This window comes from Bacillus cereus group sp. N21 (assembly GCF_016483395.1).
Lineage (GTDB): Bacteria > Bacillota > Bacilli > Bacillales > Bacillaceae_G > Bacillus_A > Bacillus_A pseudomycoides.
This window is the reverse complement of sequence record NZ_JAEHBX010000034.1, coordinates 1-56,152: the sequence shown is the minus strand read 5'-3', so window position 1 is coordinate 56,152 and position 56,152 is coordinate 1. Positions and strand designations below refer to the sequence as shown.

The window sequence follows — 56,152 nt, the reverse complement described above, 5'->3', positions numbered from 1 at the left end:
ATGAGTACCGGACTGGCGACGTAACGAAGAAATGCGACAGCTATCTTTACCGGACTTTTTGAACATCACTAAAATATGGGTTCAAAAAGGAGGATAAAGAGAGCCGAGCAGTTCGAGGCACGGAAGCCAGGAGGATACGGAGTGTAGCTTATACTACATGAGTACCGGACTGGCGACGTAACGAAGAAATGCGACAGCTATCTTTGCCGGACTTTTTGAACATCACTAAAATATGGGTTCAAAAAGGAGGATAAAGAGAGCCGAGCAGTTCGAGGCACGAAAGTCAGGAGGATACGGAGTGTAACTTATACTACATGAGTACCGGACTGGCGACGTAACGAAGAAATGCGACAGCTATCTTTACCGGACTTTTTGAACATCACTAAAATATCACTTGCTAACATATTGTAATGAATGTATAGTATCATGTTGTACATTCATTATGACAAGAGAGAAAGGATATTAAAAAGGGTATGAAACTTGGTGCTCGCATTTTAAAAACGGGTATTGCCATTACATTAGCTTTATTTGCTTGTACTCTGCTCCAATTACCGAGTCCAGTATTTGCGGGGATTTCAGCAATTTTTGCTGTACAGCCATCTGTATATCGCTCGTATTTGACAGCACTCGAACAAATCCAAGCAAACGTAATTGGTGCAGTATTCGCTATCGGATTTGCATTTGCTTTTGGACACAATCCTTTTATTATTGGATTAACTTGTATATTAGTTATTGCTCTTACACTACAATTACGTTTAGAAAATACAATATCAATTGCTTTAGTGACGGTTATTGCGATTATGGAATATCAAGGAGCAAACTTCTTTGACTTCGCTCTGCTTCGCTTTGCAACCATTATGGTCGGTATTGTCGCGGCTTCACTTGTAAATTTAATGTTTATGCCGCCAAAATACGAAACAAAACTATATCATCGTATCGTTGATAACACCGAAGAAATTGTGAAATGGATTCGTATGAACAGCAGGCAAGCTTCTGATTTTACAACACTAAAAACAGATATTGATCGTATGAAAGAAAAAATGATTAAATTAAATCATTACTACTTACTTTACAAAGAAGAAAGAAGCTATACGAAAAAAGTACAATTTGCAAAAATTCGTAAGCTCGTCTTATTTAGACAAATGTTAGCAACAACGAGTCGTGCATTAAGTACATTAAAAGCATTACATCGCACTGAAAACGAATTACGATATATGCCTGAACCATTTCAAGAATCCATTCAAAATGAATTAGATTCATTAACACACTATCATGAACAAGTTTTGTTAAAATTTATTGGCAAAGCGAAAAAACAACAGTCTGTTGAGATGCTTGATGAAGTAGAAACTGGTAAGCAGGAATTAATCGATATATTTATGGACTATCAAAATAAAGATAATGAAGAATCATATAAAATATGGTTACATCTCTTCCCTCTTATTTCTTCAATTATTAATTACAGTGAAGAAGTTGAACATTTAGATTTACTTGTAGATAGTTTTTATACGTATCACAAACCCGAAGACGAACTACAAATTGATGAAAAAAAAGAAGATGAATGAAAAAACAGCCCCTTTACGCCAAAGGGGCTGTTTCTTCTATATGTTGAATTTGATATAAATCATAATAAAATCCTCGTTTTTGCATTAATTGTTCATGAGAACCCTTTTCTTTTATTTCACCATCTTCGATATATATGATCGTATCCACATGTGTAATAGTTGCCAATCTATGAGCAATGATTATTGTTGTACGGTCCGCAGCTAATGTTTGAAGAGCCTCTTGAATATGTCTTTCGTTCTCTAAGTCTAAAGCCGATGTTGCTTCGTCTAATATAAGTAAAGAAGGATTTTTCAAGAAGACACGTGCAATCGCTACACGCTGTCTTTGTCCACCAGACAACTTTACGCCTCTTTCTCCCACAACTGTATCGTATCCATCTGGTAGATTCATAATAAAATTATGAATCTGCGCTGCTTTTGCAGCCGCAATAACTTCCTCTTTCGTTGCTTTCGGGTTTCCATATAAAATATTAGATTGAATCGTATCACTAAATAACAGATTATCTTGCAAGACAATACCGATATGACTACGTAAATTTCTTACATTATACTCTCTCACATTCACACCATCTACATAAATCGCACCGCTAGAAACATCATAAAATCTTGGAATTAAACTAGCTAAGGATGACTTTCCACCTCCACTCGCTCCAACGAGGGCAATTTTTTCTCCAGAACGAATTGAGAAAGAAAGGTCATGTAGTACATCTTTTTCATCAGTATTATACCGAAAGGAAACTTGATCAAATACAATTTCACCAGAAAGCTTTTTTGCTTCAATTGCATTTGGAGTATTTACAATATCATACTTTTCATCTAACAGTTCAAACACTCGATCCATTGATGCAAATGATTGTGTGAGTGTTGTAGAAGAGTTAACAAGGCGGCGTAATGGACTATATAAACTATCCATATAGCCAACAAAAGCAACCATCGTTCCAAGTGTTAAAGAGCCTTGAATCACTTCATATGCCGCAAACGCAATAACAAGTAACGGTCCTAAATCCGTTAACGTATTCACTGTAGAAAATGTCCGTGCTGTCCAGCTTGTATGTGTTAATGCTTTTGTTAAAAAATCATTATTTTTCTTTTCAAACTGTCCTTTTTCATACTCTTCTAATGCAAAACTACGCGTCACTTGCATCCCTTGGATACGCTCATGTAAATAACCTTGCATCGTTGCCAATGCTTGTGAACGCTCTCTCGTTAATTTACGAAGACGCCCGAAAAAATATTTCACTGCAACTGCATAAATCGGCAAAATTAACAATGCAACAAGCGTTAATTTTATATTCATAGAAAACATAACTACAATTGCAATGAAAATTGTAGCTGTATCAAGCCAGACATTCATAAGTCCTGTAATAATAAAATCCTTCGTCTGCTCTACATCATGGATTACACGCGAAATAATTTCACCTGTTTTTGTATTTGAATAGTAGCGTAAACTTAACTTTTGCAGATGACCAAAAATATGTTTTCGTAAGTCGTAAAGTACTGTATTACCAATACGCTGTGCAAAATATTGACGATAATATTCAACAGGTGGTCTCAGTACACCAAAAATAAAAAAGGCAATCCCGATTGCTGTTATCAATTGTGATGTTTTTTCCTGAAGTGATCCACCACCTTGAATGACATCATCAATAATATACTTTAATAACCACGGCATAATAAGCGGAATACCAAACTTAATGAGTCCAATAATAATTGTAATTGTAATAAGCCATCGATATGGTTTTACAAATTGTAAGTATCGATTTATTCCTCTCATATGATCCCCCCCTTAATAGGACAAACCTGCCGGGAAAACCCCTGCAGGTTTGTTCTAATCTCTATACATTAAATATCGTTCATACCACATATCTACAAAATCTGGCGCGAATGGTCCTTTTCTTTGATGAATCCACTGCGTTAAATACTCTACATTTCTTTTTAGAATCGTATCAATTACTGGAGGATAATTCATCATCTGACTATGCTTTTCATACTCATCTTCATCTAAAAGTGTATATGTCATATCTGGATATACCTTAATATCCAAATCATAATCAATATACTTTAATGCTTCAAAGTCATATGCAAATGGAGAGCTTAAATTACAATAATAATACACTCCCTCTTCTCTTAACATACCGATTACATTAAACCAATAATTTGAATGAAAATAACAAATTGCAGGCTCACGCGTAATCCATGTTCGACCATCTGATTCGGTTACTACAGTCCGATCATTTGCACCAATTACAAGACTTTGTGTCCCTTTTAAAATTGTAGTTTCTTCCCACATTCTATGAATGAAACCATTATGTTTATAACTATGTATTTGTATTTTTTCTCCTTCTTTGGGAAATCCCATACGTTCTCCCTTCTTTCACTGTGAATGCTCTTCTAAAGTTGTTCCAACTAGTATCGTTCCTTTTAAAAACGTATTGAGCCGAATTCACTTTTTTTCTATTATAACTTTTTTGTCAAAATTTTAAAACTAAACCGACACAATCCAGCTTTCGTAAAACACTATTACTCTCCATTGACAAATCCTGATGCGACAAAAAGCCCTTTTTCATAAATTAAGAAAGGGCTTTTCCAACTAAAGCATCCGGATACATCACTTCTTTAGTTAGAAATTATTTTTTCAGTTTCAAAAGAGTGAATCACTTCATTTGTTTGTTGCTCAAATTTTTCATGCAAAAGCTTCAATGCTTGTTCCGTTTTGTGTATTTCTTGACGAATAAAATGCAACTCTTTTTTATCGTCTTTTTCTTGTTCACTTGTTTCGATCTGTTGGTACTTCTCTAAATGCGCTTGTAATTTCAACAACTCATCCATTGTTTGCAATTGTTCTCCTACCAACTTATCAAATGAATTCATTATTTACCCCCTGTTTTTAATAAATTCCAACATCTATTCATACAGGATACATCGCTACTAAATATTTTCTAATGTCCTATCTCCTTCTCCTTTGACTACATTTGTTGACTTATTAGAAGTTATGTCGGCTCCCTCAACAAAATTCTTAAAGCAATCGACCTTAAACTATCACTAGTAATTTCCCCCCTGTCATAATCACATTACCAAACAAAGAAAACACTTCTCTTGAATCGAGAAGTGTTTTTCTTTGTTATTGATTCGTGCTAGAAGATTGTGATTTTTTTGCTGCTGATTGTGCATTTTGTTGTTTCACTGCTTGCACATCTGTGTCAGTTGCAAACTCTGTGCCGTAGCTAGCATTTGCACTTTGAACACCAGCGCTAGAAGCCTGTGCTTTTTTCGCTTCTGATTGTGCATTTTGTTGTTTTACTGCTTGTACATTTGTCTCAGTTGCAAACTCTGTACCATAGCTAGCATTTGTACTTTGAATGCTAGCACCAGAAGTTGCTTTGTTATAACCTTGTTGTTTTTTACTCATCTTTCTCACCTCCACAATCAATAATGTAACCAACCCTTTCAAAAGATATCCGCAATTTTATTTTTTAATTTACGCATACATCTCCCTCGGCTCATTCAAACTACATATGATGGAGGTGTACACATGCACATTGGACGCGATATGACAGAACTATCTATGATTTCGAAAGAAGAATGGAAACAAGATGAATTAGCTTATTTTCACCATTCCTTGCAACAAATCATGCCTTATTTAAACGTAGAAGGCCAAACGATTTACAAAGAAATTATAAAAGAGATCGAATCTCGAGGTGGTCTTCAAAGAAGTGACGCGGATTGGACGCACAGTACAAAAGTTTCTTATGACTAAAAACGTGTTCCCTAATTTGGGAACACGCTCCATCTCCAACCTTTTTTACCTGTTGTAAAGGACCAAACTGGTGAAGTCACTTGACCACCATATCGGTCTTCGACTTTTATATACCATTGATACGTCGTATTTTCCTTTAAATTCTCCCATTTTACCTTTGCGTTGCGCCAATTCGCCACAAAATTATCTTTACCGATTACTTCATTCGTGTACACGTTTACTTCTACATAGTCTGTTGCGACTTGTTTTATCGCAGGTTTTAAATCAATGTCTAATTCAAATTCATCTTTTCCTGGATACTCTTCTGGTTTATAAAAATTATACTCATTTAAATATGGAGAGTACGTTTTGACATACATTTTGTTCGCAGTTGTATCAAATTGTAAAAGTCGCATATATCCTTGTCCACCCTCTGGACCACCTTGATAATCCGCCAGCATTTGATATACTTTACGATCTACGATGCCGTCCCCATTATCATCAATTTCATCAACTAATGTCTCACTATCATGATAATGTCCACTCAACACAGCTAACACATTCTTATTCGGTTTAACTACTTCATTAAAAATTTTGTCACCAATCGGACTACGATTGCCTGATACAAGTAAATATTCATGGAATGATAAAATCGCTTTTCGATTCGGATATTTCTGCAATACTTCCTTCATCCATTGAATATCTTCATCTGTAACGCCCCATCCCATATACAGCATAATAAAATCGTTGCCTTTTACTGAAATCAAATCATAATGTCCGCGGTTATCCTTATAACTTTCGCCATAAAATCGCTTATCTTTAAAACGCCAATCCCCAAAATGTTTCGAGTATGCTGTATAGTCTTCATCTTTATGATTTACATCATGATTCCCGGCCAACACACCATACGGTACTTTCGCATTCTCAAGTACTTTCATGTATTCATCTGCGCGCTGCCATTGAAATTCTTGATATGATTTATCAACAAGGTCTCCCGTATGGAATACATATTTAATATTTAATGGATCTTTTTGTGCAGCAATCCAGTCAACCTGACTTTTGTAAATATAGGGATAACTTTCAGAGTAATACTGTGTATCCGACATCCATACAAATGTGTAATCAAACTTATTTGGTGAACTTGGAATTTGGTCTTGCACAATTACACTTACTTTTTGATCTTTTACATATTCTTTCGCTAATACAGCACCTTTTAATTCAAAGTCCTTATCCCCAGCAATTTTCGATGTAAGTCCTGTCCACTTATTTGTCATGTAGTTCCAAGCATACATCGTAACTTTTCTTCCTTCTAGAGAATGTCCATACCATTTTACTTCTACCGTATCATCGTTTTTCACATCATCAGCAACCGTTACATCAAAACGATGATATGGAAATTTCTCTGTTGATTCCGTTGTATAATATTTCCCATCTTTTTTACTAACTTTACTTAGCTGATCTTGGTCAAAACTTTTCTCACCATTCACAGCAAAAGCTTGTGGTGGTTCTTGTTCTATCGAATTTTCGGTAATTTTCATACGATCCGTTTCATTCGGCTTATACGTATACCCTTTATAAAATATTGCCTTCATTGCGTCATTTGTTGGATCAGTTACTTTTGCTTCAAGTGTCGGATTCGTGCTCACATTTTTTTCTCCATCTTTAGGTGCAATTGGAGTAGGATCTGTTGGATTTTCTGCCCAAGTTTCAAACATAATTGTCTTTTCTTCACGATTTCCTACCTGATCCTCAGCCTCTACATGTAACTCATGCTTTCCTGCTGCTAATTGTGCAGATGATGTTTCATATGGAGTTACAATTTCCTTACCATCCAATATAACTTTTTTACTTTTCACTCCTGCTATATCATCTGTAACTGTTACATCAATTGGAATTTTCCCTTTATATTTTTTCTCGTTCTGTACCGTAGTTGAAATCTTTGGTGGTGTATTATCAACTTTTACATTTGCAACGACTTCTTTATTCACACCATCTTGCACTGCAATTCGATGCTTTCCATCCTTCACTTGTTTTGTATCCCATAAATATGCATTCGAAATAAACTTTTCTTCTGGAACTTGGAATCCAAACGTAAATACTGGTGTTGATGTATCTCCATCACCAATTGATAACTCCTGATTTGGATTTGCAAAATTCGGATCATATAAAGTCGTTCCATCCGCTAATACAAGGCGAACATTTTTTAAATAAAAATCATCTTTATTCTCTTCAACTCGATTGTCAAATGGTGACGTCTTTGTGCCAGATCGAATATCAATTTTGAACGGCTCATTATATTTAATTTTTGATTGATCAATTTTTACAGTTAATGTGACATAATCACTATACGTATCATCAAATATACGTAATACTTCATTTTCAATTGTGACTGCGTTTTTAAAATACAAGTCAGTTTGCTTCACATCGAAAGCAAAATAAGCAGGCTTCTCTAACGAACGATATGTGTTCGTCTCAACTTTCTTTCCGTCCACTAAAAGAGCAAGTCGTTCAGCCCCAACCGACGAAGAGGTTCCTTTTAATAAAACTTGATTTGCAACCACTTCATCATCTTTTACATTAAGACGAAGAGGTCCTTTATCTTTCTCTCCAGCTATTTGCACTGAATACATATCACTTTTTACTACATTGAAGCCATCAGAAGCTTCCAAGTAATATGTCACTTTCTCTTTTCCAATTAATTCAGGTGAATAAATGGTATAATGATATTTTTTATCTACACGATCCTCTACTAAATTTTCAGCTTTATATTCTGCATTCGGATTCGTTTTGTAATATAATTTCACACTCTTAACCCGTTCGTTATCAAGAACAGAAAAACTCAGTTTATGATCTTGAAATTCAGAAACTAGTCCTTCTGCTGCTTTATGTGAAATTGTCGGCGCAATCGTATCCTCTTTCAAAGCAACTCGTTCAGCTGGTACTTGTCCTTCGAATATAGTTCCAGGAGATGCATTATGTTCTGCACTACTAATCTTTTGCATAATTTGCGAGCCATCTTGAGGATAGCGATATAAAATTCCCTTATTAGCTTTCACATCAGCTTGGTTTGCTTGATCATTGTAGTAAGCAGATGCAATTTCTGTCCCCGTCTTTGTTGCAACGACAATACCACGTGCACTTCCATTCGCCATTCCATTTGAATATATTCTAACAATATTTTTATTTTCTACTAAGTTCACACCAAATTGTTTATTAAAGTCAGCAACGGTTTTCTCATTGTTTTCACCATTTATAATCCAAAATACGAGAGACTGCCCTGATGGAATTACAACATCATCTGGAGTAGATCCCCAAATGAGATCACCTTCTGGTCCTTCAGATGGATAACGATATCGAATTGTATAATCCTTAAAATTAAGATCTTGTGTGCTATTGTTATACACTTCAATAAATTCATATCCATCTACTTTCCCAACATTCGTCGTGTCCGGCGTCACTTCGGTAATCAACAACGGCGGTACGCTTTGTGGTTCTATTTTTTTATGCTCTATTTTTGTTTCATAAGATTTTTCAATTGTTTCTTGATTCCCTTGCACGACAATTTTATAGAATAATGAATTTCCCCATAGCTCTTTTTGAGGAATTGTCACCTTATAAACATCGCTATTTCCTTCTTTATTCATCTGCAATTTTTTGTGTGCTAACTTGCCATCTTGGGTATACAAAACTGCTACATTCTCTCCGCCCTTAATCGTTGCAGTGATAGTTAAATCTTCTGTTACTATATGAGCAGGTAATGCCGTATGCTCAATCGCAACGCCTACTTGATCTGATTGTTTTACTGGCTCTAGCGGTACTTGAAATGGTATTTGCACACCAGGTGTTCCTTTTTCAAACCAACCTACTTTTTGCATTTCAGTACTTTCGGTTTTGTATGCATACGCCATACTCTGACCAACTTTTACATCCTCTTTCCCATATGTTGCAGATGATAAAACTGTTCCGTACTGATCAGCAAATTGAATGGTTCTCCCAGCGCTATTAGACATTCCATCCACTTTAAGTGGAAGAACTTGTTCTTCGGTTATATTCCCGCCGTATGCTTGAATAAAGTCTTGTTTTGATAATGCTGCGTTTCCTTCATTTTTAATCCAAAACACTTTCGTTCCTTTTGATGGAATTGTTGCATTTTCTGTAAAATTCCAATCTTCACTTCCAGTTTCTGAATACTTATAAATAAGTTTATAATCTTTCAACTGTATTGCTTCACTAGAATTATTGTATATTTCTATAAACTCATATCCATCTTTCCCGTTCACATTTATCGTATCTGGCATTAGTTCAGTAATCATAACTGCCCTATTCTTTGTATAATCCTCTACATGACGTTCAACAGTACTTACATATTGTTCTTTTTCTGGAAAGGTAATAATCTTTCCATCCTGTTCAATTTCAAACCAATATGTAAACGTATCAGACCAAACATCTAGCTTTGGAACAACAGTAGAATACAAATTATTCTCACCTTTGTTCATTTCCAGTTTTTTCACTACCAAACCGGACGCACTACGATATACAAGGTTTACTTTTGCCTTATCGTATACACTTGCTAACTGAAGTTCAATCGGTAAATCTTCATGTGCATTAATTTTCATTTTAGGTACATGCGCTGTTTCTTGTAATGACTTTTCTTTTTGATTATTATCTTTTTGTGCAGGCTGCTTTTCTATCGTTTCTTTGGAGTTTGGTTGTGTAGGCTCTAGTTGTTTGGAGTCTGGCTGGACTGCCTCTTTTTGTGTGGGTTCTGTAGGTGGATTTTCTTTTTTATGCGATTGGAATACAGTGTAAGTCCCAGGTGATGGTATTTCATTTTTCATTTCTTTCTTTGTTTCATTCCAAAAAGAATGAATGGATACATCTTTATTCTCTTTTCTTGTTTCAATGACATCTACCGTTTCATTTTTTTCAGTCGTTACTTCAATCCTAATTTGTTTATCACTTAAATCCTCAGTAGCAAATAAAACTTGTTCTTCTTTTATTTCCGTCTTATAGCGCTCATTAATCTCATTAACTGTTTTATTTCCAAATACGATTAACTTCGTTTCCTTTGGTTGTACAGATTGCTTTTCATTTTCATCTTTAAGTTTTAGCACTTTTCCATTGACCTTCAGTTGAACATTCTTCATATCCATAACTTTCGCTGATGGGTTATACAATTCGATATAGCTCAGATCATCCGTATAATGCACTTCTGAAATGAGAGTGTGCTGATTTTGTTCCTTCTCCTCAGCAAAAGTAACATGGCCTGGCTCAGTTAATGTTTGAAGTAAGAAAGTCGCTACAACTGCTGAACTGATTACTTTTTTAAGCATTTCCTATCCCCCTTTAAATTTTTCATTACAACTTTCATTGTATTTGTCATTTGTTAAGGGAATATGAAATATTTGTAAGTAATTATTATGTTTATATCGAAAAAACTTCAACCATTAAGGCTGAAGTTTTTTAACACATTCTTCATAAATCATACGATGCGATTTAGAAAAAGGTAATTTTTCAAATTCTTCTTTAGATACAACTTTTAATGTATCTGTTTCTTTAATAGCACTTGTTACCTTCCCATAAAATACAAATACATCCCATGTCCGATGAGTAAAAGTATGTTGCACATTCATTGCATACTCATCGATAGAAATAGAAATGGAAAAGTTTTCTTTCATATAATCAGTAAGCTGTTGTTTCTGATTTCGAATCCCTTCGCTAATTTCAACATTTGGGAATTCCCACATATTTGCAAGTAATCCTGTACTCGGTCTTTTGTTAATTACATAATTTCCATCTTCTGTTTGCAGCACACCCGCAACAAGTGGCACCATTTTAGGAGCTTTCGCCTTACTTTTGACTGGTAACTCTTTCTGTACACCTTCTGCATAACCACGACAGTGTTCCCGAACTGGACAAAGTAAACAAGCTGGATTTTTCGGAATACAAATGAGCGCACCTAGCTCCATTAAGCCTTGATTAAAATAAGATGGATTTTCCTTTGAAATGATTTCACGTACAATCTCTTCAAATACTTTTCGCGTCTTAGGTTTCGCAATATCATCCCAAACCGATAATATACGGGATAAAACACGCATTACATTTCCATCTACAGCTGGCTCTGGTATACCGTATGCAATACTTAAAATTGCACCTTTTGTGTATGGACCAACACCTTTTAATTTTTCAATTTTTTTCACATCACTTGGTACTTTCCCACCATATACTTCTTTTACTTCCTTCACCGCTGCATGTAAATTCCGCGCTCTAGAATAATAACCGAGGCCTTCCCATGCTTTTAATACCTCTTCATCATCTGCCGATGCCAACGCTTCTAACGTTGGGAACTTTCCCATAAAATTTGCGTAATATGGTTTTACAGCTTCCACTCTTGTTTGCTGCAACATAATTTCAGAAACCCAAACGCGATACGGATCTTTATTTTTACGCCAAGGTAAATCACGCTGTTCTTTTTCAAACCAACTAATTAAATCATGTTGAAACTTCTCTATGTTAAAATCATCTAATATTTCAAGTGCCAAACTTGATCCCCCTCATTTTTTGCATATACGTACTATTATAAAGATTTTAGGAAAAAATTTAAGTAAGATGATATAGGAAATAGAAGGCAAATGCCTTGAGATATCGAATAAAAAGAGTTACATTAATAAAAAACGGAGGTGTATTTTCATGGACACGGCCACTCACCTTGTTATGGGCGTCACATTAGGTGGTTTAGCAACGTTAGATCCAGCCATTAGCCAGAGTGATTTCGGACCACAAGCTGTTATGCTTGCAACGATCGCTGGCTCCAATATTCCTGATATTGATACCGTCTTAAAATTACGTAATAATGCAAAATATATACGAAACCATCGCGGGGTTACTCATTCCATTCCTGCTGTTATTCTCTGGTCTTTCCTTATAAGCGGAATTTCCTTTGCCTTCTTTACAGAAGCTCCCTATTTTCATCTACTACTTTGGTCATTTATCGCCGTCTTTCTTCACGTGTTTGTTGATATTTTTAACGCCTATGGTACACAAGCGTTGAGGCCTTTTACAAAAAGGTGGGTTGCATTAGGTGTAATTAATACATTTGATGCTGTTATTTTCTTTATCCATATACTCGCTATCGCTTGTATGGTTGTTGGCTCCCATAAAGGATATACTGCTTTAGCTGCATATATATTAATGTTTGTCTACTATGTCGGTCGAATTGTAATGAGACAAAATGTAAAAAGTGTAGTTTACAAACGATTTGAAGATGTAGAGGAAGTCATTATTTCTCCTTCTTATCGCTTTTATCACTATCATTTGGCTATTGTAACAAAAAAACACTATTATGTTACGCGTTGGCACCGCGGCCATATTATGGTGCATGATAAATTTGATCGTATTCCACTTCCAGATAATAAAATTATGCGAGCTGCACAAAAAGATGAAAACATTTCTGCTTTTTTATCTTTTTCACCCGTATACCGCTGGGATATTTTTGATTACGACAACTATTATGAAGTGCGTTTTATCGATTTACGGTACCGTAGTAAAGACTATTACCCATTCGTTGCAATTGTCCAACTGGATCAAAATTTAAATATTATTAGTTCCTATACTGGATGGATTTTTAGTGAAGAAAAGCTTCGTAAAAAATTGGAATTGATTCCGCATTAAAAAAAGCGACCAACTTCAGTCGCTTTTTTTAATGCTTTAAATGATCATCTTGATTAATTAAATGACTATATTTCGGATTATTCGTGCGGATTTCATGAAGGCGTTCACCATGGTTATTAATCCATGTTCTTACAATTTGCTCCGTCATTTCTTCACCTTGATAACGACCAGACTTTGCATACGTTACTTGGAAGTCCTCCCATAATAACTCAATCCATGCACGAGCCTGAGAATAAGACAGAAAGCTATTTTTTTCAAGTAATTCTTTTGTTAGTACTTCATACTTATCATTCATTATTTATTTCTCCTTTTATTAATTTCGTACTTTATTTCCAAACCTCATTACCACATCAAAATTATAAATGAACAAAAGGATACACGCATTCATGAACTTCTTCCATCGCCAACAGAAGTTTCATTTTATGTTCAAGCATAATTTTCTCTATTTTGCACATTCTATTAATGATACTTCTTAGTAAGTATCATTTAATAATGAGGGGGCGTTCTTCTTGGGTAGACAAGCCGAATTTTGGTCTGAATCAAAAAACAACAGCAAAATCGATGGTCCAACGAAAGCAAAAGCTCGTTTTGCTTCGAAAAGACCTAACGGCACAATTAACACGCACCCACAGGAACGTATGCGTGCCGCAAATCATCAGGAAGAGTAAAAACAATAGTCCGTTCTAAAGAGTTATTGCAATTAACTTCCTACATGAGGTGATAAAGATGAGCTACCGTAATCATTTAGATCGTCGTTCTGAATTATTCAACCCTACCTGGGCACGTCCGAAACATGCAAAAGCGCAAGTAAATGGACAGACGCAGCAAAACCAGTCTCTCATTATTTTGGCGAATGAGATGAGAAAACGCCAAATTTAATTGCCTATCTCCTTTAACAACTACGAAAAATGAAAACCAGAGCAGCCAAGGCTCTCTGGTTTTTTATTTCTCTTGTAATAGCGAAATAGGAATACCAATTTCCTCTGTCTCATTTTGTTTATGTCCCCAAGCAAATACCCCATTGAAATACGTAATCGTAAAGAAGACACCCGGTTCTTCTATAAGTTCATACGTTTCACCAATCTGAAATGCGTTTATATCTGTCATATAAGCACGAGCCATTGCCATTTTTCTCATTAATACATCAAACTCATTTACTATACCAAGCTGCTCTGCTTTCACAGCCTGTTCTTTTAAAATGCCAATTTCCTCTCTTAACTCATGTGGTGTCATATCACTATAACGTTTTGGCATATTCATCATATTCTCTCATCCCTCTTCACGTTTCATTTGTAAAAATGTCTCTATCTCATCAATAGAAAATCCTTTTCGATATAATGCTTGTTTCATCTTATTTTCATATGTCCATCCATCATGCTTTTTATGCTTCTCATGATACTTATTTCCATGATATAACAATGCAGCTTGTTGCTGCGTATCATCCTTTTCCTCTTTTAATTCTTCTAGACAAATTTGAATTACATCACGATTATATCCTTTACGGACTAACATTTCTTCTAGCTTTTGTTTCATTTGTAAAAAAGAATGCTTTTGATAGGACTTTTTCTTTTTTTCTACAAGCTCAAAGGCATTTTCAATTTGCTTCTCTTTCGGATACTCTTGTAAACTATGAGTAATAATTATATCTTGGACACCTTTACTAAAAAGTTCCCGTCTAATAATTGTCGGTCCTTTTTGGTTCACGTTACTATGAGTTCGCACATACGAAATGGCATACTCTTTATCATTAATATAGTGATCATGTAATAATTTCGAAATAACTTCAGAGATGACGGCTTGTCCAATTTCTTTTTTTCGTAAGTATTCTTCTACTTCCTGTTTCGTCCGCATTTGATAGGATAAATAAGAAATTGCTTGCAAATATGCTTTTTGTACTTCTTCATTGTATAAAATATTTGCTAACTCTACTTCATCGATTTCTAAACCCTTTTGCAAACCGTGCTTGATTAAGGTTACTTGATTCACACTAAATCCGTATTCTTCACCTTGTCCTTTATCAATATAAATATTAAATCGTTCTTTCGTTCGTTTTTGTACTTCTATTTTTGTAATGACAGCCATATTCTTCACCCCGCTATTATTTTAACATAGTTGCGGAACAATTTTGCTTTTCATGAATATATATAATGAGGAGGAAGTTCAGTTGAAAATTGCAATTTCTGGGGGAACTGGTTTTATCGGTAAAGCATTAGCTACTTTTTTAAGCCTAAAAGGGTACACCATTTACATTCTTACCCGAGAAAAAAAAAGAGACACCTTTCAACTCTAACATTCACTACGTCCAATGGGATAAATGCTCACCTAAATTCCCTCTCACCTCTATCGATGTTGTTGTTAATCTAGCTGGAGAATCTATCAATAACGGTCGATGGACAAAGAAGCAGAAAGAAAACATTATAACGAGTCGTCTTCATACAACAAATAGTCTCATCAAACAATTACAAACATTACCAAATAAGCCCCATACTTTTATTAACGCTAGCGCAATTGGCTATTACGGTACATCTGAAACAAAAATTTTTACAGAACAGAACAAAGAACATGGCAGTGACTTTTTAGCAACTACAGTAAAACTATGGGAAGAAGCAGCCTCTCATGCAACTTCTCTCGGAATTCGAACCGTCTATACACGCTTTGGAATTGTTTTAGGAAAAGAGGGTGGTGCCCTTCCTAAAATGTTGCTTCCCTACAAATTATTTATTGGTGGCACAATCGGTTCAGGTAATCAGTGGCTGTCTTGGATTCATCTAGATGATGTCATCCGCATGATTGATTTTGCAATAGACACAAAAGAAATAGAAGGCCCTCTTAACATTACAGCACCAAATCCTACAACAATGAAAGAGTTTGGAGAGACACTTTCATTTATCATGCATCGCCCACATTGGCTTCCCGTTCCAGCATTTGCACTACATGCTTTACTTGGAGAAATGAGTATGCTTGTGCTACAAGGACAACATGTATTGTCTAACAAAGCAATACAGCACGGATACCAATATTCTTTTCCTACATTAAACCCTGCATTACAAAATATTATATTGCATACACTGTAGTACTTCTGAAATAAACCCATTAAAATTGTTCTATTTACTAATTTAAAGGTTATTAGCCAATGGAAATGAGGTATCTATGAAAACGCTATTTAAGCAGGCCATTGTATATCCCATTACTTCTTCCAAATTTCAAGGAGATGTATTGGTTAAACACAATCAAATCGCTGCGATAAAACCACATATTGAGCCCACTCAAGATATGACTGTTATTGATGCAAGAGCCCTTCACCTTTTACCAGGATTTATCGATGTGCATACTCATCTCGGCCTATACGATGAAGGGACTGGATGGGCTGGAAATGATGCCAATGAAACATCTGAAGTATTAACACCACATATTCGTTCTTTAGATGGTATCCATCCTTTTGATATTGCTTTTCAAGATGCGGTTCAAAATGGGGTTACAACTGCCCACGTTATGCCTGGAAGTCAAAATATTATTGGCGGGACAACATGTGTGATTAAAACTGCCGGAACTTGTATCGATCATATGATTATTCAAGAACCTGCTGGATTAAAAATTGCATTTGGAGAAAATCCAAAACGAGTTCATAGTAATGGCACAAAAGAATCGATTACTCGTATGGGGATTATGGGATTGCTTCGTGAATCTTTTTACGAAGCACAACATTATGGAAACGAAGCAGATTTTCGAATGCTCCCTATTCTAAAAGCTTTGCACCGAGAAATTCCAGTACGTATTCATGCTCATCGGGCAGATGACATTCTTTCCTCTCTTCGCTTTGCAAAAGAATTCAATCTTGATTTACGTATTGAACACTGCACAGAAGGACATTTTATTGTAAAAGAACTTGCCAATCAAAATTTAAAAATATCTGTTGGTCCGACATTAACACGCCGATCAAAAATTGAACTAAAAAATAAATCATGGGATACTTACCATACTTTATCAAAGCATGGGATAGAAGTTTCGATTACAACAGATCATCCCTATACTCCCATTCAATATTTAAATGTTTGTGCAGCCATCGCTGTCAGGGAAGGATTAGATGAAAAAATTGCATTAGAAGGAGTTACAATCATTCCCGCTCGAAATTTACGTTTAGAGAAAAGAATTGGAAGTATTGAAGTTGGAAAAGATGCCGATCTTGTATTATGGACACATCACCCATTTCATTACTTAGCCAAGCCCGTACTAACTATGATTGATGGAAAAATAATTTACAAAAAAAATAAAAAAAATTAGTTTATTTTTTTGACTAGATAAAGTATTATACGATTATAAACTGAATGAAACCATAATCAATTTGTGTCGTGATTTTTCATTTCAAATTGATGAATGGGGAAGGCAAATGGTGCGCCACCAGCGTTATAGACTGGTTCTAGTGGGTTCGATTCCCACCCCGAAATTTTTTAAAGGTTGATATAAAAATTTCGAGGGTGGGGTGTTTTTTCGTCATGCTACCCTCATATGAGGAGGAGTTAGTATGTTAAAAAAACGCGACTTACACGACAGCCACGTTCTATATGATTTAATGGTGGATCCTGCTGTCTTCCCTTTTGTGCGTCAAAAAGCTTATTCATACGAAGAGTTTTTATTTTTAACAAAGCAAACAATAGAAGCAGAAGAGCGTGGTGAATTAATTTCACGCACAATTTTAGATGAATGGGGAAACCCTATCGGCACGATTACTTTATTTGATGTGCAAGAAAAAGCTGGTTTTCTTGGTACATGGCTTGGAAAACCGTATCATGGCCAGGGGTATAATAAATTAGCAAAAGATGCTTTTTTCAGCGAGCTTTTCTATGAGTTAGATATTGAAATAATCTTTATGCGTATTCGCAAAGTAAATATTCGTTCGATGAAAGCAGCTGAAAAACTACCATATGTAAACCTAGCAAACGAAACTAGAAAAGCTGTTTATGATCAAATTAACGTAATCGAAGAAGTATATAACTTATATGAAATTCCAAAAGATCAATATACTCTTTCTACAATGCGTGATACTACATTCCAAGATACTCATCATTTAAAAGAAGCGTAGTATGTCACTAATTATAAAGTGAAACTTTAATCAGTGGGAAACTTATCCCCCACCTATTTTGTGGGGACCTTACTGCCCGCGAATAGCGGGATAAAATGAATATACTTGTTTATTGTGTATACCTCTTTATGTCATTGGAAATGATAGATAATAACTTTATGACACGAGGTGATCTGTAATGGATAGAAAGAAACGTGAAAAAGCAAGAAATACATTAAATAGTACACAAGAGGTTCTTTATCAACGAGAGTTTCGAAGAGCAGATCGTGCAGCGGGATATCGCCCTAAAGGTGTATAATTATAAAGTGAAATTTTAATCAATGGGTGCTTTATCCTTCACTGATTATCAGCCCTCACCAATCGGGCTTTTACGGGCAGTTGATCACTTAACTTCTTTGCTTTCGTCAAAGTTTGAGATGGAATTTTACTGCCCACAAATAGTGGGATAAAGTGAAACTTGAGGTAATTTTTTTACCCTCTCCTACCCTTTACTTTTTGGATGACAAAGTAAAGATTTACCCCTTATATTATAAGGGGTATTTTTTGTGGAAAACTTTATCCACAAAATTAATAGAATTGTGTATAAATTTATCAATTCTTTTGGATTATTATAAACTTAATCACAAATATCATGTTTATTTTGTGGATATTTTTTCTGAAAATTGTGGACAATGTGGATATCGTTGTTAATATTCCGACTTTACCGTCTATTGAAACCGCATTCTCTTGTGGATAACATATAACGAATATATAAAAACATACAACTTTATCGAGGGGAACTGTTTTGGCTAGGGCAGTTATACCTTGTGACTAACTTTAACTTTTATACTGAATTCCTACAAAACAACAAAGAAACCCTCTTTCCAAATACAAAGAGGGTTTCATATTACGTAAAAGATTGAGCAAGAGCTGGCGACTTAATCGGCATATGATTAGATTGCACATGGTTCTCTTCTAAAATTGCATCTACAATGTGGCAAGCTGGCTCTGGACGATAGATACTTCCCATCGCTTCTTTCATTTGTAAGAGCTTCCTATCATCTTCTAATAGTGCCTTTGTTTTCGCAAAAATGTCCTCATCTTCACGAATTACAAGTGCAGCTCCTTTTTTTTCAAAATATATTGCATTTTCATTTTCTTGTCCCGGTACTGGTTTATATAAAATGACAGGTACTTGTAAAGCTGCTGCTTCGCTTAATGTAATGCCTCCTGGCTTTGTAATCATACAAGAGGTAATACGGAATAACTCATCGATATTCTCTACATAACCAAATACTTTTAATGCCTCAGGCTTTTGTTCCTTAAGCCCTAATAACTCTTGTTTTAAGGCTTCATTTTTCCCACAGACAACAGCTATTTGAAGATTAGGAACTGTCATAAATGATTGACATAATTCTTTTACATTTCCTAATACACCATGGGCACCTGCTACAATAAGTAAAATCTTTTTCTCACGAGATAAGTGATATTTACTATATAGGATTTCCGGGTTAATAGTTAATTCAAAGTTTTTACGAATTGGAATCCCAGTTTCTACAATTTGCTCTGAAGGTACACCAATTTCAACCATTACTTTTTTCACATGATCTGTCGCTACAAAATAACGATCTACTTCACGATGAATCCATATTTTGTGTAAACAAAAATCTGTTAACACATTATAAACAGGAATTGAGAAACCTGTTTGTTTTTTCAATTCCGGTACTGCAATAATTGGAAATGTATTAATAACAATGTCTGGTTTTTCTGCATGTAATAATGCTTTTAAGCGTTTTCTCCCAAAATTCGCATACCACGATGCAATTTTCTTATCATAAATCTTTTCTACACCATAATAAAATAAGCGATATAGCTCTTTACCTATTGTATAACTTTTCAAGTATAAATATTTTGTAATATCCGTTATGACTGGATGTGACTCTCCAAATAGGTCACACACAATCACATCCTCAATTCCTTTTTGACGAAATGTTTGTGCTAATGTTTTTGCTACTTGCACATGACCGTTACCGTAATGTGCAGTTAATATTAAAACCTTGGGGTTTTTTATCAAACAAATCCACTCCTAGCTTTTTCGCTTTCCCATATTGCATATACGACAATAGGAAAAACATTTTCCTAAAAAAAATTACATGTTTGGATTCCAACACTTTCATGTTAGCTATGTACCTGTCGTGGATATGCAAAGCATATAAGATTGACCCCTTAATCCTATCTGTGCTCATATCTTTACATTATACTTTCCTATCAGAGCTTTCGCAATAACTTACAAATGATCATATTCCATGATACTCACCCTGCTACTTCTTAATTCTTGTTACTATTTGGTTTTCCCTTTACAATTATGTAAATTTATCCTCTTATTTCTTTACAAAAATATGGATATTCCACTTTCAGTATACTCTTTTCTATAGATATACTCTAGATTTTATTAAAAGAAAGCAAAAAGTCTAATCCAAATGGATTAGACTGCTTGTAAAATACTTTTTGCCTTTTGAACATTTTTTTCTGTTGGAGGTTCTACCCCTTCAAGAGGATACTTATGTCCAAGTGCTTCCCATTTATATACACCAAGCTTGTGATATGGTAAGACTTCAACTTTCTTTACATTAGAAAGACTTTGAATGAAGCTAGATAATCTCTGCAAATCTTCTTCACTATCAGTAACACCTGGAACTAATACGTGTCTTACCCAAATTGGTTTTTGTTTATCAGATAAATAACGAGCAAATTGTAGAATGTGTTCATTCGTTTTACCAGTTAATTTACGGTGCTTTTTAGGATCGATATGTTTTAAATCTAATAATACTAAATCTGTATAGTCCATTAAAATATTTAATTTTCTTTGGAACTCTGGCTCTTCAGAATAGCAGCCTCCAGAAGAATCGATTGTTGTATGAATTCCAATTTCTTTGCATTTCTTAAATAGCTCAATTAAAAAGTCTAACTGCAGTAATGGTTCCCCACCGCTCACAGTAATGCCACCACCGGAAGCTTCAATAAAAGGAAGGTAACATGTAACATCCTGCATCACTTCTTCAACTGTTATTTCTTTTCCTTTACCGATTTCCCACGTATCAGCATTATGACAATATTGGCAGCGTAATAGACACCCCTGTGTAAATATGACATAACGAATTCCTGGGCCATCAACAGTACCACAAGACTCTACAGAATGAATTCTTCCTTTTACCATGTTAACTTCCTCCTTTATTGAAACAGCCTCCCTCTGCTTTTATTACAACTGAGGGAAACTTTTTACTTACATACTTTCATGCATTGTACGATTAATTACATCGATTTGTTGTTCACGAGTTAATTTAATGAAGTTAACTGCGTAACCAGATACACGAATTGTTAATTGTGGATATTTTTCAGGATGTTCCATTGCATCCATTAATGTTTCACGGTTAAATACGTTAATATTTAAGTGATGTCCTTCTTTCACTGCATATCCATCAAGCATAGATACTAAGTTTTTAACTTGTACATCATCTTCTTTACCAAGCGCTTTTGGAATAATTGAGAATGTATTAGAAATACCATCTTGCGCATCTTCATAAGGTAATTTTGCAACAGATAATAGTGATGCTAGTGCACCCTTTGTATCGCGTCCATGCATTGGATTTGCACCTGGTGCAAATGGCTCACCAGTACGACGACCGTCTGGAGTGTTACCAGTTTTCTTACCATATACAACGTTAGATGTAATTGTTAAGATTGACATTGTATGAACAGAGTTACGGTATGTTTTATGTTTACGAAGCTTGTTCATAAATGTTTTCACAAGGTTTACTGCAATTTCATCTACACGGTCATCGTTGTTACCGTATTTAGGGAAATCACCTTCAATTTCAAAGTCAACTGCAATGCCATTTTCATCACGCATTGGTTTTACTTTCGCATATTTAATTGCACTTAAAGAATCAGCTACTACAGATAAGCCAGCGATACCCGTTGCCATTGTACGAAGAACATTTGTATCATGAAGTGCCATTTCAATACGTTCATAGCTATATTTATCGTGCATATAATGGATAACATTTAATGTGTTTAAATATAAACCAGCTAACCATTCCATTGTCATATCGAATTTGCGCATAACTTCTTCGTAATTTAATACTTCAGAAGTGATAGGTGCAAATTCAGGTCCAATTTGTTCTTTTGATTTTTCATCTTTACCGCCATTAATTGCATATAATAGTGTCTTAGCTAAGTTTGCACGAGCTCCGAAGAACTGCATTTGCTTACCTATTCTCATTGCAGACACACAACAAGCAATACCGTAATCATCGCCATACTCTGGGCGCATAATGTCATCATTTTCATATTGAATTGCAGATGTTTTAATAGACATTTGCGCACAGTAGTTTTTAAAGTTCTGTGGTAATTGTTTAGACCAAAGAACTGTTAAGTTTGGCTCCGGAGCTGGTCCTAAGTTATCTAATGTGTGCAAGAAACGGAATGAGTTTTTCGTTACTAATGGACGACCATCAAGTGCAATACCACCGATAGATTCTGTTACCCAAGTTGGGTCACCAGAGAATAATTCATTATAATCAGGTGTTCTCGCAAATTTCACAAGACGTAATTTCATAATGAAATGATCGACAATTTCTTGTGCCGCTTCTTCAGTTAATGTACCATTTTCAATATCTCTTTCGATGAAGATATCTAAGAATGTAGAAGTACGTCCAAGGCTCATTGCTGCCCCGTTTTGTTCTTTAATCGCTGCAAGGTAAGCGAAGTATAACCATTGGAATGCTTCTTGTGCATTTGTTGCTGGTTTAGAAATATCAAAACCATGAGAAGCAGCCATTTGTTTTAACTCTTGAAGTGCACGCATTTGCTCAGATAACTCTTCACGTAAACGCATTGTATCTTCGCTCATTACACCGCCGGTTAAATTTAAGTCTTCTTTTTTCGCTTCGATTAAACGATCAACACCGTATAATGCCACGCGGCGATAGTCACCAATAATACGTCCTCGACCATATGCATCTGGAAGACCTGTAATAACACCTGATTTACGAGCTAATCTCATTTCTGGAGTATAAGCATCAAATACACCTTGGTTATGCGTTTTGCGCCAATCTCTGAAAATACGACTAAGTTCTTTATCCATTTCGTATCCATAAGCTTCACAAGCTTGTTCTGCCATACGAATACCACCATAAGGTTGTAATGAACGCTTAAATGGCTTGTCAGTTTGGAAACCAACTACTTTTTCAATATCTTTATTTAAATATCCAGGACCGTGAGATGTAATAGAAGAAACAATGCTTGTATCCATATCAAGAACGCCACCATTTTCACGTTCTTGTGTTGTTAACTCCATTACTTGATCCCAAAGTTGTTTCGTTGCTTCTGTTGCTCCCGCTAAGAAGGCTTCGTCACCTTCATAAATGTTTACATTATTTAAAATGAAGTCGCGGACATCAATCTCTGCTTTCCACTTTTCACCTTTAAAGTTTGTCCATGCATTTTTTACATTTTCTAATACTTGAGTCATCCTAATCTCCTCCATTTTTTGATTAGTACAGGACTAAGATTTTTTATATAACAGCTTACACATTTAGAATACTACTTTTTTTAAAAAAGTGAATGAGATAGTTGTGACACGTTTGTGAAACATTGAACAAACCACTATACACATAGTGTTAACTTCATTTAAAACTCTTTTGAATTAACTCTTTCCTTAATTGTATTTTTTTGGTATTCTTATAAACGAATCCTATTCTGTAGTATAAAGGGTCATACCCATTTTAAACTGTAATACCCTTACCTCCTATTCTGTTATAGTTTTTTTAGAACAGAATAGAAAGAAGTGTACCTGTTTGGTACACTTCTTTTCATGATTAATTGGAAATATATTTTACATATTTCGAATTTGCACTAATCCATTCGTTCGTCCCCACACAATATAAAGTGAAACTTTAATCAGTGAGGGTTTTCTCCATCCCCCACTGATTATTAGCCCTCACCAATCGGGCTTTTACGGACAGTTCATCTCCCACCTAACTTCTTTGCTTTCGCTGAATTTTGAGGTGGGAGTGTTACTGTCCGTTAATGCGGGATAAATCATTTTCTTTTCCATATATTTTGAGCAGCTGTTGCATTTGGATTTCCGGTATCATGAGCAACAACAAATGTAACTTGATCCATTTGTAATCCAGAACGTCTTTTACTTGGGACGGGCAAATACTGTGGGGGAATTGCATACTTCATTTCTAATACCTCCTCTTTTGGTTTTTGCTACATATAAGCTTGAACATAGAGAAATGGCAGAACTTATTTAAAATAAAAATAGCTGTTGGGACACTCCCAACAGCTATTTTTATCACTCACAACCATCTATGTTACATGTCATTCCTTCTGACAAAGTTGTAGTTTCTTTTTTCAATTCTTGTTCAATCACTGCTTCTAACGTTTTTTTATCTCGGACACCTTGGACAACGCTATCACCAATAATAAATGTTGGTACAGCTTGTACGCCCTGTTCATAATATGCATGATGTACTGCTTTTTCATGAGCTGCTTTATATGTGTGATTTTCTAAAGCAGCTCGAAATGCTTCTTGATTCAATCCGACTTCTCCAGCAATTTCTACTAGCACTTCAATTTCGCCGATATTTCGTTCTTCTTGGAAAAATGCTGTGAATACACGGTGCTGATACTCATTTCCTTTTCCATGTTCTTTCGCAAATTGATATCCTTCAAAAGCTGTATGTGTATATGGATGCGGTGAAAGTCGGGGCAGTTTCATATCAACACCCATTTGCTCTGCCCATGGCATAATTGTGCTTTGGAACATCCCTAATTTATCTGGCTCATTCCATGGATCAATTCGCTCCGCTGGATATGGTCGTAATTCAAACGGCATCCATTCTACTTCTACATCTTTTCCTTGAATTGCTTCTTGCAGTGGCTTTTCACCTAAAAAACAAAATGGACAAACGTAATCCGAATAGACTTTTATTTTTAATGTCATGATTAATTTCCCCTTTACGATCAAGTTGAAACAATTATAGTTACAACGAAGTTTAATTGTCAACTCTTATACTTTTCCAATAAAAGAGGCATGCTACTACGATGTCTTCTAATTTTTAAAGGTTATAATTGTTGTTACCGCATAGTATACCGCTTTTTCAAAATCCGCATGTTCAGATACCGATATCGAAACAAGTGACCCGCCACTTGCTGAAAAATATTGAACTGCTTCTAGTGGAATGCCGTCTTCTTTTACATCAATTCTCAACTTACATGAAAAAAAGACTACCTCAAAAGATAGTCTCTTACACTTCAATATGCTGCAACATCGTATAAATATCATTATTAACCGTACCAAATGATTTAATGTTATTTTGAATATTAGATAATAAAATAACATACGCATTACCACTTCTACTAAATCCATTTAAACAATTCCATCCCGGCATTACACCGTGATTAGAGTAACTTCCCGGATTTACATACCATCCAAATCCATAATCTTTTTTAAATGCTGTAAACATTTGATTGTAGCTTTCTTTGGATATTAGCTTCCCAGAAAATAGCGCTTCGTTAAATAAGTATAAATCATTTGCACTCGTATATATGTCGCCATTTCCATATAATTGTGACATGCTCGGGATAGCAGGTACTGTCATATTATTATTTACAATCTTGTAACCAGTAGAAGGATACTTTGTTTTCTCTAATTCAGTACCAAAACCCGAATTTTTCATGCCTACAACATCAAAAATATGTTGTTTAATATATTCTTCTAATGGTTGTCCACTAACTTTCTCAACAATGTAACCAAGTATTGAATAATTGGAATCCGAATACTTCCATTTTTCACCTGGATTAAATAAACGTTTTTGTTGTCCAATTCGCTTCAACAATTCCTCATGAGAAATATCATCTGCTCCTGCCTCATATTCAGGAATTCCAGATGTATGTGTCAATAGATGAACTAATTTAACTTCGCTACCTCTTGGAAAACTAGGAATATATTTCGCTATTGTATCCTCTGTTTGAAGTTTATTTTGATCTTTTAACTGCATAATCGCTGTCGCTACGAATGCCTTTGAAATTGAGCCAATATAAAATGTTGTTTCTGAATTATTTAGTATTTTTTTCGCCTGATTTGCCAGCCCGTACCCTTTATTCAAAAGTACTTTTCCATTTTTCACAACAACTGCTGTTCCACTAAAATTTTTGCTCTTTAAATACTCATCTAATTGGGCATTCTCGTTAATTTCTTGTGGTGGTCCTTGGACAGGTTGTTCCACTTCCTTATTAGCTTGCTGTGGCACTTCCGGAGGTTGTTCTGCTTGTTTTTGTACCGTTTCTTTCTTTACTTCCTTAGTTGCTTTTAACGCATTCTCTTTCTTATTATGTGAAGTAATTTTTGTAAACGCAAAATATACAAGCGAAAACAATACAATGAGAATGACCGTTCTTTTTATGTATGTAACCGGTCGACGAGCTTTCACACTGACACTATCCTTTTCTTCATTCATGGTTCTTTTTTCCCCTTATTTACCAATAATTTAATCCATTCATAAAAAAGATACCCTCTAATTTCTCCTAACTAATGGAAGTTTTGTTTTATACCATCCCTACTTTATCATGTGACGAACGTATTACCAACAAATATGCACAAAAAAAGAAAAAGAAAATTCCAAAAAGTGAGATTCCCGATAATATTTCTATAAAAAAAGAGGCTGCCCTCAAAAAGATCAACTTTATCGACCTTTTTGAACATCCTCTTTTACAATTATTTATACATGTTTTTTCATATCATCAGCTACAGATTCAACGTTTGTACCTACGATAACCTGCACGCTTGTATTACTTAATTTCATAACACCTTTTGCACCTGCACGTTTTAATGCTGGCTCATTTACTAAGTTTGCATCTTTGACTTGTAGGCGTAAACGAGTCGCACAGTTATCAATAACGGTTAAGTTGTCTTTTCCGCCTAATGCTGCTACGTAAGTTTCACCGATAGATCCTGCAACTGGTACTTCATCTTCTTCTACTAACTCCTCATCATCTTCACGACCTGGAGTTTTTAAGTTAAATTTCTTAATTAAGAAATAGAATACCGCAAAGTAAATTGCTGCATAAATCAAACCAATTCCCGCTAATAATAACGGTTTTGTTGCAATACCTAAGTTTAAGAAATAATCAATCGCACCAGCACTAAATGAGAAACCATCGTGAATACCAAGTTTTGTTGTTACAAATAACGAAATACCTGTTAATACAGCATGAATACCATATAATACTGGAGATAAGAACATGAATGAGAATTCAATTGGTTCTGTAATACCAGTTAAGAATGATGTTAAAGCAAGACCAGCTAACATTCCTGTAACCATTTTACGTTTTTCTGGTTTAGCAGCTGCAATCATTGCGAAACATGCTGCTGGTAAACCGAACATCATAATTGGGAAGAACCCAGTCATAAACATACCTGCTGATGGATCTTGCGCAAAGAAGCGTGCGATATCACCATGAACAATATCGCCTGCTGCATTTGTAAAATCACCAAGTACAAACCAGAAATATGTGTTCATTACATGGTGTAAACCAATTGGAATTAATAGACGATTTAATAAACCGAATAGACCAGCTCCGATTGCATCTAAGTTTACAATACCGTGTGCTACTGCATCAATACCGCTTTGAATTGTTGGCCAAATTTGACCGAATACTAATCCTAAAAGAAGCATGACAACAGAAGTAATAATTGGCACGAATCGTTTTCCTGCAAAGAATCCTAACCATTCTGGTAACTTAATCTTATGGAATTTGTTATATAATAAGCCAGCGACAACCCCGGCAATAATACCACCAAGTATAGCCATATTTATCTTCGGTGTTAAAGCCGATGCTTTTGAAACTTTTGTCATTGTATCTGCTAACTTACTTGGATCAACTGAACCGAGTAAGTCTTGAACACTTTTTAATTTATCATTTAATTCTGCTGTTGAATAACTAACACTTAAAGTATTAGTTGTATTCTTCATAACTAGATAACCAATCGCACCTGCAAGACCTGCGGCACCACTACCATCAACAGATAAACCGATTGCAACACCAATTGCAAAAATAAGTGCTAAGTTATCAAAAATTGCTGCACCGGCCTGTGCCATAACAGGAATATCAAATACGTCTGGTTGACCTAAACGAAGCAATAATCCTGCTGCTGGTAACACTGCGATTGGAAGCATTAACGCTTTACCAATACGTTGTAGAAACTGCAACATTGTAATTCCCCCTATTCAATTTATGAAATCGTTATCATTATAATTGCACCTTAGAAAACGCTTTCTATTACATAATCATAATAACATATAGTTGTATAGATGTGTAGCTTTTATTTATGAACTTTTTATGGATATATTCCCCATTTTCAAACTGTTATATAAAAGGGGGATTTTCCTTTTATTACCGACTAAAATGAAAGATAAGGCAACTATACAGCCATTTTGATTTTCCAACATATAAGCCACGGCTATGAAGAACAAAAGGTGACCTGCCCTCGTTTTCTCTCTTTGTTTTACTTGGCATGGGGCAGGAAGAAGATCTGACCGCTTCTATGCATGGCCAGATCCTCTCTCCCAACTAAAAAAGGGTTTATATTGTTTTCAATTTTTATTCAAATAGAAGTTTCATTTTATCATTCCACTTTTTCATGTTATTATTTATTTCCAAGTTTATAGGGAACAGTAAACTTAGTGAAACAGGAACAGGAGCGTTGGTATTATGCAGTGCATCGAGATAAATAACTTGCAACAGCTGTTAGAACAAGTAAAGCCATATACAAAAAAAGGTAAACTTGCTACTTATATCCCCGAACTAGGAAATGCAAATCCAGACGATTTAGGGATCGCTATCTACCATAAAGAGACAGAATATATCCATGCTGGTAACTCACAAACACTCTTCACCCTTCAAAGCATCTCAAAAGTAATTACACTTGCTCTTGCTCTTCTAGATCGCGGTGAAGAATATGTATTCTCTAAAGTTGGAATGGAGCCCACTGGTGACCCATTCAATTCTATTATTAAGCTAGAAACAACTAGCCCTTCTAAACCTCTTAATCCAATGATTAACGCTGGTGCGTTAGCTATTACAAGTATGCTTACAGGAGATAGTAACGAAGAGAAGATGGAACGAATTCTCCGCTTCGTACGTGATATTACAGACAATCCTACAATTAACTACTCTTCAAAAGTAGCCATCTCTGAACTAGAAACTGCTTACTTAAATCGTTCTCTTTGCTACTATATGAAGCAAAATGGCATCATTGATGGCAATATCGAGGAATTAATGGATTTATACACACGTCAATGTGCTATTGAAGTAAACTGTATTGATTTAGCACGTATTGGTTTAATCTTCGCAATGGATGGCTACGATCCATATAAGAAAAAACAAATTATTCCAAGACATATCACAAAAATTTGCAAAACATTTATGGTAACATGTGGCATGTACAACGAATCTGGTGAATTTGCAATCCGCGTTGGTATTCCCGCAAAAAGTGGGGTAGCCGGTGGTATTTTTGGCTGCGTAAAAGGCGAAATGGGAATCGGTATTTTTGGACCAGCTCTAGATGCAAATGGAAATAGTATCGCTGGATTTAAAATATTAGAGTTACTCTCCGCTCAGGAAGGTTGGAGTATTTTTTAAAAAGGTTTCTTAATGACAGTTTTCCTCATTACCTATAATTCAATTTCAAATTCCAACAAATAAAAAAGTTATCCTGCCCCCACTTAAATAGGATAACTTTTTTTATTATGCATATTTGTTCCCCCCTCCCGAATAATATAGTACAACCTAACGCTATACGGTGGAGGTGTAAAAGAAATGAAACTTATTTTTCAAATGGAGGAACAGCCTGTCCTAGAAAAAACCATCCTTCTTTTTATACTCAGTATTGTAGAAAGCCTAAAATTAAAAGTTGTTTCCCCCGATGAGGCTTATCGATACATATTCAATTTAGAAGTATTGGAATTATTAATGGATCGAAATATTGATGATCAAGTACTAGAGCTTATTCATTTTGGAATGGGGCTTGAAGACATTCATCATGTCCTTCCCGAAGAACTTGAACCAAGTATTGAGGAATTAAAATGGCGTTGCATTCAAGTTCTAGGTGAATATGGCATGTATGAAGAATCACAGCAATTAATTGAGGACATCCGCTAAAAAAGCACCTATATAGGTGCTTTAATGTTTTTTTAAACTATTTTTGTACGTTTCAATATTAACTGGTAATTCTTCCTCTTCTAACGTATGCTCATTTACATCCTTATGAATGAATGCTCCTTTAGGCGGCTGATGATCATGACCTTTTTTCTTATGATCAAATGCTTTACCACGTCCCATACTCATCCCCCTTTCTTTAAAAGAAATCAATGTTAGTATGAAGAAAAACACGTCGATATATGCAGTACTTTGTTGTATTTCCAAGGAAATATTCGAATATTGTTTTCCAATCTGCTCTCACATCAATTGATCGATTCCGATAAGAATTAGTAAAATGCCCGCAATAATTGTTGCCCATTTTCCTAAGTATTCCGCTAAAAATCTCTTCCCTATATAGGAAAAACCGCTAATACAAATGAAACTAAATGTACCTGAGATAATTGCAGTCCACCAAAGATTCAAGTTGGTTACTCCCGCATCAAATCCCCCTGCAAGATTATTAATTGATAATGCAACACCTAATACCAATGCTTCAGAAAAACTGATTGTTTTAGACCTATCAAAGTCAGCATTCTCAGGATTACGTAATATTCCCATCACGCTTCCATCTTTCTCTGATACCTCCCCTTGCTTACTAAGTAAGGGTTGACATAAAACAAATACCCCAATTATCCCGAGTACAAGTGCACCAATTAAATTTGCGATAAAATCTGAAATAAACAATGAAATCCAACTTCCAAAAAAGCCAGCCAATAGAGCAAACAAGAAACCAAAAAAGGCGATGATAAAATTATTAAACCAAGAAATTCGAATCTTGCGAATCCCATACGCAATACCTACACCTGCATTATCTAAATTAGAAGCAATTCCAATCAAAAAAATTGAAAATAAACTGGCTGTACTCATCAACATTCACTCCTTCTGTTCACTTTTCATTGCATATTATGCAAATGTTGAGCAACTGTGCCTGTCAGCTTCATATACTTGTAATAAAAAGCTCCACATTTTTTCAACACCTTAGAAAAAAAAGGAGTGCCAAAACTATGTCTACTCAAAATCCAAATGATAAACTTGGTACCTTATTAAAAAAATTGTTAAAAGAACGTGCCTTATCTATGCGCCAATTAGGAACACTTACAAACATTGATCCTTCCACAATTTCAAGAATTATAAATGGTAAACAACAAGCAAAACAAAAACACCTGCAAAAATTTGCAGAATGTCTGCAAATTCCACCGCAAGTGTTATATGATGCAATCTATACAGATTCCCCTCATACAAAAAAAGAAAAAACAGATATGTACACATCACTTGATGCAATTCAACAAACATTACAATCCTCCAACTTATTTGATTATGAGTACACAACAACTCGTGTGAAACAGGAACTTGAAAATTATGAAAGATATGCACAAACAACAGAAGGTCAGAGACGCATTCATGAGAGTTTCTCAACAAAACTAGAGCAAATTGATAGTACAGGTCCTTTCATTGAGCAATTAACAGATATGTATCATCAATTTTGCAAAGAGTCCACTCCTCTCAATGAGCGTGCTATCATTGGAAGTGCCCTACTGTATTTTGTTTTATCAACAGACATTATTCCAGATTATATATTTCCAATTGGCTATTTGGATGATGCAATTGCAGTTGAGTTAGCAAAAGAGAAATTGGCTGATATAAAGAAGAAAACTTAGAGGCTGCTCAAGAAAAATGGAACTATTTCGAAATTCTAATTTGACTAACTTCTGAAATAGTTCCATCCTAAAAAAATCGTACAAACATCAAAGTTTGTACGATTCCACGACATGTACTTTTCATATTACATGATGTATCTTATCCTTTTATTAGGAAAACCTTAATTTTTTCTTATTTTTGTGTATGACACCATTCATAGATAAAAGCGGTAATCACTTTCGTAAACTCAATCAACTGCTGAACTTCAACTTCTTCATTTTATCCATAACTTAAGATGAAACTTTTCTTACTCTTTCACAAATCAGAATTCCACCACACAAATTGGAAAATTTTATGTTATAATTTAATTATAAATTTATAAAAAGGGGCTAAGTTGATGATAAAAGATAAACGACTGAAACGCTTATATTATCTATACCTTTTCCCTGCAATCCTATGCATGATGTTTTTTCTCAACAGCGACATGAATAGCCTTCCTTATGCACAGCTACTCGGGACAGTTAGCGGTTGTATCGCAGCGATTATGCTTGCTGCTTTTTGGACTGTTAAACTACAAATCAAAAAAGATCAATCCTCTTAGTCTACATGTATTTTATAAAAAACGAGCTATCTGGTAGATTAGCTCGTTTTTTTGATTTTCATTTCAATACTAATGATATCCTGTCATTCTCTACATATAACATAAAGCTGTGATTATGTACCTACGGTTGATTTTTTTATAACACTATTACTCATCTACATAAAAATCAAACCTAAAATTCCATCATAAACTTTATACTTCTATTGCATCCTTCTTTTCAATACGTTCCATTGTTTTTTTCTTATTTTTTGTAAAATGATAAAACAGTAAACAAACAATCGTAAATGGAATACCACAATACAATGCCATGCGTTGTTCCGGAATAAACGCCATACCAACAATTACCGTTAAATTTAATACCAAAGCAAGAAGCGGGACAAACGGATACAATGGGGTTTTAAATTTCAAGTCCTTAATATCTCCTCCTTGCTTTAAGTATGTTCTTCTAGCCAAAAGGTTAGATAAAGCGATAGATGCCCAAACCAATATTGCACCGAATCCCGCAATAGAAAGAAGCCATAAATAAACTGTATCCTCTGCATAAATACCTGATAATAAAGAAAGACAACCTACAATCGTACTTACAATCAATGCATAAATTGGAACACCATTTTTAGATAGCTTACCAAAAATCGGACTAATCATGCCTTGATTAGACATAGACCATAGCATACGAGAAGTCGCATATAATCCAGAATTTGCTACTGATAATACTGCAGTAATAATAACGAAATTTATAATATCTGCTGCATAAGGAATACCAATTTTATCAAATACAACTACGAATGGACTTTCTATCACTCCTGCTTGTTGCCAAGGGAACAACCCAGCAAGTATAAAAATGGAAAGTACAAAGAAAACTAGTATACGCCAAACTGTATTATTAATAGCTTTTGGAATTGTTTTTTCTGGATTTTCGCTCTCTCCAGCTGCAATACCAACTAATTCTGTTCCCTGAAAGGAAAAATTAACTGCAATCATTGTAATTAAAATAGCTGTTAGCCCATTTGGAAACAGTCCTCCGTAATCAGTAAAGCTAGAAAGCATGGGTGCTGGTTCATTTCCTTTCATATCTAGGAAACCAAACATAGCTGCCCCGCCTAAAATAATAAATGCGATAATCGTAATTACTTTAATGCTTGCAAACCAAAACTCAACCTCTGCAAAACTTCTTGAGGATAATGCATTAATAGCAAAAAGTAAAATTGCAAAAATTATGCACCAAATCCATGATGATACATCCGGAAACCAACGTTTCATTAGAATACTAACTGCAATCAGTTCAATTCCTATCGTAGCGGACCAGTTTAACCATGACATCCATCCCACTAAGTAACCTACTGCAGGTGAAATATGCTTTGTAGCATACGTTTGATAAGACCCTGCATCAGGCATAGCAACTGCCAATTCTCCAAGGCAGAGCATTGTTAAATACATAACAAATCCCCCAACAAGATAAGCTACAATTGCCCCTCCAGGTCCAGCTTCATGAATTGTATAACCTGATCCTAAGAAAAGTCCGGTACCAATAACCCCTCCAAGTGCAATCATAAATATGTGTCGACTTTTTAGCTCTCGCTTTAACTCCTGATTTTGCTTTTCCATATGAGCCCCCCCTAGCAGAAATGTAAACGCTTTAAAAAATAAAGTGCATACTCATGATTGCGATAGACTTGTAACAAGAGGGAGATTTTTCAAAAGAAAATCTCCCAATCCAAGGAAATACCTATCACACGATAAATAGTTGTTACTAAAATTTTTTTATAATTTTCCACAATTGTTTAAAAGATCCTTAGAAAACGGTACATCATCCAGAAGGACTATATTAATCACTTCCTGTAATCAATAAATCATCCCTGACTGTTATTAATAATGTTTGCTCCGTGATAACTTGTCCTTCTTCTACTTCTAGCAATTCCACATAACCGCTGATTCCCACTTTAACTTCTACTTTCCGTTCATCCATCGTTTCAATTAAAGCTAATTTCTCCCACTCATATACGTAGGAACTTTCATTAATAAATAATTTTGTAACTCTGCCATAGCAAGGGCTGTACACGTTTTCTATTACTGTTTTCATCTTTTAAACCCCTCTTTCTTATTAAGTGCGCATGTAACTCTTTTCCCCCACCTCCAAATTTATAAGATTCAACTACTATTCATGCAAGATATATACCAACCTAATTTCTTACTTAGGATTAAGAGATAGTACTGAAAAAATCTGAATTCCACGCAATATCTTTCTTCTCTTTTAAAGATTTTTCACCTTAAACATGCAAATTTTTTTTGCATACTCGCAAAAATTTTATTAAAATTAAGAAAAATCAGTCTTCATAGGGTATAACAAGGAGAAGATGAAACATGTATACAGAAGAAATCAATTTCAAAAAATTAGTTAAAATGAATATGCTATATGAAACTTTACTGAATGAAATTGATATTGGCATTCACATGATTAACGAAGAAGGTAAGACGATCATTTATAACCGCAAAATGATGGAAATTGAATCGATGGATCATAAAGATGTACTATATAAAAATCTTTTAGAAGTATTTGCTTTTGAAGAAAACCAGAATAGTACTCTTATAGAGGCATTAACACTTGGAAAAGCAAAGAAAAATATAAAACAGACTTATTTTAATAATAAGGGGCAAGAGATTACAACGATTAATGACACCTTCCCTATAGTGAAGAATGGAAAAATCAAGGGCGCTGTTGAAATCGTAAAAGAATTTCCTCCATTAAGGCAAACGAGTAAAGGGGGCGCGATTCGAGGGCATCATACGAAATTTACCTTCAATCATATAATAGGTAATTCAGGCGCGATTCAATCGGTTATTACAGAAGCAAAAAAAGTAACGCGTACCTCTTCCTCTATACTGATTGTGGGAGAAACAGGAACTGGAAAAGAACTATTTGCACAAAGTATTCATAATAAAAGTCAACGTGCTGGAAAACCTTTTATCTCACAAAATTGTGCTGCCATTCCTGAAACTTTAATGGAAAGCTTATTATTCGGTACGAATAAAGGAGCGTTTACAGGCGCAATCGATAAATCAGGCTTATTTGAAGAAGCACATGGTGGGACTTTATTGTTAGATGAAATTAACTCGCTAAGCCCTGCACTTCAGGCCAAATTATTGCGGGCAATACAAGATAAAACAATACGAAGAATCGGCGGATCACAGGAAAAAGAAGTCGACGTTCGAATCATAGCTACCATTAATGAAGATCCGATTGAAGCTATCACGCATAATCGCCTGCGAAAAGATTTATATTACAGACTAAGCGTCGTTACTTTATTTCTCCCACCTTTAAGACAGCGGAAAGAAGACATCTTACCGCTTCTTCATAGCTTTATTGAAAAATATAATATGCAGTTTGGTTTACGAGTACAAGGTGTGGATGACAGCGTAATAAATTTCTTCTATAAACACGATTGGCCCGGCAATATACGCGAATTAGAGCACATAATTGAAGGGGCTATGAACTTAATTGAAGATGAGGACGTTATTACAACATCCCATATCCCAGCTCGTTTTTATGAGCTAACAAAAAACGAATCCCCTATTCAACCTCCTCTAGCTAGATGGGAAACAGATAAATTAGATCATACATCGAAAACTTTAAAGAACACAATAAAAGAAATGGAAAGAGAATATATTATTCAAATTCTTAAAGAACATAATGGAAATATCTCGCAAGCCGCAAAATACTTAGGATTAAGTAGACAAAACTTGCAATATCGATTAAAAAAGTATGGGCTAAATACGTAATCATAGAATGTTCTATAAGCATAAAAAATAAAGGCCGTTCCGAAAGGACGGTCTTTATTTTTTCCTAAAAATCAACCTTCTCCAAATACAATCCACTCGCATCCGCAAGACAATTAATTTGATTTCGTTGTTTCGCTTCTAAAATTTGTGGGATCACTTCAGCATCTAACTGACCTAATCCAACTTCTACTAACGCTCCAACGATTTTTCTCACCATATTGTGAAGAAATCCATTTCCGTTCACTCTAATTTGGATGAAACCTTCACTTTCCACGACATCGAGCATATATATTTCACGAACCATAGATTTCTTTTTAGATTTAGCATTAGAAAAAGCAGTAAAATCATGTGAACCAATTAAATATTGCGCTGCTTTTTGCATGTTTTCAATATTTAACTTTTTCCCAACATGCATGCTGTATTTACGCATAAATGGATTTGTATGTTCCTCATTCCAAATTTTATATAAATACGTTTTCGATTTTGAGTTGTAGCGAGCGTGGAAGCGTTCTGAGACTAACTCTACATCAGTAATACTAATATCGTTTGGTAAGTATTGATTTAAATACTTTTTAACTTTAAGTTCTGGTAAATTCTCATCAATCTTAAAATTAGCTACTTGGTGAAGAGCATGTACACCAGCATCTGTTCTGCTGCAGCCAATAATTTCGATTTCTCTTCCGGTCATTTCTGATAATACACTTTCGATTTTCCCTTGAATCGTATTATCATTATTTCCAAGACGTTGCCAGCCTTTATAGCGGCCTCCGTCATATTGAATTGTTAATTTGTAGTTGTTCATTGTTTTCTGCTATTAAAAACATAGACATTTTCCTATTCATGTTTTTATTAACAGACTCACCGCCTTTCTTTTTCCGTTACATAAAACAAAAATTTTAAGCATTCTATGATGTTTTTCGTAATCTTCTTTTCATAGTAACACAAGACAGCTGATTAGGCGTCTACTTCTGCCAATGTATTATGCGCATAGACCACACATATTAAATCAATAATGTATAATCTCCCTTTTCTAGTTCACGGACGCCACCCATGTTCCTGCAAGAACTTCTGTAGCTCTTCTTCAGACGGTACGTTTTTCTCCCATTCTTCACAATCATTTAGAAATTTCTCAGTATCATGGGCAACAGACAGTTCCTTCTTCCGAAACCTCACTGCTGCTTCCTCTACTTCACTAAGCCTCGTATATCCTTTTTCATGCCAGTCCCGTAAAATGCCCTTCACATAAGCAAGCGTCCGCTTGTTATTTTCATAGGCAATCTGGAGTGCTTTCAATACAAGTTCATCTGACAGATCATCCATCCACGCATTCAGTTCCTCCATCGTATGCGGTGACAAGCTGTCAAAGTTTTGTTCATAAAACGTGAATACATTACCTCCCGAATCAATTTCCCCATCTGTTTCACAGCTTTCGGCATCATCTTGAGGAACAGCTTGAGACTCTTCAACCGGCATGCCAAAATGCTCCAATAACAGCGGAATGCTCAGCCCTTCCTCCAAACATTTTTGAAGAAACATATGTAAAAACTTTTTGCTTTTCACAGTCTTTAGCTCACGCAAAACACATTTCTCGATGTTCGTGTTCGTAACTAGGTTATAGCGCACCCAGTTCTGGATGTATAGCTCCTTCGTTTCTGCATCATATAATATTTTTCCATAGTCAATGAACCGCTGCAGTAGCTTCTCAACAGTCTCCCGGTTATAGCCTGTTTCCATCTCCGCCAAACGCTTCGGCAACGGATAAATGCCGCATTGCGTCGTTTTAGAGCATGTCAGCAAGTATATGTAAAAGTATCGTTCCTCCGGCGTTAAGTCCAATACAAAATCATCCTGCCAAAAATTCACCTGTACATTCCGGTATACTGCCATATTGATTCCTCCCATCTTTTGCGGCACATAGGAAATTACCGTTTCCTTAATAGATATAAGGACGAATGAGGAAATTTGGCAATTTGATTTTTAAAAAATGACTAATACGGTTTTATTTCTTTTAGGATGATTCTTGTAGTAGTAGTTTTTTTTTGTTTTGTTTTTGTAATGATTTATTACTTGTAAAGAGCTTGGGATGGGCTTGCAAGGGCATTGTAAGGGACTATTCATTGTGAATCAAAAGAATTTAGCTATCCTTTTGATATCTCACTCTATTAAAAAAATACAAATTCAACCAATTTAATACGATAAAATCTAGTCAAAAATAATGAAATTTTAAGAATAATAAGGTACACTAGTCAATGGTTTTAGTTTAAAATCGGTTGACGTTGATGTATACGGAGGAATAGTTTATGAACAACAACACAATAAATGAATCAGTTGAAGAAGTTGATAGAAAACGAGTAAACTCAAGCAAGCGTTTTAAAAATTGGAAGTTTATCACAGCAGGTGGCGTCGTTACAATTGCACTTCTAATTGGGGGAATGAGTTATTATCAGGCAACTCGTTTCAATTCACAGGTTACGATTAATGACACAAAAGTCGGTGGTCTGACTGCTGATCAGGCACTAAAGAAATTAAAAACATCTGGATTAGAAAACAAAGTCTATGTCGGCCAACAACAAATTTTAGATGAAAAAGATACGCAAACGGAACTTACGGAAGAAGATTTGCCTAAAGTTAAGAAACTATTAAAAGGCCAGTGGACATTTTTCCCTTCCTCAAAGGAAAAGAATTATTCGTTGCTACCAGAAAAGGCGGATCAGTATCGAAGCGAAACGATGAAAAAACTTGTAGAAGAAAAACTCATATCTATGAATAAAAGTTTAAAAGCGCCTCAAGATGCTATGGCGAAGCTCGAACAGGGCAAAGTTGTTATCTCAAAAAGCATTGACGGAAAACAGTATGATGTTGCTAGTCTATTGAAGGATTACGACAAGCAGAAATATAAAAGTGAAATCCATCTGAATCCTGTATACATACAGCCTATTAAGGAAAACGATTCGATTGTCAAAAAAGAAGAACAAGCGCTACAGGATCTTCTTCAACAAACCATTGATTATAAGGTACAAAATGAAGTTTACTCTTTAAAAGCTAAAGATTTAATTCAAAATGCCTCTATGTCAAAGGATATGAAAGTTACAATCGACGCGAGCGACATTAAGAACAAGATTGCTGAAATTAATAATTCTAAATCAACATTAAATAAAGACTTCACATTTAAAACCCATTCTGGTTCGGTCATATCAGTAAAAGGACAAGGCTATGGCTGGGCAATACATATTGAAAAAGAAGCAAAACGAATCCAAGAAGCCTTCGAAAAAGGGGAAAAATCGCTTTCCGCTTCTAATATTTACGGAAATGGCTGGAATAATGAAGGCATCGGTTATGAAACAACAGCGAATAATGGCATTGGAGACACGTATGCGGAAGTGTCTATTGCAGAACAGCAAATTTGGATTTACAAAAATGGAAAATTGGAAGTCACAACGAATGTAGTAACTGGTAAACATAGCACGAGTGAAGATACATCACCAGGTGTGTGGTATGTACTCTATAAACGATCACCGTACACACTCAAAGGTAGCGCAGTAGGTAAACCCGATTATTCCGTTAATGTAGATTACTGGGCTCCGTTCACAAATGGCGGACAAGGATTCCACGATGCCGGCTGGCGGACAAACTGGGCCAATAATGCCTATTTAACGGGAGGATCGGGCGGATGTGTTAACCTTCCTCCTAGTGTTGCGAAAACTGTGTATGATAATCTCAGCACTTATGAACCGGTTGTCGTGTACTAGCAAATAGCAGTATCTCAAGTATTTTCTTTATAAAAACAAAGAAGCAGGAAATCCTAAGTGATTTTCTGCTTCTTTGTTTTTATTATTTATGCTCCGTATTTCTCCTGTGCAGGGTGGAAAACAGTTGTATACTTATATTCAACTTCCATAAAAACCCCATTTGCTTATGGTATTGTTCACTGTTGCACCTGCAACGGAGGCCATTTTATTTATTCACCTTTAGTACTAACTCTAACTATTTTTCAACTTCCTTTATATATTCCCATGTTTCTCCTTTATCTTTTGATTGATAAAGTGCGCTACTATCACCATTATAATCTCCATCTGCTCCTTGTCCAACTAACATATTAAAAACTCCATCTTTCTCATAAGGCATACCAGGAGAATCAAAAGGACTTATTATAGACTGTGTATGATCTAATTTCACTTCATGAGGTGTATAATTTACCTTTTTAAAAGATACGCCCTCATCATCTGTACGATATAGCTCTCCGTTAGTACCAGAAGGACGGATTGCTCCTAAAAATCCAAGTTTATCATTTATAAAAGTTATTCCTGATACACTACCAATTCCTCCGATGAATGGGTCTGTATTTATAACCTCCCATGTTTTACCTCCATCAATAGTCTTGCTTAGTGAATAAAAAGCACTACCTAATGCTTTTTCTGTCATATTTAGTTTATAACCAACTTCTTTTGATAGGAAAAACTGTTCCTTGCTATTAGTTAAATCTTGTTGCTTCTCTTTAGAACTCTTTTGATTTGGTTTAGTATTTAGTTTACTCCAATTCGGGTCACCTATTAAGTTATATCTAGCAGGTACTAACTCTTTCTCTTTTCCAGGGACAAATATAGATACAGTATATCCAATGATTTCAGAAGTTGCTTCTTCAAGTTTATGCTCCTTACCATCCTCATTAATATTAATAATTCCCTCCGTATTGTACCCCCAATTCCTTTTCCCGTAATAAATCAATCCATACTTACCTTCATTCCACTTACTAACTGTTCGCTTAACTGGAATAGCCTTAACCGTTTTAATTAAAGGTTCTACTAGCTTATCATCATCATAATCAGGATTTGCATATCCATTTCGTATTATAGTAATGTCTTGTGACTTTTTTTTATTATAAGTTATTAAGTAAGTTTCCTCTTTCCCATCAGCATTTTTCCCATAAACAAATGTATCAAACGCTGTGATTGTTCCATCTGAATGAAATGTAAGATCAAAATCAGTTGCCATATATAATTTCTTTGGCAAAGTATATTTTTTATTTATATCTTCAAAAATACCTTCTACCCCATATTCATATATATTATTATGTTTAAATTTAACTGACCTTTCATGTTTTAACCTTTCTATAAACCATGCAAGCTTGCCTCCATAATTTGTTGCACTTTTATAAATCTGTACTCCATAAAATGATGTGATTACCACAATAATGATAATAGAAATGTATTTCCATGCAGTTAAATTAGTTAATTTTTTAGATTCATATTCTCTATCTTTTATCATTTTCATTGTAGTAAATGTAATTATAGATATAAAAAATACTATACATAATAATAAAATATAAATATTATACTTCATTCTTCCATACGTACAGAATGAAGCTAACTCATAACAAAAAATCCAGTATCCAATTATTAATATTGGGTTTGTTAATAATGATATAAGTATCCTTTTTGCATTTCCTCTAAATATGTAAATCACCCCTAATCAAATTTGGTAATTATATTTATCTATATTGAGTATACTTTGTTTTACCAAATATTTGTATAATCCTTTGATCATCATATTATTTAATTACATACGAATTAATTCAAATCACTATCCGTTACTTATGATACGATTCAGCGTAATTCATCCTGAATAAAAATTAGGCCTTATCGATTTTTCGATAAGACCTATCTCTCACTGCTACACCTTTAATTTTCTTTTCTAACAAGCCTTACCACATTTTCCACATGCGCCGTATGTGGGAACATATCAACCGGTTGTACATATTCCACTTCATAACTCTTCATTAATGCTTTCACATCACGTGCTAATGATGAAGGGTTGCAAGAAACATAAACAACTTGCTTTGGTTGTACTTTTAAAATTGTTTCAAGTAACTTATCGTCACAACCTGTACGCGGTGGATCAACCACGATTACATCTGGACGCCAGCCTTCTTTCACCCATTTTGGTAGCCATTGTTCTGCCTTTCCAGCTTCGTACTTTGTATTTGTAAATCCGTGACGTTTCGCATTTTTCTTTGCATCTTCAATCGCTTCTGGAATGACATCCATACCGCGCACTTCTGCTGCATCATTTGCTAGCCAAAGCCCAATTGTACCAACGCCACAATATGCATCAACGATTTTTTCTTTTCCTGTTAACGCAGCAGCTTTTTTCGCTTCGTTGTAAAGGACAACAGTTTGTTCTGGATTCAACTGGAAGAATGCACGTGCTGATAATTCAAATGATAAATCACCGAGTGTTTCTTGAATGACTTCTTTTCCAGCTAAGTTGAATGTTTTGTCACCGAAAATAACAGATGTTTTACGCCAGTTCACATTTTGCATAATCGATTTGACTGTTGGCATTTGTTTTTGTACTTCTGCGATAAATTGCTCTTTATTTGGTAATTCTTCTTTTGTTGTAATTAATGTGACTTGTACTTCCCCTGTTTGAACTGCAGCACGTGTCACAATTGTACGCACTAGACCTTTTTGTTTTTTCTCGTTGTAAATAGAAATGTTCAATTTTTCTAATATACGTCGTACAACTTTTGTCGCTTCGTTTGTTGCTTTATGCTGAATCATGCAGTGAGAAATATCAATTAATTGATGTGAGTTCTGTTTATATAATCCTGTAATCACTTTTTCATCTTTACGTCCTACTTGTAATTGACTTTTATTACGATAATGCCATGGGTTTCCCATACCAAGTGTTGGACGAATGTCAGCTTCCATGCTTCCGTTCATATACTTTTCAAAGGCTTGTACCACAATATCTCGCTTTTGATTCAACTGTTCTTTATAATCTAAATGCTGCAATTGACAACCACCGCATTCATCATATACTGGGCATGGCGGTTTTACGCGATGCGGTGATGCTTTACGAATTTTTTTCACTTTCGCTTCAGCAAAGCCACGCTGAATTTTCGTTGTTTCCGCAACAACTTCTTCTCCTGGTAATGCCCCTGGAATGAAAACAACTTGTCTCTTAAAATAACCAACGCCTTCTCCGTTAATCCCTAGACGCTTAATTGTCACAGGAAACGTTTGACCAACTTCCAACTTACTCTCATGTTGCTTTTGTACCATTATTACACCTCTACTCTATACTTTTCCATAAATACAACGCTGCATAACTGCAGTATGGTTCACACTCTTGTTTCATTTTTTCTAAAAATGCATCATCTGGTTTATTCTCTAATTGAAATATACCTTGAAGTGCACGCTGAATCCCAATATCTGCTTTTGGGAACATATTTTTCCGTCCGAGCCCAAACAGTAAAAAGTTTTGCACCGTCCATGCACCAATACCTCGTACTGGTAACAATTGTGCTGCTACTACTTCTTCTGTTTGTTTTTCTAGCTCCACTAAATTTAGCTTACCTTCCACAATATGTTTTGCTAGTCCTACCATATATTCAGCTTTTCGTTGACTAAATTTCTGATTTCTGAGCTCTTCTATTGAAATATTCGCTACCCTTTCTGGTGTTGGGAAAAAGAAAACGCCATTCTTCTCTGTTCCATATCGCTTTACAAATTGTTCTGTAAGAGAAGTAGCAAATTTCAAATGAACTTGTTGATGAATAATACAACGAAGAAGACAAGCAAAATAATCAAACTCTAAAACAAGTGGTGTATAGGCATATGTTTCAAAAAGTGGACGTAATGATGTGTTTCTAAAATGGGTTTGTATATCTTGAAAAGATTCATTCCATTGAAAAATGGAATAGATGCGTTTCATAACCTTCTCTTGTTCACCTGTCTGACTTGAAACCCAAAATTGTGGGTTTTGAAGCGTACCAATTCCTTGTACGCGGACAACAATTTGTTCTTCATCCATAAGAAGTGGGACATAAACTATTTTCTCTTCTAATTGAACAACATTGAGTGGATCAAAAGACAAACGCCTGAGTACCTCTTCAAAATGGTACGAATCCTTTAACGTAACATGTTCGCTCCACATACGTTTCCCCATCCTTTTTACACATCATTATAGCATGAGAAAACCGTAAGCATACATGCTTACGGCTGATTGCTTTTTACTAAATCATCCAGGCTTTTAAAATGATACCCTTTCTCGCGCAAATCATCAATGATTTTCGCAAGCGCTTCTGCATTATCTTTTGATATAGCATGAAGTAATATAATGGATCCTGGATGAATCATATTCATTACATTATTATGAGCATATTGCCATCCTCTTTGCTGATCTACTTTCCAATCTAAAAATGCAAGCGACCAAAATACGTTATAATATCCCATTTCTTTCGCAAGAGCTAGCGTACGCTCACTAAAAATCCCACGCGGAGGACGTACATATTTCACTTCTTTTTGTCCGGTTACTTTTTTAATTTCATCCGTTACACTTTGTAATTCTTCACGAAGTTTCTCATCATTTACAGTTGTAAAATCAGGATGGCTTCGAGAGTGGTTTCCAATAATGTGACCTTCATTTTTCATTCTTAATAATAACTCTTTTTGCGTCTTTATATAATGACCCGTTACAAAAAATGTTGCTGGCACTTTCTTTTCTTTTAGTACATCCAAAATTTTTCCAGTATATCCATTTTCATATCCATTATCAAATGTTAAATATATATCTTTTTTCTTCATGTCTCCTAAATAAAAACCACCATTACCCCGGAGTAGATCAGTAAATTTTTTCCCTGCATCTGGCGGGGTCTCATTTTTTGCTCGCGGAATCCCCCAGTGATTTGGTGCGTTCGTATACGCGAAAGCAGAAACTGGAACAAGTGTCATTATAATTGAAAAAATGAGACCTATATATAACCATCTATGCTTCATAAATAGTCTCCTTTCCATATATCATCGTACCTGTAGTTTCTGTTTTCAATATTCCTTTCATTCTAAACAAGTTTTTCTATATGTACCAAAAAATGCACCTCGAATGATTCGAGATGCATTTTTCCACTTACTTAAATACCGGTTCTTTAAAGCTTGCTAATTTTTCAAATGATGTTTTATCTACATCTGCATGTAGGCTATTACCATGAGAGTCCATTGTTACAACAGCTTTAAAGCCATCAATACGTAGGTGCCACATTGCTTCTGGAATACCAAATTGTAAGAAGTCGACATCTTTCACTTCTTTAATACATTCTGCATAATACTGCGCAGCACCACCGATTGCATTTAAATATACACCACCATGTTCTGCTAGTGCCGCTAATGTTTTTTCTCCCATGCCGCCTTTACCGATGACAGCACGAATACCAAACTTCTTCATAATGTCGCCTTGATATGGCTCTTCACGAATACTTGTCGTTGGACCTGCCGCTTTAATTTTCCAATTGTCATTTTCATCTTTCACTACAACTGGACCACAGTGATAAATGATTTGTCCATTTAAATCTACCGGGCAATCGTTATCCATTAAGTGCTTATGAATTGCATCACGACCTGTGTACATCATCCCGTTAATGGTAACGACATCTCCAACGCGAAGTTCACGAATTTGCTCCTCTGTAATTGGTGCCTGCAGTACAATTTCACGCTGCTCACTTTTTGCGTGCTCCACTTCTTGTTGAAGTGTATTTTCACCTTCTTGATATAACCAATCGATAATCTCACCTGTTTCAGGATGAATTGTTACACCAAGGCGACGATACGCCCAACAATTATATGCAACAGACACATAGAAACTAGCTGGCAGACGATTGTATACTCCAATTTTACAACCAAGTAAGGTTGTTTCTCCACCAAATCCCATCGTACCAATGCCAAGCTTGTTCGCATTCTCTAATAGGTATTCTTCAAGCTTCTGTAATTCAGGAATTGGATTCACATCATCTAATGTGCGAAATAGTTGGTTTTTTGCCAACTCATAACCTGACGTACGGTCTCCCCCGATACCAACACCGATTACTCCTGCACTACACCCTTGTCCTTGTGCTTGATATACCGCATGAAGAAGGCATTTGCGAATCCCTTCTAAATCACGACCTGCTCGTCCAAGTCCTTCTAATTCACAAGGTAAGCTATACTGAATATTTTTATTTTCACAGCCGCCCCCTTTTAAAATTAAACGAGCATCAATATAATCTTTCTCCCACTGCTCAAACTTAATCACAGGTGTACCTGGTCCTAAGTTATTACCGCTATTATCTCCGAAAAGAGAATCAACAGAATTCGGACGAAGTTTCCCGTCCTGTGTCGCCCGCTCAAGCGCACTGTAAATTGCTTCTTTCATTTGTAATTGATTTACGCCAACTGGTGTATAAATTTTGAAGGTTGGCATCCCTGTATCTTGGCAAATTGGAGAGATGTTTTCATCTGCCATTTTAATATTATTTGTAATGGTGCCAAGCGCCATTGCAGAACGAGTCCCTGCATTTTCTCGTTCTTTTGCTCGTTGAATTGCACGACGAACATCTTTCGGTAAATTCGTTGATGTTTCAACAATCAGTTGATACATACTTTCTTGAAGCTTTTCCATTGTTACTTCCCCCTCAATTGTGAACGCTACCAAAACGCTACGAGATGAAATTTTCACCCTTAAGTCTCTAGAGTCTTTGTTTTTATTTTATGACTCTTAAGATCAAACGAAATTTTTCACAACTTGATTATACCCTTTTTTCCATATTCCTTCTATTTAATCGGGCAGGAAATCTATATATTTTCTAATAAAACAGCGCATTTACAGAAAACGGCTACCAATATATAATTGGCAGCCGTTTTATATTATTCGTCTTTTTTAAATTGCTCACATTTCAGTTCTAATTCATCTAACATCGCAAGAAGACGATCTACATCTTCTACTTCTACCTCTTCTGGTTCAATTGTATCAATTACTTCGATGAACATATTTAAACGTTCTTTTAAATATACTAATTGTGAATCTTTATCTTGAATTGCTTTTCCCACAAAGGCACTCTCCTTTTTATTCGAGTTACTCTTATTATACCGCAAAAATGATTATCACGAACATGAATTTTCATCATTTTTGCCACAATACTTGATTACATACAAGCAGACATTTAAATTACTTCCCCCATCACTTGAAGTGAAATCAACAGATGAAGAATTTTTGTTACAAAAAGTTTCACTTTATAAAACGTCCATATTCTTCTATTATAGAGGATGGACAAATTGTTATTTCAACAGTCAAAGGAGTATTTCAGATGAGTATATCACAAACAATGAAGCCGATTACTCCTTCTTACGATCCATGGGAAGCGTATATGGACCTTGAAGAGTACGGCAAACTACTATTAACAAACGTTGAATTTACAACGACAACGTTATGCAATATGCGCTGTGAGCATTGTGCTGTTGGTTATACATTACAGCCAAAAGATCCAAATCCGCTTCCAATGGAACTTTTATTAAAACGATTAGATGAGATTCCTCATTTACGTTCTTTAAGTATTACGGGCGGAGAACCAATGCTCTCAAAAAAATCCGTCGACAACTATGTAACACCACTCTTAAAATATGCCCATGAGCGAGGCGTTCGCACTCAAATCAACTCAAACTTAACTATAGATTTAGCCCGTTATGAACAAATTATTCCTTATTTAGATGTGTTGCATATTTCACATAACTGGGGAACAATTGATGATTTCGTTGAAGGTGGATTTGCAATGATGGAGCGCAAACCTACTTATGAACAACGTGCTAAACTATTTGAACGAATGATTACAAATAGTAAAGCTTTATCAGATGCAGGTGTTCTCGTGTCAGCAGAAACAATGTTAAATAAACGTACCCTACCACATATTGAACACATTCATCGTCAAATCGTCGAAGAAATGGGCTGTAAGCGCCATGAAGTACACCCTATGTACCCAAGTGATTTTGCTAGCAACCTTGAAATTTTAACAAAAGATGAAATTCGAAGTGCAATCGAGCATTTATTAGATATTCGTGATGAAAATATATGGATGTTATTTGGCACACTACCTTTCTACGCATGTAGTAATGATGAACGTGACTTAACTACATTAAGAAAATTACATTTAAGCAAAAACGTGACGGTTCGTAACGATCCAGATGGGCGTTCTCGCTTAAATGTAAATATTTTTGATGGCAACATTATCGTAACAGACTTTGGTGATATTCCACTGCTTGGTAACATTCAAACAAACACATTACAAGAAGCCTACGACAGATGGTGTAGTTCGAAAACAGCGAAATCATTAAGTTGTCACTGCCCTGCTGTAAAATGCCTTGGGCCAAATATTCTTGTGAAAAACAGCTATTATCCAACCGAGGATTTCTTAACAAAAGAAACAAATATTACACTGTAGCAAAAAAACGTCAGCATATTTAGCTGACGTTTTTTTGCTATTGTGGATAAGGCGAAGAAATAAATTTAAAGGATACATAATCTTGTATAGGAATAGATGCCCCAATTCCTTGTGAAGTAATATTTTTAATGACAAGCCTCTTCTGATTTCCTTTTAAAACAAGATATACTTCTCCAAATGTAACTTTTCCTTTTTCATTTACCGCTGGTGTATATGCATATAAATACCCAAGTTGTTTTGGACTGATATTATATACACGCTCATTTCCAGTACCATAACCAATTGTTGTTTTAAAAGAAAGAGGAAGCTGCACCTTCTCCATCGCCTTTAAAAGAATCATCTTTTTCACATCATCTGTATCTTTAATATAGGCTGTTAAACCACCTTCTACCGTTTTTTGCGATTCTTGTTTGTACCGAAGCGGATATAACCGCTCCACACCACGGTTATCATATACATTACGATTCACTTGCTTATATTCCCAATTTATCGCTGTATCTGTTGATTCATAATTTAACGGCCATTGACCTAAATAAATTTTCGCCCTATATCCAACTGCAAGAGGTGCATTTGAAATCGAAGTTTCATTAAACAACCGAATTAAATCTGGGTTTTCGATTCGAATGGTCGATGTTTTCAGTAATTCTTTCGCTAGTTCACTTGGCTGCAAACGCGGTAAATCTTGCGCTTCATTTGGATACGTATTGTCCTTTGAAATATTCAAAACAGATGAAGGCATCTTTACGTTTATTGTTGTCTTTGCAGAGCTACTATAAGGAAATAATAAAATAAACGAGACCATAGTTGAAAGACATATGCTGTACACTCGTTTCACCTACTTTACCCCTTCCTAATTTAAGAGTGTATAAATCATTTAAATAGCTATTAAATACAAATTGAAAAACCGACATAAAACCTTTCTTTTTAGGTGGGAGAGAGCATCTGGTCATGCATAAAAGCGGTCAGATCCTCATCCTGCCCCCCATGCCAAGTGAAAACAAAGAGAGAAAACAAGTGCATGTCACCTTTTGTTCTTCGTAGCAGCGACTTATATGCCTGCAAATCAAAATGGATTTATATATTAACTATCTCTATTATTTTCTCTCCGTAATATTGTTATCCCAATTTTTTATAACAAGTAAAAGCCAATTCCCATAATGAAATAAGCGGCTAATAATGTTCCTCCTTCAAACCAGTTCGTATCTCCATCATTTGAAATTGCAATTGTTAAAAAGACCGCTGTAATCATGGACACAAGTTCCGGCATTGTAAATACAAGGGGCATTTTTACCGTAAAAAACATCGAAAGTATGATGAGAACAGGGGCAACGAACATGGCAACCTGCAAGGTTGAACCGACTGCAATTTCAACTGCAATATTCACTTTATTTTTATAAGCCATAATAATTGCAGAGGCATGCTCCGCGGCGTTACCAACAATCGCAACAATGATAACCCCGATAAATAATTCCGACCATCCAAATGATTTTGCTACCGTTTCAAATGTATGAACAAGCGCCTCGGATACATAAGCAACAGCCGCTGTTGCAATCGCTAAAATAAGTAATGCTTTCCCTTTTGACCATTCAGGCTCTTCCTCATGTTCTACTTCATCGCTTTTATGCTGATACACACCACGATGCGTAACCAGTTTAAAGAATAGTGCGGCTAAATACATGACAATCATGATGATTGAAACCCCAATACTTAATTGATATGTTTTGTCTATACTCATCTTCATTGAAAAAACTTCTGGAATAACAAATGCTACAACAACTGCAAATATTAGTAAGGCCGAATTATGCCTTGCATCATAAACATTAAAACTTTGTCTTTTATACTTGAGCCCTCCTACAAAAAAAGAAAGACCTCCAACTAACAATAAATTGCCAAGAACGGAACCAGTTAGTGAAGCAAGTACGACTTCAGTTAGCCCTGCTTGTAATGCAAAAACTGAAATGATAAGTTCAACCGCATTCCCGAAGGTTGCATTTAATAGCCCACCAATTCTTGGTCCAGAGACAATAGCTAAACTTTCTGTCGCTCTTCCCATAAAAGCAGCGAGAACAATAATTGTAATGCAATACACAGCAAACATAATTGTTTGTGGCCAATGCAACGTATTTCCAAGAATAGAAAGCGGTACACCAGCAAGTGCAAGTATTAAGAAAATTTTATTAAACATATTTTCCATCCTTTCATCGTATGTATTTCCCCCACTATTATCATTATTCTTCTCCTAACTTGTCTCATTTCATCACAAATACGTTTAAAAAATACGATTGAAGAAAAAAGTATGAAAGAGTGTAAAAAATTTTAAGCAACAAGTTTCCGCAGAATGAAATTACGGATAACAGAAAGGGGCTCAAAAAATGAATTTAAAAGAAAAAATTGCAACTATTATTGAAGGACAAAGAACAGGTGTATTAGCTACCGTGCGTGAAAATAAGCCACATAGCTGTTTTATGATGTTTTTTCATGAAGACTTTGTATTATATGTCGCAACAGATCGTAATTCCAAAAAGGTAGTAGATGTCGAACAAAATTCAAATGTACACGTGCTACTCGGAAGAGAAGGGAAGAAATGGGATGAAGATTATATCGAAGTAGAAGGCACCGCTTCAATTGAAGAAGAGCAAACATTAAAAAACAAATTTTGGAACAACAGCTTAAAACGCTGGTTACTCGGCCCTGAAGATCCTAACTATGTACTTATAAAGATCAATCCAAATACAATTTACTACATCGATAGTGCTGGTACGACTCAACCAGAGTTTTTACGACTGTAATTCAAAAACAAGCCCTTTAAAAGGGCTTGTTTTGTCGAAAAGTTCTTATCAAAAAAAAGATAAAAAAGATGGAACTTTCTAAAGATTCTGTTATATAATAGTATCAACTTAAATAAACTGTATTAAAACAGATTGGGAGGAGAAACAAAATGATGAAAAGAGAAGAACGGAAAAATATGATTGAGTTTATTGAAAAGAAAAAGGGAATTGAGCGTGAAGAGCTTTTATTTATGACAGATGATGAAGTAGAACACATTTATAATGTAACGTACTTTTTATATGAAGAAATTGCAGAATAATAGATCAAAGGCCCATCTAACATCTTTATGTTAGATGGGCCTTTACTATTTTCATAGTTATATTCAAAACATCCTCTTGCTATCCGTTATACTTGAGAATGATTTTCATGTATAATAATACAAGACTGGAGGAATTTTACTATGAGTTCATGGCTATTATTCGCATTATTATCAGCAATTGCTGCAGCACTTGTATCCATTTTTGGAAAATTTGGTTTAGAAGGAATCGATGCCAATGTGGCAACAACTATCCGTTCAATCATCATGGCACTATTTATGATAGGTGTAATTATGATACAAGGTAAATTTCAAAATATTGGTGACGTTCTAATGAATAAAAAAGCACTGCTATTTATCACGTTAAGTGGTATAGCTGGTGCCTCATCATGGCTGTTTTATTTTCTTGCCTTAAAAACAGGAAAAGTTTCACAAGTTGCTCCTGTAGATAAATTAAGTGTTGTATTTTCAATTATTCTTGCAATAATTATATTAGGCGAAAAATTAAACTTCATGACTGGAATGGGTGTTGTATGTATTACAGCAGGTGTTCTCTTCATTGCTTTCAGCTAAAAACCGCTTAACTAGCGGTTTTTTTTCTTCTTATGTAGAGCCATACAATAAGTACAACTACTACTGAGATAATTAAAATCCACATTCCATAATGATGCAAACTATATTCAACAAAGCGCCACTTCTCTCCAAGTTTCCATCCAAGTCCAATAAAAACGCTAATCCAGATGAAAGCACCACCGTATGCGTATAGACAAAATCTCCAAAACGTTAAATTTGACATACCAGCAAAATATGCAGTTAAATGACGAACTCCTGGTATAAAATATCCAATCATTATTAAAAAAGGACCATATTTTTCAAACAAAACATGCGTTTTTTCAATTTGCTTTTCTTTAATTCCTATCTTTGGACCATATTTTTTTAATACAGGCAGTCCAAGTTTTAAGCCAAGTATGTAACTTAAAGTAATTCCAAGTACCGCACCAGCCATTCCACTTAAAAAAGCAGCTGTCCCTGACATAGTTCCTTTCGAAATATTATAACCAACAAACGTCAGCAAAAACTCATCTGGTATTGGCAGACCCACTATTCCACCCGCAAGAGCTATAATAATTCCCAAATACCCATAATGTGAGATTAACTCACCAATATGTTGTTCCATTTGGATGACACATCCTATGCACAATCGTTATTCCATATTGTACCCTCTCTATCTTTTAAGCAAACATGGTATACATATTCACTATACATCGTTTTTATAATGAACTCTACTCCTATTCATCTTACCTGTAATGAAACTTTTTACTACTTTAATCTTCATTTTTCAAGACCTTAAGGTGTGAATGCATATTGTCCACGAATAGCGTGATAAATCCATACTTCACTTCATAATTATAAGAAAATCCGACTTCACAAGCGTGATTTTTGTTACAATAAAGAAAAGTTACATTTAGCATCGGTTTGACTCTCAAGAAAAATGATATAGGCAGTAAACATATATTTAAAAAGATTACATGCATCTTCCATCCGTGTAGAGTACTATGCATCCTTTTACATAAAAATCATTTTTCTAAATTATACAGGGGGAAAAAACATGACCATAGAAAAACAATTGATTCAAAAGGTATACTATGAAACATTCTTAACTGAACAGGATTCTGTTCAGGCTCCTCAAGTACTTGGGGAAGCATATGTAAATGAAGCTGAAAATGAATTTTCCAATATCGCTAACATTCGTTTCGCACAAGGAGAAGTTAATTATCATCATAAAGATTTCGAAACAGCCATCTTCAAGTGGGAGAAAGTAAACAATGATCTCTCTCTATGGGCAAAAAAAAATATAGCAGACGCTTATTTTGAATTAGGATTGCTTTCAATGGCAGAAGAAATCTATACATCGATTCAAACAGAAGACACAACACTGACAATGGAAGTTTCATTGCAACTTCTTTCTCTGTACATCGAACAAAATCGCTTAGGACTTGCTTTTAAGGTCATTAGTGAAGCAGTTTCATTCCAACCAGACTATCCAAATATCACTGCCATTGCTCGTTCCTTTTATGAGAAACAGCAGGATTGGAACAATGCTATTGACCTTGCTGTTCAAGAAGGAATTCGAACGAAATCATTACATTGGTTTGAGATTTTAACAAGTTATGTGAATCAAGGATTCACAAAACAAATGAAACCAAAATATTTTTATGAAGCATTAAAAGTTTTATATACCGTCGATTCCGTTCAATTTAAGCAACTTGTCTCATCACTTTGGAAAATCTATCAAGATGAGTCAACCTACTTATTATGGATTCAAACAATCAATCACCTTTTTTTACACGTCGAGGTAGATTCTTACGACTCATGGGATGAAATTGTTACTCTTTATCAAGACACCTACTGTGAATTAATTACAGGACAATACTTGATGCATGAACTACAGGAACTTATTCCAGACTTGTTAACAAATTGGTTTAGCTTAACAAAAGCAGAACATTCTCTATTTGTTTCCGCTGCAACGTTAGCATGGAATGAGATTTCACCTAAAAGCCTTGATACATTACTTGTAAAAAGCGCTGAAACACTCCTTTCTAGTTCAAAAACAGTTAACACAGTTGATCTAGACAAAGTTTCAAGCTTATTTGAAACTATTGTCGTATGGGCAGAAAAGAATGATGTAGACTTAGGACATTCTTTCACATGGCTTGTTCGAGAACTTTCCGACCTAAACGTACAACAAGTTCTCGTTACAGGTACGAATGATGCTAGTAAATCATCCTTTATCAATTCTATATTAGGGGAAAGTATACTAAAAAATTCTCCTGGAGCCGCTATCATATTTAAAGATAATGCGCAGACAGAAATTACAGAACTCACAGATTTAACAATAAGAACTACTTCCAATTTGGATGAATTTTACGAAATGATGGCTGTTCCTCCAAAATCAGAATCTGAGCAGAAATGTATTGAGTTTAAATTACCATGTAGGTTTTTACGAAAAAATAAATTCTCATTTATCGTTACACCAGGTTTTGATGGAAATGGCAATAAAGAGAATACAAATCTTGAATACTTACATGCAACCGATAATCTATTATATGTTCTTAATACCTCTTCGCCTTTACTTGATGAAGAAATCGATACACTACTATACATACGAGAACAAATACCGACTTTACAAGTTCATTTTGTTTTAAATACAATCGATACAATCTTTAGTGATGAAACAGCAAATAAAATGCTAAATGAAACCGAGTCTAAAATACGTGTACATTTTCCAAATGCACGAGTATTCCCTTACTCATCTTTAGAAGAGAGCAGCGGGCAACTAAGTGATTTAACAGAATCCATTACTTCAAACTTTAATAATAGAAATATAGAAACCGAACGCACGGAAAAACTATTATGGTTTATTCAAAAGACCATCACGTATCTCTTAAATGAACGCGTACAATTAGAAAATACGTTAGTAAAGTCAATCCGTTGGAATAAACACCTTTTAGTGAAATTAAATGGCTTCATTAATAACCTGACTGCTATTGAAAAAGATAAGACTCGCTCTATTACAGACTCATATCGTTTAACGAAAGATGAAATTATACATGATCTTCATGATCAAATTCCTGAATTATTGCAGAGCTGTTCCGATTTAGTTCATGAAGATAGTGACTTTAAACAAGTTCCTGAAGAATTAAATGCAGCAATGAATGAAAGAATTCAAAAACATTTACAACAAATGATATTACCTAAGTTTACTCAATCTATTCAAGAATGGATTGAAAAAGTCCATAATGAATTTATTCAAAGTCAATCTTATTTAGATGAAATGAGTGAAACATTTAATAAGTTATACGAAGAAGAACGTATGAAACTACCATGCGATTTCCAACTACTTGATGATTGGCGCCGCGATGTTGCAAGGATGACAAACCGAATCAAAGTTGATGATGTGAATATTTTACTACGCTTTACACCAACACAATTTCTATTAAAAAGTGCTGGAAAGCTATTCGGTAACATGCAGAAAAATCAATCCATGCTTTACAACAAATATAAAAATTATATCGAGACCGAAGACTATACAGATGTAACAACAACTATTTCTGAACAGTTCTTCCTTCAATTTGAATTATTCGAAAGTGCATTAGAACGTGATATTATGATGTTCTTTAAAGAACCTCTTAGCATATTAAAGCAAACTGTGGAAGCTGCTCATCTCGAAATAAATGAAGATGAAAATGCATTAACGAAACTAAGAACAAATCCAGAAACATATCATGATCCTTTAACACTGTTTAAATTACAGTTATTGCAGTACAAATTCATGCTAAATGAAAAAAACGATGAAGCCCCTTCTTTGAAAATAGCAACGAACGAGGCACCTACAATTTAGGTAAATACAAAAAACCAAGCAACTTGTAACATGAACTGTACCCCGAATCGTGGACACTTAAAAAAAGTCCATGCTTCGGGGTTTTTGTGTATCTTTACACTCATTCC

At 35.1% G+C, this 56,152-nt stretch carries 50 protein-coding genes and 2 pseudogenes; 20 read left to right on the top strand and 32 right to left on the bottom strand.

What is annotated here, in order from left to right; translation table 11 throughout:
* The first annotated feature begins 473 nt into the window (after window positions 1–473).
* A complete protein-coding gene (locus tag JDS96_RS18610; RefSeq protein ID WP_003194921.1) occupies window positions 474–1,562 on the top strand; it encodes an FUSC family protein in 1,089 nt (362 codons plus the stop codon).
* A gap of 13 nt (window positions 1,563–1,575) precedes the next feature.
* Here JDS96_RS18610 and JDS96_RS18605 read toward each other — a convergent pair whose 3' ends face one another.
* The 4 genes from JDS96_RS18605 to JDS96_RS18590 form a co-directional block, all read right to left on the bottom strand.
* Window positions 1,576–3,336, bottom strand: a complete 1,761-nt coding sequence (locus JDS96_RS18605; protein ID WP_199667651.1) for an ABC transporter ATP-binding protein — start codon at window positions 3,334–3,336, stop codon at window positions 1,576–1,578.
* Window positions 3,337–3,390: 54 nt separating this feature from the next.
* A complete protein-coding gene (ntdP, locus tag JDS96_RS18600; protein WP_003194916.1) occupies window positions 3,391–3,921 on the bottom strand; it encodes a nucleoside tri-diphosphate phosphatase in 531 nt (176 codons plus the stop codon).
* 257 nt (window positions 3,922–4,178) lie between these two features.
* Window positions 4,179–4,433: a YgaB family protein gene (locus JDS96_RS18595; protein ID WP_003194914.1), complete on the bottom strand. Its 255-nt coding sequence runs from the start codon at window positions 4,431–4,433 to the stop codon at window positions 4,179–4,181.
* 250 nt (window positions 4,434–4,683) lie between these two features.
* A complete protein-coding gene (locus JDS96_RS18590; protein ID WP_018767253.1) occupies window positions 4,684–4,971 on the bottom strand; it encodes a gamma-type small acid-soluble spore protein in 288 nt (95 codons plus the stop codon).
* 123 nt (window positions 4,972–5,094) lie between these two features.
* Here JDS96_RS18590 and JDS96_RS18585 point away from each other — a divergent pair, with 123 nt between their 5' ends.
* Window positions 5,095–5,319: a hypothetical protein gene (locus tag JDS96_RS18585; RefSeq protein WP_199667650.1), complete on the top strand. Its 225-nt coding sequence runs from the start codon at window positions 5,095–5,097 to the stop codon at window positions 5,317–5,319.
* 11 nt (window positions 5,320–5,330) lie between these two features.
* On the opposite strand, the gene JDS96_RS18580 is transcribed toward JDS96_RS18585, so the two are convergent.
* Both JDS96_RS18580 and mutY read right to left on the bottom strand, forming a co-directional pair.
* On the bottom strand, window positions 5,331–10,631 hold the full coding sequence (locus JDS96_RS18580) for a lamin tail domain-containing metallophosphoesterase family protein (protein ID WP_199667649.1): 5,301 nt from the start codon (window positions 10,629–10,631) through the stop codon (window positions 5,331–5,333).
* Window positions 10,632–10,745: 114 nt separating this feature from the next.
* Window positions 10,746–11,840 carry an A/G-specific adenine glycosylase gene (gene mutY, locus JDS96_RS18575; protein ID WP_006093315.1) on the bottom strand — a complete coding sequence of 365 codons (1,095 nt, stop codon included), beginning with the start codon at window positions 11,838–11,840 and terminating at the stop codon, window positions 10,746–10,748.
* 148 nt (window positions 11,841–11,988) lie between these two features.
* Between mutY and JDS96_RS18570 the strand changes: the two genes are divergently transcribed.
* Complete coding sequence (locus JDS96_RS18570; RefSeq protein WP_018767249.1) at window positions 11,989–12,969, top strand: metal-dependent hydrolase; 981 nt, start codon at window positions 11,989–11,991, stop codon at window positions 12,967–12,969.
* Window positions 12,970–12,997: 28 nt separating this feature from the next.
* Here the strand turns inward: JDS96_RS18570 and JDS96_RS18565 are convergent, their stop codons facing one another.
* Window positions 12,998–13,264, bottom strand: a complete 267-nt coding sequence (locus JDS96_RS18565) for a YfhJ family protein (RefSeq protein WP_003194903.1) — start codon at window positions 13,262–13,264, stop codon at window positions 12,998–13,000.
* A 214-nt stretch (window positions 13,265–13,478) separates the two neighbouring features.
* Here JDS96_RS18565 and JDS96_RS18560 point away from each other — a divergent pair, with 214 nt between their 5' ends.
* Both JDS96_RS18560 and JDS96_RS18555 read left to right on the top strand, forming a co-directional pair.
* Entirely contained in the window at window positions 13,479–13,637 is a 159-nt protein-coding gene (locus JDS96_RS18560; RefSeq protein WP_018767248.1) for a small, acid-soluble spore protein K, read from the top strand.
* A 58-nt stretch (window positions 13,638–13,695) separates the two neighbouring features.
* A complete protein-coding gene (locus JDS96_RS18555) occupies window positions 13,696–13,848 on the top strand; it encodes a YpzG family protein (protein ID WP_003194901.1) in 153 nt (50 codons plus the stop codon).
* 63 nt (window positions 13,849–13,911) lie between these two features.
* Here JDS96_RS18555 and JDS96_RS18550 read toward each other — a convergent pair whose 3' ends face one another.
* A complete protein-coding gene (locus JDS96_RS18550) occupies window positions 13,912–14,229 on the bottom strand; it encodes a YfhH family protein (RefSeq protein WP_033796965.1) in 318 nt (105 codons plus the stop codon).
* A 9-nt stretch (window positions 14,230–14,238) separates the two neighbouring features.
* Window positions 14,239–15,051 (bottom strand): recombination regulator RecX, encoded by an 813-nt coding sequence (gene recX / locus JDS96_RS18545; RefSeq protein WP_003194898.1) that lies wholly within the window; start codon window positions 15,049–15,051, stop codon window positions 14,239–14,241.
* 82 nt (window positions 15,052–15,133) lie between these two features.
* Here recX and JDS96_RS18540 point away from each other — a divergent pair.
* From JDS96_RS18540 to JDS96_RS18525, 4 genes and pseudogenes are all read left to right on the top strand, one after another.
* Window positions 15,134–16,043 (top strand): annotated as a pseudogene (locus tag JDS96_RS18540) (TIGR01777 family oxidoreductase).
* A 76-nt stretch (window positions 16,044–16,119) separates the two neighbouring features.
* Window positions 16,120–17,250 carry an amidohydrolase gene (locus JDS96_RS18535; RefSeq protein ID WP_003194894.1) on the top strand — a complete coding sequence of 377 codons (1,131 nt, stop codon included), beginning with the start codon at window positions 16,120–16,122 and terminating at the stop codon, window positions 17,248–17,250.
* Between the two features lie 241 nt (window positions 17,251–17,491).
* Window positions 17,492–18,049: a GNAT family N-acetyltransferase gene (locus JDS96_RS18530; RefSeq protein WP_199667648.1), complete on the top strand. Its 558-nt coding sequence runs from the start codon at window positions 17,492–17,494 to the stop codon at window positions 18,047–18,049.
* A 178-nt stretch (window positions 18,050–18,227) separates the two neighbouring features.
* Window positions 18,228–18,347 (top strand): YfhE family protein, encoded by a 120-nt coding sequence (locus JDS96_RS18525; RefSeq protein ID WP_003194890.1) that lies wholly within the window; start codon window positions 18,228–18,230, stop codon window positions 18,345–18,347.
* Window positions 18,348–18,935: 588 nt separating this feature from the next.
* On the opposite strand, the gene JDS96_RS18520 is transcribed toward JDS96_RS18525, so the two are convergent.
* The 8 genes and pseudogenes from JDS96_RS18520 to nagE form a co-directional block, all read right to left on the bottom strand.
* Window positions 18,936–20,102, bottom strand: coding sequence for a diglucosyl diacylglycerol synthase (locus tag JDS96_RS18520; RefSeq protein WP_199667647.1), 1,167 nt, complete (start codon window positions 20,100–20,102; stop codon window positions 18,936–18,938).
* A gap of 411 nt (window positions 20,103–20,513) precedes the next feature.
* The gene (gene pflA / locus JDS96_RS18515) at window positions 20,514–21,245 is read right to left on the bottom strand and encodes a pyruvate formate-lyase-activating protein (protein ID WP_199667646.1); all 732 of its coding nucleotides are present in this window, start codon (window positions 21,243–21,245) and stop codon (window positions 20,514–20,516) included.
* Between the two features lie 66 nt (window positions 21,246–21,311).
* Window positions 21,312–23,561, bottom strand: coding sequence for a formate C-acetyltransferase (gene pflB, locus JDS96_RS18510; protein ID WP_199667645.1), 2,250 nt, complete (start codon window positions 23,559–23,561; stop codon window positions 21,312–21,314).
* Window positions 23,562–24,130: 569 nt separating this feature from the next.
* The gene (locus JDS96_RS18505) at window positions 24,131–24,277 is read right to left on the bottom strand and encodes a hypothetical protein (protein ID WP_199667644.1); all 147 of its coding nucleotides are present in this window, start codon (window positions 24,275–24,277) and stop codon (window positions 24,131–24,133) included.
* A 112-nt stretch (window positions 24,278–24,389) separates the two neighbouring features.
* Window positions 24,390–25,040 carry a DsbA family oxidoreductase gene (locus JDS96_RS18500; RefSeq protein ID WP_003194883.1) on the bottom strand — a complete coding sequence of 217 codons (651 nt, stop codon included), beginning with the start codon at window positions 25,038–25,040 and terminating at the stop codon, window positions 24,390–24,392.
* Between the two features lie 108 nt (window positions 25,041–25,148).
* A pseudogene (locus JDS96_RS18495) lies at window positions 25,149–25,301 on the bottom strand (sugar ABC transporter ATP-binding protein); the annotation flags it as partial.
* Between the two features lie 43 nt (window positions 25,302–25,344).
* A complete protein-coding gene (locus tag JDS96_RS18490) occupies window positions 25,345–26,556 on the bottom strand; it encodes a serine hydrolase domain-containing protein (protein ID WP_018767241.1) in 1,212 nt (403 codons plus the stop codon).
* A 261-nt stretch (window positions 26,557–26,817) separates the two neighbouring features.
* Window positions 26,818–28,311, bottom strand: coding sequence for an N-acetylglucosamine-specific PTS transporter subunit IIBC (nagE, locus tag JDS96_RS18485; protein WP_003205798.1), 1,494 nt, complete (start codon window positions 28,309–28,311; stop codon window positions 26,818–26,820).
* A gap of 499 nt (window positions 28,312–28,810) precedes the next feature.
* Between nagE and glsA the strand changes: the two genes are divergently transcribed.
* Together glsA and JDS96_RS18475 are read left to right on the top strand one after the other, a co-directional pair.
* Window positions 28,811–29,740 carry a glutaminase A gene (glsA, locus tag JDS96_RS18480; RefSeq protein WP_006093333.1) on the top strand — a complete coding sequence of 310 codons (930 nt, stop codon included), beginning with the start codon at window positions 28,811–28,813 and terminating at the stop codon, window positions 29,738–29,740.
* Window positions 29,741–29,917: 177 nt separating this feature from the next.
* Window positions 29,918–30,259, top strand: coding sequence for a DUF3969 family protein (locus JDS96_RS18475; RefSeq protein WP_003194872.1), 342 nt, complete (start codon window positions 29,918–29,920; stop codon window positions 30,257–30,259).
* Window positions 30,260–30,280: 21 nt separating this feature from the next.
* On the opposite strand, the gene JDS96_RS18470 is transcribed toward JDS96_RS18475, so the two are convergent.
* Window positions 30,281–30,439 carry a hypothetical protein gene (locus JDS96_RS18470; protein WP_000532411.1) on the bottom strand — a complete coding sequence of 53 codons (159 nt, stop codon included), beginning with the start codon at window positions 30,437–30,439 and terminating at the stop codon, window positions 30,281–30,283.
* A gap of 117 nt (window positions 30,440–30,556) precedes the next feature.
* The gene (gene ytaF / locus JDS96_RS18465; RefSeq protein WP_033795854.1) at window positions 30,557–31,165 is read right to left on the bottom strand and encodes a sporulation membrane protein YtaF; all 609 of its coding nucleotides are present in this window, start codon (window positions 31,163–31,165) and stop codon (window positions 30,557–30,559) included.
* A gap of 137 nt (window positions 31,166–31,302) precedes the next feature.
* Here ytaF and JDS96_RS18460 point away from each other — a divergent pair, with 137 nt between their 5' ends.
* Together JDS96_RS18460 and JDS96_RS18455 are read left to right on the top strand one after the other, a co-directional pair.
* Entirely contained in the window at window positions 31,303–31,956 is a 654-nt protein-coding gene (locus JDS96_RS18460) for a DUF1232 domain-containing protein (protein WP_003194865.1), read from the top strand.
* Window positions 31,957–32,333: 377 nt separating this feature from the next.
* Window positions 32,334–32,537, top strand: coding sequence for a hypothetical protein (locus JDS96_RS18455; protein ID WP_018767239.1), 204 nt, complete (start codon window positions 32,334–32,336; stop codon window positions 32,535–32,537).
* 192 nt (window positions 32,538–32,729) lie between these two features.
* On the opposite strand, the gene JDS96_RS18450 is transcribed toward JDS96_RS18455, so the two are convergent.
* Both JDS96_RS18450 and JDS96_RS18445 read right to left on the bottom strand, forming a co-directional pair.
* Window positions 32,730–34,142 (bottom strand): amino acid permease, encoded by a 1,413-nt coding sequence (locus JDS96_RS18450; protein WP_199667643.1) that lies wholly within the window; start codon window positions 34,140–34,142, stop codon window positions 32,730–32,732.
* Window positions 34,143–34,362: 220 nt separating this feature from the next.
* Entirely contained in the window at window positions 34,363–34,617 is a 255-nt protein-coding gene (locus JDS96_RS18445) for a biotin/lipoyl attachment domain-containing protein (RefSeq protein WP_003194859.1), read from the bottom strand.
* Between the two features lie 281 nt (window positions 34,618–34,898).
* Here JDS96_RS18445 and JDS96_RS18440 point away from each other — a divergent pair, with 281 nt between their 5' ends.
* Window positions 34,899–36,314: a sigma-54 interaction domain-containing protein gene (locus tag JDS96_RS18440; RefSeq protein ID WP_199667642.1), complete on the top strand. Its 1,416-nt coding sequence runs from the start codon at window positions 34,899–34,901 to the stop codon at window positions 36,312–36,314.
* Between the two features lie 64 nt (window positions 36,315–36,378).
* Here JDS96_RS18440 and truA read toward each other — a convergent pair whose 3' ends face one another.
* Together truA and JDS96_RS18430 are read right to left on the bottom strand one after the other, a co-directional pair.
* Complete coding sequence (gene truA, locus JDS96_RS18435) at window positions 36,379–37,116, bottom strand: tRNA pseudouridine(38-40) synthase TruA (RefSeq protein WP_003194856.1); 738 nt, start codon at window positions 37,114–37,116, stop codon at window positions 36,379–36,381.
* A gap of 233 nt (window positions 37,117–37,349) precedes the next feature.
* Window positions 37,350–38,201, bottom strand: coding sequence for a DnaD domain-containing protein (locus tag JDS96_RS18430; RefSeq protein ID WP_199667641.1), 852 nt, complete (start codon window positions 38,199–38,201; stop codon window positions 37,350–37,352).
* A 413-nt stretch (window positions 38,202–38,614) separates the two neighbouring features.
* Here JDS96_RS18430 and JDS96_RS18425 point away from each other — a divergent pair, with 413 nt between their 5' ends.
* Complete coding sequence (locus JDS96_RS18425; protein ID WP_199667640.1) at window positions 38,615–40,063, top strand: L,D-transpeptidase family protein; 1,449 nt, start codon at window positions 38,615–38,617, stop codon at window positions 40,061–40,063.
* A gap of 235 nt (window positions 40,064–40,298) precedes the next feature.
* On the opposite strand, the gene JDS96_RS18420 is transcribed toward JDS96_RS18425, so the two are convergent.
* From JDS96_RS18420 to JDS96_RS18395, 6 genes are all read right to left on the bottom strand, one after another.
* Window positions 40,299–41,777: a WD40/YVTN/BNR-like repeat-containing protein gene (locus JDS96_RS18420; protein ID WP_199667639.1), complete on the bottom strand. Its 1,479-nt coding sequence runs from the start codon at window positions 41,775–41,777 to the stop codon at window positions 40,299–40,301.
* A 215-nt stretch (window positions 41,778–41,992) separates the two neighbouring features.
* Entirely contained in the window at window positions 41,993–43,378 is a 1,386-nt protein-coding gene (gene rlmD, locus JDS96_RS18415; protein ID WP_003194847.1) for a 23S rRNA (uracil(1939)-C(5))-methyltransferase RlmD, read from the bottom strand.
* A 10-nt stretch (window positions 43,379–43,388) separates the two neighbouring features.
* The gene (locus JDS96_RS18410; RefSeq protein ID WP_016112958.1) at window positions 43,389–44,252 is read right to left on the bottom strand and encodes a DNA-3-methyladenine glycosylase family protein; all 864 of its coding nucleotides are present in this window, start codon (window positions 44,250–44,252) and stop codon (window positions 43,389–43,391) included.
* A gap of 59 nt (window positions 44,253–44,311) precedes the next feature.
* A complete protein-coding gene (pdaA, locus tag JDS96_RS18405; protein WP_199667638.1) occupies window positions 44,312–45,094 on the bottom strand; it encodes a delta-lactam-biosynthetic de-N-acetylase in 783 nt (260 codons plus the stop codon).
* Window positions 45,095–45,221: 127 nt separating this feature from the next.
* On the bottom strand, window positions 45,222–46,745 hold the full coding sequence (fumA, locus tag JDS96_RS18400; RefSeq protein WP_199667637.1) for a class I fumarate hydratase: 1,524 nt from the start codon (window positions 46,743–46,745) through the stop codon (window positions 45,222–45,224).
* A gap of 245 nt (window positions 46,746–46,990) precedes the next feature.
* The gene (locus tag JDS96_RS18395; RefSeq protein WP_199667636.1) at window positions 46,991–47,173 is read right to left on the bottom strand and encodes an SE1561 family protein; all 183 of its coding nucleotides are present in this window, start codon (window positions 47,171–47,173) and stop codon (window positions 46,991–46,993) included.
* A 257-nt stretch (window positions 47,174–47,430) separates the two neighbouring features.
* On the opposite strand from JDS96_RS18395, the gene yfkAB reads away from it, so the two are divergent.
* Complete coding sequence (gene yfkAB / locus JDS96_RS18390; RefSeq protein WP_199667635.1) at window positions 47,431–48,558, top strand: radical SAM/CxCxxxxC motif protein YfkAB; 1,128 nt, start codon at window positions 47,431–47,433, stop codon at window positions 48,556–48,558.
* 37 nt (window positions 48,559–48,595) lie between these two features.
* On the opposite strand, the gene JDS96_RS18385 is transcribed toward yfkAB, so the two are convergent.
* Together JDS96_RS18385 and cax are read right to left on the bottom strand one after the other, a co-directional pair.
* On the bottom strand, window positions 48,596–49,393 hold the full coding sequence (locus JDS96_RS18385; protein ID WP_026008703.1) for a YfkD famly protein: 798 nt from the start codon (window positions 49,391–49,393) through the stop codon (window positions 48,596–48,598).
* 294 nt (window positions 49,394–49,687) lie between these two features.
* The gene (gene cax, locus JDS96_RS18380; protein ID WP_199667634.1) at window positions 49,688–50,743 is read right to left on the bottom strand and encodes a calcium/proton exchanger; all 1,056 of its coding nucleotides are present in this window, start codon (window positions 50,741–50,743) and stop codon (window positions 49,688–49,690) included.
* A gap of 187 nt (window positions 50,744–50,930) precedes the next feature.
* On the opposite strand from cax, the gene JDS96_RS18375 reads away from it, so the two are divergent.
* From JDS96_RS18375 to JDS96_RS18365, 3 genes are all read left to right on the top strand, one after another.
* On the top strand, window positions 50,931–51,347 hold the full coding sequence (locus JDS96_RS18375; RefSeq protein WP_098018911.1) for a pyridoxamine 5'-phosphate oxidase family protein: 417 nt from the start codon (window positions 50,931–50,933) through the stop codon (window positions 51,345–51,347).
* A 152-nt stretch (window positions 51,348–51,499) separates the two neighbouring features.
* Window positions 51,500–51,646, top strand: coding sequence for a BH0509 family protein (locus JDS96_RS18370; RefSeq protein ID WP_026008701.1), 147 nt, complete (start codon window positions 51,500–51,502; stop codon window positions 51,644–51,646).
* A 141-nt stretch (window positions 51,647–51,787) separates the two neighbouring features.
* Entirely contained in the window at window positions 51,788–52,216 is a 429-nt protein-coding gene (locus JDS96_RS18365) for an EamA family transporter (RefSeq protein ID WP_003194827.1), read from the top strand.
* A 7-nt stretch (window positions 52,217–52,223) separates the two neighbouring features.
* Here JDS96_RS18365 and JDS96_RS18360 read toward each other — a convergent pair whose 3' ends face one another.
* A complete protein-coding gene (locus JDS96_RS18360; RefSeq protein ID WP_003194825.1) occupies window positions 52,224–52,820 on the bottom strand; it encodes a DedA family protein in 597 nt (198 codons plus the stop codon).
* A 432-nt stretch (window positions 52,821–53,252) separates the two neighbouring features.
* On the opposite strand from JDS96_RS18360, the gene JDS96_RS18355 reads away from it, so the two are divergent.
* A complete protein-coding gene (locus JDS96_RS18355) occupies window positions 53,253–56,045 on the top strand; it encodes a dynamin family protein (RefSeq protein ID WP_097793924.1) in 2,793 nt (930 codons plus the stop codon).
* Window positions 56,046–56,152: the final 107 nt, after the last annotated feature.

Coding starts and splice junctions, on each gene's coding strand:
- JDS96_RS18610 (WP_003194921.1), top strand. CDS start 474: ATGAAACTTGGTGCTCGCATTTTAAAAACGGGTATTGCCATTACATTA.
- JDS96_RS18605 (WP_199667651.1), bottom strand. CDS start 3,336: ATGAGAGGAATAAATCGATACTTACAATTTGTAAAACCATATCGATGG.
- ntdP (WP_003194916.1), bottom strand. CDS start 3,921: ATGGGATTTCCCAAAGAAGGAGAAAAAATACAAATACATAGTTATAAA.
- JDS96_RS18595 (WP_003194914.1), bottom strand. CDS start 4,433: ATGAATTCATTTGATAAGTTGGTAGGAGAACAATTGCAAACAATGGAT.
- JDS96_RS18590 (WP_018767253.1), bottom strand. CDS start 4,971: ATGAGTAAAAAACAACAAGGTTATAACAAAGCAACTTCTGGTGCTAGC.
- JDS96_RS18585 (WP_199667650.1), top strand. CDS start 5,095: ATGCACATTGGACGCGATATGACAGAACTATCTATGATTTCGAAAGAA.
- JDS96_RS18580 (WP_199667649.1), bottom strand. CDS start 10,631: ATGCTTAAAAAAGTAATCAGTTCAGCAGTTGTAGCGACTTTCTTACTT.
- JDS96_RS18570 (WP_018767249.1), top strand. CDS start 11,989: ATGGACACGGCCACTCACCTTGTTATGGGCGTCACATTAGGTGGTTTA.
- JDS96_RS18565 (WP_003194903.1), bottom strand. CDS start 13,264: ATGAATGATAAGTATGAAGTACTAACAAAAGAATTACTTGAAAAAAAT.
- JDS96_RS18555 (WP_003194901.1), top strand. CDS start 13,696: ATGAGCTACCGTAATCATTTAGATCGTCGTTCTGAATTATTCAACCCT.
- JDS96_RS18550 (WP_033796965.1), bottom strand. CDS start 14,229: ATGAATATGCCAAAACGTTATAGTGATATGACACCACATGAGTTAAGA.
- recX (WP_003194898.1), bottom strand. CDS start 15,051: ATGGCTGTCATTACAAAAATAGAAGTACAAAAACGAACGAAAGAACGA.
- JDS96_RS18535 (WP_003194894.1), top strand. CDS start 16,120: ATGAAAACGCTATTTAAGCAGGCCATTGTATATCCCATTACTTCTTCC.
- JDS96_RS18530 (WP_199667648.1), top strand. CDS start 17,492: ATGTTAAAAAAACGCGACTTACACGACAGCCACGTTCTATATGATTTA.
- JDS96_RS18525 (WP_003194890.1), top strand. CDS start 18,228: ATGGATAGAAAGAAACGTGAAAAAGCAAGAAATACATTAAATAGTACA.
- pflA (WP_199667646.1), bottom strand. CDS start 21,245: ATGGTAAAAGGAAGAATTCATTCTGTAGAGTCTTGTGGTACTGTTGAT.
- pflB (WP_199667645.1), bottom strand. CDS start 23,561: ATGACTCAAGTATTAGAAAATGTAAAAAATGCATGGACAAACTTTAAA.
- JDS96_RS18505 (WP_199667644.1), bottom strand. CDS start 24,277: ATGAAGTATGCAATTCCCCCACAGTATTTGCCCGTCCCAAGTAAAAGA.
- JDS96_RS18500 (WP_003194883.1), bottom strand. CDS start 25,040: ATGACATTAAAAATAAAAGTCTATTCGGATTACGTTTGTCCATTTTGT.
- JDS96_RS18490 (WP_018767241.1), bottom strand. CDS start 26,556: ATGAATGAAGAAAAGGATAGTGTCAGTGTGAAAGCTCGTCGACCGGTT.
- nagE (WP_003205798.1), bottom strand. CDS start 28,311: ATGTTGCAGTTTCTACAACGTATTGGTAAAGCGTTAATGCTTCCAATC.
- glsA (WP_006093333.1), top strand. CDS start 28,811: ATGCAGTGCATCGAGATAAATAACTTGCAACAGCTGTTAGAACAAGTA.
- JDS96_RS18475 (WP_003194872.1), top strand. CDS start 29,918: ATGAAACTTATTTTTCAAATGGAGGAACAGCCTGTCCTAGAAAAAACC.
- JDS96_RS18470 (WP_000532411.1), bottom strand. CDS start 30,439: ATGGGACGTGGTAAAGCATTTGATCATAAGAAAAAAGGTCATGATCAT.
- ytaF (WP_033795854.1), bottom strand. CDS start 31,165: ATGAGTACAGCCAGTTTATTTTCAATTTTTTTGATTGGAATTGCTTCT.
- JDS96_RS18460 (WP_003194865.1), top strand. CDS start 31,303: ATGTCTACTCAAAATCCAAATGATAAACTTGGTACCTTATTAAAAAAA.
- JDS96_RS18455 (WP_018767239.1), top strand. CDS start 32,334: ATGATAAAAGATAAACGACTGAAACGCTTATATTATCTATACCTTTTC.
- JDS96_RS18450 (WP_199667643.1), bottom strand. CDS start 34,142: ATGGAAAAGCAAAATCAGGAGTTAAAGCGAGAGCTAAAAAGTCGACAC.
- JDS96_RS18445 (WP_003194859.1), bottom strand. CDS start 34,617: ATGAAAACAGTAATAGAAAACGTGTACAGCCCTTGCTATGGCAGAGTT.
- JDS96_RS18440 (WP_199667642.1), top strand. CDS start 34,899: ATGTATACAGAAGAAATCAATTTCAAAAAATTAGTTAAAATGAATATG.
- truA (WP_003194856.1), bottom strand. CDS start 37,116: ATGAACAACTACAAATTAACAATTCAATATGACGGAGGCCGCTATAAA.
- JDS96_RS18430 (WP_199667641.1), bottom strand. CDS start 38,201: ATGGCAGTATACCGGAATGTACAGGTGAATTTTTGGCAGGATGATTTT.
- JDS96_RS18425 (WP_199667640.1), top strand. CDS start 38,615: ATGAACAACAACACAATAAATGAATCAGTTGAAGAAGTTGATAGAAAA.
- rlmD (WP_003194847.1), bottom strand. CDS start 43,378: ATGGTACAAAAGCAACATGAGAGTAAGTTGGAAGTTGGTCAAACGTTT.
- JDS96_RS18410 (WP_016112958.1), bottom strand. CDS start 44,252: ATGTGGAGCGAACATGTTACGTTAAAGGATTCGTACCATTTTGAAGAG.
- pdaA (WP_199667638.1), bottom strand. CDS start 45,094: ATGAAGCATAGATGGTTATATATAGGTCTCATTTTTTCAATTATAATG.
- fumA (WP_199667637.1), bottom strand. CDS start 46,745: ATGGAAAAGCTTCAAGAAAGTATGTATCAACTGATTGTTGAAACATCA.
- yfkAB (WP_199667635.1), top strand. CDS start 47,431: ATGAGTATATCACAAACAATGAAGCCGATTACTCCTTCTTACGATCCA.
- cax (WP_199667634.1), bottom strand. CDS start 50,743: ATGTTTAATAAAATTTTCTTAATACTTGCACTTGCTGGTGTACCGCTT.
- JDS96_RS18375 (WP_098018911.1), top strand. CDS start 50,931: ATGAATTTAAAAGAAAAAATTGCAACTATTATTGAAGGACAAAGAACA.
- JDS96_RS18370 (WP_026008701.1), top strand. CDS start 51,500: ATGAAAAGAGAAGAACGGAAAAATATGATTGAGTTTATTGAAAAGAAA.
- JDS96_RS18365 (WP_003194827.1), top strand. CDS start 51,788: ATGAGTTCATGGCTATTATTCGCATTATTATCAGCAATTGCTGCAGCA.
- JDS96_RS18360 (WP_003194825.1), bottom strand. CDS start 52,820: ATGGAACAACATATTGGTGAGTTAATCTCACATTATGGGTATTTGGGA.
- JDS96_RS18355 (WP_097793924.1), top strand. CDS start 53,253: ATGACCATAGAAAAACAATTGATTCAAAAGGTATACTATGAAACATTC.